The following is a 57,671-nucleotide window of genomic DNA, read 5'->3' as shown; positions in this document are numbered from 1 at the left end:
TAAATTAGACGAAAACGGCGCGATTATCGAGGAAATGCTAGAAGCTAGAAAAGACGGCGAAAACCTTATGGCTAGACGCGAGGATATCACTCTAATCGACCTTTGCTCTGGTATGATTGCTGGTGTGGCTGCTTCACTTATTCCATTTTTGGAGCACGATGACGCCAACCGCGCGCTAATGGGTTCAAACATGCAACGCCAAGCAGTTCCACTTCTATACGCAACTGCTCCGATTGTAGGCACAGGTATGGAAGCGACTATCGCTAGGGATTCTTGGGAAGCGATTAAGGCTAAAAGAGCCGGCGTGGTCGAAAAAGTAGATAACAAAAATATCTTTATCTTAGGCGAAGATGAAAAAGGTCCGTTTATCGATCACTACTCAATGGAGAAAAATTTACGCACTAACCAAAACACTACATTTTCTCAGCACCCAATTGTGCGCAAAGGCGATAGTGTCAAAGAGGGACAAATCATCGCAGATGGTCCTAGCATGGACGGCGGCGAGCTAGCTATCGGTAAAAATGCTCTAATCGCGTTTATGCCATGGCATGGTTATAACTACGAGGACGCCGTTGTAATGAGCGAGAAGATGATTCGCGCTGATGAATACACAAGCGTGCATATTTATGAGAAAGAGATTGAAGCCAGAGAGTTAAAAGACGGCGTAGAAGAGATCACCAGAGATATCCCAAATATCAAGGAAGAAGAGCTTTCTCACCTTGATGAGAGTGGAATTATCAAAATCGGAACCCATGTCAAACCTGGTATGATTTTGGTAGGAAAAGTAACTCCAAAAGGCGAGGTTAAACCAACCCCAGAGGAAAGACTTTTAAGAGCGATTTTTGGCGAAAAAGCAGGACATGTGGTAAATAAATCACTCTACGCGACAGCTTCTATGGAAGGCGTGGTAATCGATGTCAAAATTTTCACTAAAAAAGGCTATGAAAAAGATCCTAGAACAAACAAAGCTTATGAGGACGAAAAGACAGAGTTAGAGCGCGAGCACCACGACAGACTTTTGATGTTAGATCGCGAAGAAATGCTAAAAGTCGTAGCCTTGCTATCAAAAAGCAAGCTAGAAAGCGCACAAAGCCTAAACAAAAAAGAGTATAAAAAAGGCGATATTGTCAGCAAAGAAGAGCTTGAAAGCTCAAACCGCTTTACGCTAAATTCGTTTATCAAAGGTTACTCTAAGAAAATTCAAAAAGAGTATGAGGATTTGAAAAATCACTTCCAAAACGAAAAACGAAAGCTTAAAGAAGAGCATGATGAAAAAATCGAAATTTTAGAAAAAGATGATATCTTGCCAAGTGGCGTAGTAAAACTAGTCAAAGTCTATGTCGCAACTAAACGCAAATTAAAAGTCGGCGACAAAATGGCTGGACGCCACGGAAACAAAGGTATTGTCTCAAATATCGTCCCAGAGGTCGATATGCCATACCTTCCAAATGGACAAAGAGTAGATATCGTCCTAAATCCGCTAGGCGTTCCAAGCCGTATGAATATCGGTCAAATCATGGAGAGCCATTTAGGTCTAGTAGGCTGGCGTTTGGGCGAGCAAATCGCTGAAATTTTAGAGCAAAAAACTGGCGAGTGGCTAAAAGAACTTCGCGCTAAAATGATTGAGATTGCAAATGTTTCTAAGCTTATGGACGCGAAGAAAACGCTAGAAAAAATCAGCGATGAAGAGCTTTTGAAATACGCCAGAGATTGGAGCAAGGGCGTTAGATTTGCAGCTCCGATTTTTGAGGGAATCGTGCCTGAGGATTTTGCGAAATTATTTGAAATGGCAAAAATCGACGCTGATGGCAAAACCGAGCTTTATGATGGACGCACGGGCGAAAAGATTAAAGAGCGCGTAAATGTGGGTTGTATGTATTATCTCAAACTCCACCACCTTGTCGATGAAAAAGTCCATGCTAGAAGCACAGGCCCTTACAGCCTTGTTACACAGCAACCAGTCGGCGGTAAAGCGCTATTTGGTGGTCAAAGATTTGGAGAAATGGAAGTTTGGGCACTTGAAGCTTATGGTGCGGCATATACCTTGCGCGAAATGCTAACTGTCAAATCAGACGATGTCGATGGTCGTTTGGCGGCGTATAAAGCACTTACCAGAGGCGAAAATGTTCCAACAACAGGAATTCCTGAGACATTTTTTGTTTTAACAAACGAGCTTAAATCACTTGCTTTGGATGTTGAAATTTACGGAAACGGGGAAAAGAAATGAGCGAAAACAATAGCTTAGAAAAAATTGAAATTAAAGAAGACGGTAGAGTTCAAGATTTTGATGTATTTGCCATAAGACTTGCTAGCCCTGAGCAAATCAAAAATTGGAGCCACGGCGAGGTTAAAAAGCCAGAAACTATCAATTATCGCACGCTAAAACCTGAACGAGACGGCTTGTTTTGCGCTAAAATTTTTGGTCCAGTAAGGGATTATGAGTGCATTTGCGGAAAATACAAAAAAATGCGCTATAAAGGCTGGAAATGCGAAAAATGTGGCGTGGAAATCACTAGTTCGAAGGTTCGCCGCACACGCATGGGACATATCGAGCTAGTTACCCCAGTAGCGCACATTTGGTATGTAAATTCGCTCCCTAGCCGTATCGGCACGCTTTTAAATATCAAAATGAAAGATTTAGAGCGCGTGCTTTACTACGAGGCGTATATCGTAGAGAGCGCTGGTAGTGCGTATTATGATAACGAAAACACTAAAAAAGTCGAAAAATACGATGTATTAAACGAAGAGCAATACCAAAGCTTGCGCGAGAGATTCGAGCAGACTGGTTTTGTGGCTAAAATGGGTGGTGAAGTTATCAGAGATATGCTAGCAGATCTTGATTTGGTCGAAATTCTTTCAAATTTGAAAGAGGAAATGGCTAGCACAAATTCAGAATTAAAGAAAAAAAATATAATCAAACGCCTAAAAGTCGTAGAGAGCTTTTTAAATTCTGGCAACAAACCAGAGTGGATGATGATTACAAATTTACCAGTCCTACCAGCGGATTTAAGACCGCTAGTTAGCCTTGACGGCGGTAAATTTGCGGTTTCAGATGTCAATGATTTATACCGCAGAGTTATCAATCGTAACACTCGCCTTAAAAAACTTTTAGAGCTTGATGCGCCAGAGATTATTATTCGCAACGAAAAACGCATGCTCCAAGAAGCTGTCGATGCTCTATTTGATAACGGCAGAAAGGCAAACGCTGTAAAAGGCGCAAACAAACGCCCGCTAAAATCTCTAAGCGAGATTATCAAAGGAAAACAAGGCCGTTTCAGACAAAATTTGCTTGGAAAACGCGTCGATTTCTCTGGTCGTTCAGTTATCGTCGTAGGTCCAAATTTGCGTATGGATCAATGCGGTCTGCCAAAAACAATGGCATTAGAGCTATTTAAACCACATTTGATAGCTAGACTTCAAGAAAAAGGCTATGCAACAACCGTAAAACAAGCCAAAAAAATGATTGAGGGCAAGGTAAATGAGGTTTGGGAGTGTCTAGAAGAGGTCGTTAAAGGCCACCCTGTCATGCTAAACCGTGCGCCGACACTTCATAAAATGTCAATCCAAGCCTTCCACCCGGTCCTAATCGAGGGTAAGGCTATTCGTTTGCACCCGCTTGTTTGTGCGGCTTTCAACGCTGACTTCGACGGCGACCAAATGGCCGTGCATGTCCCACTAAGCCAAGAGGCAATCGCAGAGTGCAAAATTTTAATGCTAAGTTCTATGAATATCTTGCTTCCAGCTAGCGGTAAGCCTGTGGCTGTGCCTTCGCAAGATATGGTTTTGGGAATTTATTATCTTAGCCTTGAAAAAGCTGGTGCAAAAGGCACAAACAAAATTTTTGCCAATGTTGATGAGGTTATGGTCGCTGTGGAGGCGAATTCTCTCGATATCCATGCTAAAATCAAAACTATGGTCGATGGTCGCATTATCTTTACGACAGCTGGTAGATTGGTCATCAAATCGATCTTGCCTGATTTTATCCCAGATACATTGTGGAATAAAAAATTAAAGAAAAAAGATATCGCAGAACTAGTCGATTATGTCTATAAAAATGGCGGTTTGGAAGTAAGTGCTGAATTCCTAGATAATCTTAAAAATTTAGGTTTCGAATCCGCTACAAAAGCTGGAATTTCAATCGCTGTTTCAGATATCATCGTGCCAAATTCTAAGTCAAATTTGATCGAGGACGCGAAAAATCAAGTCCGCGAAGTCCAAAACCAATACTCTGGCGGTTTGCTAACTGAGGGCGAGAGATACAATAAAACGATTCAAATTTGGACAAGCACGACTAAAAAACTAGCCGATGAGATGATGGATTTGATGAAAAACGACAAAGACGGCTTTAACTCAATCTATATGATGGCTGATAGTGGTGCTCGTGGTAGTTCAGAGCAAATTCGCCAATTAGCTGGTATGCGTGGTTTGATGTCTAAGCCAGATGGCTCGATTATCGAGACCCCGATTACATCAAATTTCCGCGAGGGATTAGATGCGAACGAATACTTCATCTCAACCCACGGTGCGAGAAAGGGTCTAGCCGATACTGCGCTTAAAACGGCAAATGCTGGTTACCTTACTCGTAAGCTAATCGATGTCGCTCAAAATGTCCGCGTTACAATCCATGATTGTGGCACACACGAGGGTATCGAAGTAACTGAAATCGTCGAAAACGGAACTTTGGTCGAGAATTTAGCCGATAGAATTTTGGGTCGCGTGCTAAGTGCAGATGTGATTGATCCAGTTTCAAATGAAATTTTATTTACCGAGGGCACACTTCTTGGCGAAAAAGAGGTTCGCACTATCGTAGATGCTGGAATCAAATCAGTTAGCATTAGAACTCCGATTACTTGCAAGGCTCACAAGGGCGTTTGCGCTAAATGCTATGGCGTGAATTTGGGCGAAGGCAAACTGGTAAAACCAGGCGAGGCTGTCGGTATCATCTCAGCTCAATCAATCGGCGAGCCAGGAACGCAACTAACGCTAAGAACTTTCCACGCAGGTGGAACGGCTGCTACTGATCAACAAGCAGATAAGGTTATCGCTAGCGATGAGGGTTATATCAGATATTACAATGTCAAAACTTATGAAAACAATGGCAAAAATATCGTAATGAACCGCCGAAATGCGGCTGTGCTTTTGGTCGAACCAAAAATCAAAGCTCCATTTAGCGGTAAGGTAAGCATAGAAGTAACTCACGATGATGTCAATATCTCTGTAAAAAGCAAAAAAGATGAGGTCAAATACAATATCCGCCGCCACGATTTGGCTAAACCAAACGAGCTAGCTGGTGTTAGCGGTAAGGTCGAGGGCAAATACTATATCGTTTGCAAAGACGGCGATAATATCGAAGAAAACGAGAGTTTGGTCGAAATCATCAAAACAGACTGGAATATCCCGGCTCGCGTGCCGTTTGCTAGTGAAATTTGCGTCCAAGACGGCGAGCCTGTAACTCAAAAAATCAAATCAGGCGCAGTTGGTGAGATCAAATATTTCATCTTAAAAGGTGATTATTTAGAGCGTCTAAAAGATATCAAAAAGGGAAATATCGTAACCGAAAAAGGTATGTATGCTGTAATCTCTGATGAAAACGGCAGAGAGGCTATCAGACACTATATCCCACGCGAATCTGTGCTTGTATTTAACGATAATAGTAAGGTTAAATTTGATGATATCATCGCAAAACCTAAAAAAGAAGAAAACACCGTAATCGCTCAATGGGATCCATATACTACCCCTGTGGTAGCTGAGTGCGCTGGTGTGGTTAGCTACGAGGATATCGAGCCGGGTTACACTGCTACTGAGCAATACGATGAAGCGACAGGACATAGTAGCTTGGTGATTAATGAGTATTTACCACAAGGCGTAAAACCAGCTATCGTAATCACACCTAGCAAGGGCGAGCCGATGAAATACAATATCGGACCAAAAACTCAAATTCTTGCAACTAGTGGAGATGAGGTAGCGATTGCTGATATCTTAGCTAGGACGCCAAAAGCCGCTGCGAAATCGAAAGATATCACAGGTGGTTTGCCTCGCGTTTCTGAGCTTTTCGAAGCGCGTAAATCAAAAAATACCGCTATCATCGCTGATATCGACGGAACTGTGAGATTTGGCAAACCTATGAGCTCAAAAGAGCGCGTAATCATCGAGGGCGAGGACGGCACTGTGGCTGAGTATCTAATCGATAAATCTCGCCAAATTCAGGTTAGAAACGGCGAGTTTGTCCATGCTGGCGAAAGGCTAACTGACGGCTCTATTAGCTCACACGATGTGCTTAGAATTTTAGGCGAAAAGGCGCTTCATTACTACCTAGTTAGCGAAGTTCAACAAGTCTATCGCTCACAAGGCGTTGCGATTAACGATAAACATATCGAAATCATCGTATCTCAAATGCTTCGCCAAGTCCGCATTATAGATAGTGGCGATACTAAGCTAATCATCGGCGATTTAATCAGCCGCCGTAGGTTTAAAGAAGAAAATGAGCGCATTATGAAAATGGGTGGCGAGCCAGCAATCGCTGAGCCAGTGCTTCTTGGTATCACAAGAGCGGCTGTGGGAAGCGATAGCGTGATTTCAGCTGCTTCCTTCCAAGAGACTACCAAGGTTCTAACCGAGGCAAGTATCGCGGCGAAATTTGATAGATTAGAGGACTTGAAGGAAAATATCATTTTAGGTCACATAATCCCAGTCGGAACTGGTCTATACAAAGATAAAGAAGTCAAGCTTAAAAAATAATTTTGGGGGCGAAATTCGCCCCTTTTTTAAATTTTAAAATTTTAGAATTCTTGAATTTTGCCAAATTTTAAAATTTTAAAATTTTGCCACAAAAGGGACTATCTATGCCTAAATCATTTCCAAATTTCGGATTATTAATGCTTCGTTTGACGCTTGGAGTCTGCCTTTTTATGCATGGTGTGGCAAAGATAATGAACGGCGTGGGCGGTATAAAGGGCATGCTGGGCGCAAAGGGATTGCCTGAATTTATCGCGTATGGCGTGTATTTGGGCGAAGTCGTCGCACCAGTGATGATAATCATTGGATTTTTCACCCGCGTGGGCGCGCTCATCGTGCTTGGGCTGTGCGGCGTGATATTTTATCTAGCGCACCCTGATTTTTTGGCATTATCAAAACACGGCGGATTTGAGGCGGAGATTTTATACCTTTATATCGGAATTTCACTTTGCTTGCTGGCCTGCGGCGGCGGAAGATTTAGCGTGGTGAGGGATTGAAATTTAGCAAATTTCAAATACCAAGTGAAGTCATATTTGAAAATAAAATTAATAAAATAGCTAAACACAAAATCCAAAATATAAAAGTGGCGAAATCTGCCATAGTCCGAGTTTTGCATAAATTTACAAAAGATGCAATAAATCCAAAAAGTAGCGTTATTATTAGTAAAATTACAAAAATAAAAAACACTATTTTACCCCCACATATCCGCTTTGCTCGATGATTTCTTGACCTTGGTTGCTTAAAATCCGCTCTAAAATTTTGGCGATATTTTCGTTTTATTTTTTATTAATTTTTACTTCCGAGTTGCTAAAAATTTCTAGCATTTTCTTTGCGCTATCATCATTTGGAAATTTTGATATATAAATTTGTAATTCTTTTATAGCTTTATCTTTTTTATTTTGTGCCATATATGCGATTGCAAGACCATAATGTGCGCTTTCGCTTCCTTCGTTGATTGCTGTTTCAAATTCGCTCTCGGCTCTTTCTATTCTGTTGCTGTTTGCTAAAAAATCAGCAAATTCGGTTCGAATTTTACCATTTTTATCGAATTTCAATAATCTTTCATAACTCTCATCTGCTTGTTTGGCAAAATTTTCACCCATATCAAAGTTATGTGCCATTACAAAAAGCCTAGTATTTTGCCAATCAAGATAAAATTGTTCCTTTGCCGACATAGTCTCAAATTTTTTATTTTCTCTCAACCAATCAAAAATACTTAACAACACTCTCAAATCGGCTCTTGCGGTTTCCTTGTCTTTTTGATTATCAAAATGTAGCGGATAATACATAGAGTGTTTATAAATATTATCGACACTCTTATGGAGATTATCCAAATCAAGTCTGCCACCATCATCTGTTTTAATTATTGTTTTGTTAAAATCAAATGGCTCATATGGTTCGCAAAATCCAAAATTTACAATAAATATCAATAAAAATATAAATTTTTTCATTATTTTCCTAAAAAATTAAAATTCTACAAAACACCTTTTGTGCTTGGAGTTCCTGTGCGTGAATTTTTGGCGACGGCTCGTCTAAATGCGACTGCAAATGCTTTAAACGACGCTTCTGCTATGTGATGAGCGTTTTCGCCACGCAAATTTATGAGATGCAGCGTAATATTTGCATTAAATGCAAGAGCTCTGAAAAACTCAGCGATTAACTCAGCGTCAAATTCGCCGATTTTGCCAGTTTTAAGACCCTCATAAACCAAAAATGCTCGGTTTGAGAGATCCAAAGCACAGCTAGTCGCTGCTTCGTCCATCACAACCACGCTATCGCCGTATCGCTCGACATTTTGAATCGGATAAATCGCTTCTTTTATCGCTTCGCCCAGCACGATTCCGCAGTCTTCGACGCTGTGGTGAAAATCCACTTCCAAATCGCCCTTGCAAACAAGCTTTATATCCATTAATGAGTGTTTGCAAAGCGCTGTTAGCATGTGGTCGAAAAAGCCAATTCCTGTGCTAATCTCAGCCTTGCCTGAGCCGTAAATTTCAAGTTCTAAACTAATGTCAGTTTCTTTCGTTTTTCTAGTTTTGCTTATCATTTCATCTCCTTTAAAAGGCTAAATTCAGACCAATGCGATTTTTAGCACATCTTCTATGTGATCGACTGGCGTGATTTGCATGGCGTTTTTGACTTCATCTGGAATCTCGTCCAAATCGCGCTCGAAATTTTTGCGCGGGATTAGGGCGTGTGTGATTTTGGCCTTGTGTGCAGCGATTAGCTTTTCTTTTAAACCGCCGATTGCAAGCACGGCCCCACTTAGCGTAATCTCGCCCGTCATCGCCACATCGAAGCGCACCTTTTTCTCGCTTAAAATCGACGCAATCGCCGTTGCTAGCGTGATTCCAGCGCTTGGACCGTCTTTTGGCGTAGCGCCCTCTGGGACATGGATATGCAGGTCAAATTTGTTATAAATTTGCTCGTCTTTCGCCAAATTTGCGCTTTTTTCAAATTTTAATTTTCCATTATCGATTAGGACTTTTACCACGCTAAATGCGATTTGAGCAGATTCCTTCATCACATCGCCAAGCTGACCGGTAATCGTCATCGCACCCTTGCCCTTGATTTTAATCGCTTCGATTTTTAGAACATCACCGCCCACGCTTGTCCAAGCTAGGCCATTTACAATGCCGATTTGGTTCGTTTTTTTCACGGCGTCGATTTCAAAAACCTTTTTATCCAAAAATTCTTCTAAATTTTTGGTTGTTATGGCAAGTTTTTTAAATTCACTATCTTTTAGAATTCTAACGGCGATTTTACGGCAAATCGCAGCGATTTGGCGGCGCAGGTTACGCACGCCTGACTCTCTGGTGTATTCGGCGATGATTTTTTCAAGCGCAGTAGAGTGAAAGCTGATATCGGCTGGTTTTAGCCCGTGTCGCTCTAATTCCTGTGGGATTAGATAGTTTTTTGCGATTTGAAATTTCTCTTGCGGAGTGTATGAGCTAAGCCCGATAAACTCCATTCTGTCGCGAAGTGGGGCAGGTATTTGAGAAATATCGTTCGCTGTGGCGATAAAAATAATCTTGCTTAAATCGATATCGAAATTTAGATAATAATCCCTAAATGCTGAATTTTGCTCTGGATCTAAAATTTCGAGCAAAACAGCGGTCGGATCGCCTTTATACGAGGTGGATACCTTGTCGATTTCATCTAGCACGACGACAGGATTCATCTGTTTTGCGCTGATTAAACCCTGCACCAAACGCCCTGGCATGGCGCCTACATAGGTGCGGCGATGCCCTCTTAACTCATTTACATCTTCTAATCCGCCAAGCGCAATACGGATTAATTTGCGTTTTAGCGCAGTTGCGATTGAGTTTGCAAGGCTGGTTTTACCCACGCCAGGAGGTCCGTAAAAGCACAAAATCGCGCCGTTATTCACGCGTTTGCCCTCTTTATCCACGCTTCCGCGAAGCTCTAAAAGCTCTTTTAGCGCGAAATACTCTTCGATACGCTCTTTTGGCTTTTCTAGGGAATAATGGTCTTTGTTTAGCTGTTTGCTTACGCTTTGGATTGAGAGTTTTTCCTTTGCCATTTGCTCAAATGGGATTTCCAAAACCCAGTCTAGATAGCTTTGCGAAAGCCCTGCGTCTGCGCTGTCTGGGTGAAGGCGTGCAAATTTGTCGATTTGCTTTTTTATCTCTTTGTAGGCTTCATCGCTGATAAATGGCTTTTTTAGGTCTAGCTTTTTTCTGTATTCTTCGATTTCGACCTCTCTATCGCTATCTGAGCCAAGCTCTTTTTGGATCTGTTTTAATTGCTCTTTTAAAAAATACTCTTTGTTTGTTTGATCGATTTTGCTATGAACCTTGCTTTTGATCTCTTTTTCGAGGCGATAAGATTCGATTTCATCGGCAATGTAGGCGATGAGATCGAAAATTCTTTTTTCTAAATTTAACTGCGAAAAAAACGAATACGCTATCTCTTTTTTGACCCTGAGCGCGCTTAGTGTTAAATCGCAAATTCGCGATGCATCTGTGTTTTCCTCGATAGTTTTAAGCAGATCATTTGGGAAAAAGTGCGTTAGGCTACTTAGGGCTTTGACTCTCTCTTTTAAAACATTGATTGATGCGTCGATTTTCGCTCCGTCGCCTCGCTCATCATGGACGATACCGATAGTGGCAAATAGCGGGTTTTGTGAAATTTCGTGCAGAATTTTGCCTTTTGCGGAGCCTTGGAATAAAATTTTAACCCTGCCATCAGGAAGTGGCACTGTGCGCATGATAGTGCCGATTACGCCGATATGATAAATCCCGCCGAAGCTTCTGTCGCCGTTAAATTCGGGCGTCGAGCTTACTACCATTATCATAGATTCGTTTTTTATCGCAAGATCGATGGCTCTTTTGTTTTTTTCATCGCTTATGAAAAGTGGAGTTATCATAAACGGGTATAAAAACAGCTCGTCCTCGACCAAAATCGGCAAATCTGTGGGAAATTTTTTATTTTGTGATAACTGCATTAGAAATTTCCTACTCAAATATCGCGCGATACCATGGGGATTGCGGTTTGATAATCTCGGTGCTGTTCATCGGCGAATTTTCGATTCTGCTTTCGTAAATTTTAGCTGATTCGTCCTTGCCAGTGCGCTCGTAAAGGTCTTTTATGTCTTTATTGAGCTGGTGTTCGGCTAAGCGAAGTTTGGTCATCATGGTTTCTAATAGCGGTCTATACTGGCTTTGAGGGTATTCGATGATAAATTTGCGAATTTCGTCTATGCTATTTAGCATTAATCGCTGATTGCGGCCTGGGCGTGAAAATGAGTCGAAATTTGCTCTGATTTTTAGGTATCTTGCATATTCGATTTTTCTCGCGGTGCCGTATCTGCGTATGTATTCGTCTAGATATTTGTTTGCTTTTTCGTAATTTTCGTCATCGACGAAGGCTTGTGCCATAATCAGCGTCATTTCTTCCAAAAGCGGTGAAGCGATGTGCTCGCTAGCAAAGCTCGTGTAGTGCGTCTCAGCGTCATCGTATGAAAGCGAGTTTAAATCGTCTAGGATTTGCGCATACCATGCTTCTTGGCTGAGGTTAAAAAGTGTGCCATCGCCCTTCGAGCTACAACCGCCGATAAATGCGACAAATAAGGCACAAAGTAGAAATTTGATTAAATTTTGCATATTTTTTCCTTGTGAAATTTTAACCCGCAATTCTATAATATTTAGGTAAATATACACCAAAATTTCACTCAAATTTTAAAAATTTCATTTTGTATGCGTAAAAATAGCAAATTTAAGGTTTTGCGTTGTATAATTATGCGTCTAGCAGTGGATATTGAGTATCCATGAGTAAAATTTAAGGAAGGCGAGATGAAAAAGGGTTTCACTCTGATTGAGTTGGTCTTTACCATCGTAATCTTGGCTATTACTACAATGGCCATACCGCGTATAGTCGCTCAGACGGTAAATTTAAATATGTTTGCTGTGCAACAGGAGCTTGTTTATCATGCTAAATCTATGATGAGCCGTATTCAGCCGGCGAAGTGGGATAGCAATTATTGCATAGATGACGAAAACTGCATTGCCCCAGTAATCCAAAGCGTTACCATAGCAGCTGGTAATACACAAGAAATACGACTCGGCACCAATCGAGATATAAGTGCAAGGACACCAACGCCATATGGTAGTTTTGGCATAGGAGAAAACAATGTCTCATTTGGCGGAACCGGATTATATAAGGATATGGATGATTTTAATTTGTTTAGCAGAACTATGACTACTAGTGATTTGGTTACGGGAGATTTTGTTCTTCAAACAACTACAAATGTAGCTGTTCATTATGTAGCAGATCCGATAGCTGCCGGATCTGATTATGCTAATAGCCAAGATTTAGTGGCAAATTTTAGTGATGTTTTTGCAGATGGAGCTCCTACGGATGTTAAATGGATAAGAGTAACATCAACAAATTCGGCAGAAGATGGTGCTAGTGTGGCTTTGAACTATTATGCTTTTAATATAGGTTCTAGCAGACCAGACAAAAGATCTGTATATAGATAATAATGGTTAGGAATATGATATGAAAAAGGGTTTTACTTTAATAGAATTAGTAATGGTCATAGTGATTTTAGGCATAATCTCTATGTTTGGTGCTGATTTGTATTCGCAGATTTATAGGTCTTATGTCCATACTCGTGCATTAAATCAGCTAGAATCAAGAACACAAAATGCGATTACTTTGATATCAAATAGATTAGAATATCGAATTTATGGTAGCACGATTGGTAGAATAGCGGCTGATAATAATTTTATTAATCTAGCGGGTATTACGCCAGCTTATGACATTATAGAGTGGATTGGACAAAGCGTAGAAACTAAGGATATAAACAATAGAAATCCTGGTTGGAGTGGCTTTGCTGATTATAATTCTTTACCTGATCCGTTGCCTCGACCTGGTACGGATTATAATATCACAACGCAAGGAAGTGCTTTAAGAAATATATCAGGCATTTTGAAAAACATAGACAGAAATCATGCTGATGGTGCTTTTGTCGTGGTGTTTTCAACACTTGCTAATGACTATGATGGAACAAATATCAATACAGCGTATGGGTATAGTGGCACTGGCAATGATGCAGATAGGGCCTATGTGGCTAGCGTAAGAGAACCTGGAAATGATGAGGAATTGGTTATTAGCAATTATCCAGAGCATTTAGATGATACTGGTGGTTGGGTAAGGGAATTTTCAGATCAATACTATGTAGCACACTCTGCGTATGCAATTTATCCTGTTGGGACACAGGTTGTTGGTTATGGTGGCCAACCTAGTAGAAATTTTGACTTGATGTTATCATATAATTACAGACCTTGGGATGGCGAAACATACAATGGCGAAAATACCACTAGTTCTTTAATTGCAGAAGATGTTTCTATGTTTTTGTTTAGAGATGATGGTGGTGCTGTCGCTATGAAATTATGTATGAGAGATAATGGTAGAAATTTTGACCCTAATCAATTAGATATGATTATGTGTAAATCTCAGGTGGTGTACTAATGAAAAAGATGAGAAGAGCTTTTGGCTTGATAGCCGCAATATTTTTTATCGTTTTAGTTGCCACTACGGCTATTACTGCGCTTTCTATCGCTACGATGACAGCCCGTGATACAAATAATGCTCACAACCGCGAACAAGCTGTGCTTTTAGCGCAAAGTGCGACAGAGTATGCTGTTTTGGCTATGCAAAAGCACGACTATGGAATAAACTGCTTAAATAGTATAGCAATCACATATCCAAATGCAGCCGATCCATTATTTATAGCAAATGTTAGAATATATTATTTGGATTCAAAATTAGGTTGTGGCGCAGGTAATACCATAGGTGTAATTCCGCTACCTGGTCGTCCAAGTAATGCGGCACTAGTAGATGTTACTGTTACATCAACCGCTGCTCTTGATTCACCGCAAATCAGATACCATAGAAGAACAATACAAAAACCTTAATTTCAATGGAGGAAAGAATGAATTTAAGTATAGTAGGAAAACAGTTTGAACTAACAGACGCTATTAAGGATTATATCGCACAAGCGTTTGATAGTCTAAAAAAATACAACCTTGACATTATATCAGGTCGCGCTGTCGTATCAGCAGATGAAAAACAAGGTCGCAAGGGCTTCGTCATGGATTTTTCGCTAAATTTGGCTCACCAAGACACAATTGTCGTGCGCGAAAAAGACAAAGACCTATACGCAGCGGTAGATAACGCAACAAATCGCCTTGCAAAAGTGCTTCGTCGCTATCATGACAAGGTAAATTCGCACAAAAACCGCGATGATATGAAACAAAGCGCAGTAGATGAAATCATCAAGGCTAGCGAGCCGAATTTAGACGATAATGTCGATGAAATCGTCCCAACAGAGCTAGATCTTTACAAACCGCTAGAAATCGACGAGGCGCTAAATAAATTAAAAGAAAGCACCGATCAATTTCTAGTTTTCAACGATATGGACGCTAAAATGCGCGTTTTATACAAACGCAAAGACGGCAAATTTGGATTATTCTAGGATTTGATTTTCTAAATTTTGCCAAATTCCACGGACAGGTTCGCCTGTCCGTTTTTTATGCCAAATTTTTGCAGAATTTAGAATTGCAAACTACAAATTTAAAAATCAAAATTTATAAATTCCACAAATTTAAAGAATTTCAAATTTTGCCAAATTTAACCTTTCTAAATTTCATTTTTACCCAAATTTTTAAAATTTTAGCTAAAATTGCGAAATGAAAAATTTAAAGATATTTTTGGACGAATTTAAAATTTTTATCAAATCCTGGCGCAAGATTTACGATCCGCACCTCATGCACTACGCCTCGTCGCTAAGTTTTCACACTATTTTGGCGCTTTTGCCCGTGCTTATGGTATCTTTGAGCGTATTTATGCAGCTGCCTAGTTTCCACGATTATTACGCCAAAATCAAGGCATTTATCTTCTCAAACCTGCTTCCAGCCAACCAAGAAAGCCTGATTCCGTATTTGGAAGAGTTTATGGCAAATGGCCTAAGCCTTGGCGCACTGGGATTTTTGGCGGTGCTTGTAACTTCGATTTTGTTTTTTGATGATTTTGAAGAGATTATCGCGCAGATTTCGCACTCGCCAAAGCGCGGATTTTTCAAAGGCCTTAGCACATACTGGACGCTTATGACGCTGGCTCCCGTGGGGCTTGGTGCGTCGTTTTTCATCAGCTCAGAACTTCAAAATTTACTCGATAAAACCGAATTTTCTAGGTGGATAAATTTGCTCTCGGTTTTGCCATTTGTTATCATTTGGGCTATTTTTGCTATCACTTACGCTACGGCGATAAACCGCGAAATTCGTCCCAAAGCCGTGCTTATATCCTCTCTCGTAGCCTCCACATTATGGTGGATTTCTAAGATTATTTTCGCGCAGTATGTGTTTTATAACAAAACCTATCTTAGCATTTATGGCTCATTTTCGGTGGCGCTGTTTTTCTTTTTGTGGATTTACATAAGTTGGATTTTTTATCTAAATGGCGTGAAATTTTGCGTTTATTTGGATAATTGTTTTAAAAATTTAAAGCGCAATTAAATTTCATTAAAAAACACATTTTAATCTTTTTTGAGTTATAATCTTAAAATTTTTAATCCAAAAAAAAGGAAATAAAATGGAGCAACAAAGCAAATTTTTAAATAGAGAGTTGAGTTGGCTTCGCTTTAATTCGCGCGTTTTAACTCAGTGTCAAAAGCAAATTCCGCCGATTGAAAAATTGAAATTTGTAGCGATTTATAGCACAAATTTAGATGAGTTTTATATGATTCGTGTGGCTGGGCTTAAACAGCTTTTCACAGCTGGCGTAACAGCTAGTGGCGATGATGAGATGACGCCATTGGAGCAGTTGCGCGAGATCCGCTCATATCTCAAACAAGAGCAAAACGAGCTAGAAGCGCACTATATCGCTATCAAAGAGGAGCTTAGCAAAAACGGCCTTTTTATCAAAAACTACGACGAGCTAACCCCTGATTTAAAGCTAAGTGCCGATGAGTTTTTCTTCAACCAAATCATGCCGGTAATTATCCCGATCGCCGTAGATGCGACGCACCCGTTTCCGCACCTAAACAACCTTAGCTTTTCGATTGCAGTCAAACTCTGCGACGCAAATGCGCCAGAGGCGATTCATTTTGGTATGATTAGGATCCCGCGTGTGCTTCCTAGATTTGTGCAGGTCGCAAAAAATACCTATGTAACGATTGATTCAATCGTAAATCGCCACGCCGAGGAGATTTTCCCGGGCTATAAGCTAATCAGCTCGGCTGCGTTTAGGGTTACAAGAAATGCCGATATCGTAATCGAAGAAGAGGAAGCAGATGATTTTATGATGATACTCGAAGCTGGTCTTAAACTGCGCCGCAAAGGGGCTTTCGTGCGACTTCAAATCGCCAAAAACGCAGACCCTGATTTGCTAAATTTCTTAAACGAACATCTTAAAATTTTCTACAAAGACATTTTCGAATGCTCGATCCCGCTCACACTTGACGGGCTTTGGGAGATAGCTGGCAACAAGGATTTTTCCTATCTAGCTCACCCGCAATACCTACCAAAAACACTGCCTCCCTTTAACGAAAACACCTCAGTAATGAGCGCAATGGAAAAAGATGATATTTTGATTTTTCACCCTTATGAGAGCTTCGATCCAGTCCAAAAACTCATAAAAGAAGCTAGCAAAGACCCCAAAGTTATCTCAATCCGTATGACGCTATACCGCGTGGAGAAAAACTCGCCAATCGTCCAAAGCCTAATCGAGGCTGCAAGCGATGGCAAACAAGTAACCGTAATGGTCGAGCTAAAAGCTAGGTTTGATGAGGAAAACAACCTGCACTGGGCAAAGGCGCTAGAAGACGCTGGTGCGCATGTGATTTATGGAATCGCAGGATTCAAAGTCCATGCCAAAGTCACTCAAATCATCAAAAAAGAAGACGGCAAGCTTAAATTTTATATCCACTTAGGCACGGGCAATTACAACGGAAGCAGTGCGAAAATCTACACCGATGTGAGCTTTTTTACTTGCGGAGATACTTTCGATAAGGATACGACGAATTTTTTCCACATACTCTCAGGTTATAACAAAAACCGCAAACTAGGCAATCTCTCAATGTCGCCAATGCAGATAAAAGAGAGAATTTTAAAGATGATTAAGGTCGAAGAGAGCAAGGGAAGTGACGGCAGAATCATCGCTAAAATGAACGCCCTCGTCGATAGCGATATGATAAAGGCGCTTTATAAAGCGAGCCAAGCTGGGGTTAAGATCGATCTCATAATCCGTGGAATTTGCTGTTTGCGCCCGGGTGTGGCGGGACTAAGTGAAAATATCAAAGTCCGCTCAATCATCGGCAAATACCTAGAACACGCTAGAATTTTTTATTTCAAACACGCAGAACCATGCCTATATATCGCAAGCGCGGATTGGATGCCACGAAATTTAGAGCGCAGATTGGAGCTTATGACGCCGATTTATAGCGAGGCTTTGCAAAATAAATTAAAAGAAATTTTAAAATTACAGCTTAGCGATACCGAGCTTGCTTACGAGCTTGGAAGCGACGGCGAATATAGCGCAATTAGCGTGGCAAACGAAGCAGAGCGCATTAATAACCACGAATATTTGGAAATTTTCTTTAACAAAATTTACAAATCTGCACGCAAACACGATGACGGCGCGATTTTAGCGACGAAACTTCTAAAAGAGAGTTAAATTTATCTGGGCTAAATTTACACGCTAAATTTAGCCCAAATTTAGCCAAATTTTCAAATTTACAGCCTAATACTTATCGTTTTGTAATTGTCTTTGTTTCTAAAAGTTAGCAAATTTTGCAAAATTCCAAACAAAATCATAAATGTGATAAAACTACTTCCCCCGTAGCTAAAAAACGGCAGCGGCACCCCCACGACAGGGGCAAATCCGATGACCATGGAGATATTAACCCCAGCGTAGATAAAAATCAGCGCCGCCAGAGCCGAGGTAAAAACCCGTATGAGATAATCGCTACCAAAGTCGTAATTTAGGCTAAGCAGGTGCATGATTAAAAGCGCGTAAAAGCCGATGAGCGCGAGTGCGCCGACAAATCCGAAGCGCTCTACCATATAGGCAAAGATAAAATCACTCGTGGCAATTGGCAAAAATTTAAAGTGAGTTTGGGTGGCTTCTTCGAAATCCTTACCACGAATTCCGCCATTTCCGATAGCGATGACAGCTTGTTTGACCTGATAGTTGTGCTCTTCGCTCAAAAAATCCGTAATGCGCTTTTTTTGGTAATCGTGCAGGTTATTATAAAGCACGGGCGAGCTAACGCTAAAAGCTAGCACCAGCGCAATCCAAATTTTTTTATTCACGCCGATGATAAAAAGCGTCGCAAATCCCATTAAAAAAAGAATTAGCGCGGTTCCGAGGTCTGGTTCTTTGGCGATTAGCGCAAATGGCAAAAGTATATAAAAGCTAAATTTAGCGAAGTCCTTCACGCCATAACCATCGGGCGGTGGCGGATTTTTGTGGATTAGATACATTAGCATTAGCATGCATGCTGGCTTCATAATCTCGCTTGGTTGCAGGGTAAAATGCACGAACGGCAACTCCAACCAACGCTTCGCGCCAAGCTTGCTAATGCCGAAAAATTCCACGCTTAAAAGCAAGGCGATATTCACCCAGTAAAACAGCGGAATCAAATACAAAAATTTGCGAATCGGAAACAAAAAAAAGACCATAAAAACAACAAAACCAACCCCAAAATAAACAAGCTGTTTGTTGCCAAGTGCGGTATTTGCCTCGCTGATTAAAAGGTATGAAAAAATAATAATCGGCAAAATCAGCAAAGGTTGAATATAATCAAAATATGATAAAATCTTTTTGTCAAATTTCAAAGTAAGTCCTAATAAATTTTGGGCGATAATAACAAAAAAAGGTATAAATTTGGATAATTTTACAGCAGATTGCGTGGCGAGAATCGATGTTTTTTTAAGCGAAAAATTGGGCATTTCGCGCAATCAAATTTCGAATTTAATCAAATCAGGCAGTGTTTTTATAAACCAAAAAATCATAACCAAATCATCGCAAAAGCTAAATTTAGGCGATGAGGTGAGTGTCGCTTACCCTGCGCCTACTCATAGCGATGAGGCGAAATTTAGCTTTGAGGGCGAGATTGAAATTTTATACGAAGACGATGATTTACTAGTGCTAAATAAGCCCGCTGGCGTGGTCGTTCACCCAGCCCCAAGTGTCAAAGAAGCCACGATTGTAGAGTGGCTTAGGCAAAAAGGCTTTATGCTCTCTACGATAAATGGTCAAATCCGTGCAGGTATCGTTCATCGCCTAGATAAGGGCACTAGCGGGGCTTTGGTCGTGGCTAAAAACAACGCCACTCACCAAGCCCTAAGCGCGCAATTAAGCGACAAAAGCATGGGGCGAATTTACCTAGCCTTAACGGATTTGCCCCTAAAAGAGCCCTGCGTGATAGATCGCCCGATTGATCGCAACCCAAACAACCGCCTAAAAAAGGCGATAATTCCGGGCGGTCGCGAGGCAAAAAGTGCGTTTTATACGATTTTTAGCGATGATTGGGGGCAGGCGAAATTTAGCCAGAATAGCAGCGATAAATTTGGCAAAATCAACCTAATCGCAGCCAAGCTTTTTACTGGGCGCACACACCAAATCCGCGTGCATTTGGGCTCGATTAATCGCCATATTATCGGCGATTATTTATACGGATTTAAGAGCGAAAAAGATAAAATAGCAAGAATTTTACTTCACGCTTATGTGCTGTATTTCACGCACCCACGAAGTGGCGAGCGTATGCAGATTACGGCACCTTTGCCGGTGGAGTTTGAGAATTTGATACAAAATCACGATAAAAAGGATGAAATTTATGAAAAAATTTTACCAAGTAGCATTTTGCGCGAGTTTAGCGATACTAGCGGCTGGTTGCTCTTCTCATAGCGTGCCGGGCGGAAATGACGCAAGCTTGCCACGCGTCGAGGGGATTAAAAGTATCTCTGGTACGAACGAAATCGGCTTAGAGTGGCCAAATTACGGCTCATATCCTAACCTTTTAGGATTTGTGGTTTATCGCGCTGATATGGGTGGTGGCGAAGCGAAAAAAATCGCCACCCTAGCCGATCCATACACTACGCACTTTGCCGATACTCGCTTAGAGCCAAACACATCGTATAAATACACCGTGCGCGCTTATGGCATAAATGGCGTGGGCGAAAGCTCGCCTGCTGCGATTGTAAGCACGACAAAGACGATTGATTCTGTGCCGTTTGCGCAGGCTTACGCACTGCCAGATCGCGTGAAAATCATCTGGCGTCCGCACCCTGATTTGCGCGTGGCAAGCTACACTATCGAGCGCAGGGTAAAAGGCGCTGATTCGTGGAGTGGCGTCAAAGATATCGCAGGCAGACTTAGCGCAGAGTATATTGATTATGTAAATTACACCGCAGGATACGAATACCGCATAATCGCAAAATCGCAAACAGGCATGCTCTCGCTTCCAAGCGCGCCAATCCAAGTAAGTCAAATGGCGGAATAAATTGCCAAATTTTATTGCAAAAAGCGTAGAACTACCGCGCCTTCCATTTAGCAAGGAGGGCGTGGAGCTTTTGGAGTCTGCTAGCGATGAGAGTTGCACGCTCGTGCGCACAAAGTGCTTTGATAACGAATTTTTCGTCACTCTCAAATACGCCAAAGACAAAGTCGTAGTCAAAGGCGAAAAAACCACCAAACCAGCCAAAATCGGTATTTTGCAACGCGCACTTGAAATTTACGAGAAAGAATTCGCAAGTGGTGTGATTTTTAGCGCATTTGCCTTTAAAAGCAAATCCCTAACCCAAAAAACTCCGCTAGTGTTAGACGAAGATGAAATGCTAAATTTACTCAAAACCACGAAATTTAGCCAAATTTTCGTCGAAATCGGCTTTGGTTCGGGCAGACATTTGCTCTATCAGGCTCGCACAAATCCGCAAACGCTGGTGATTGGAATCGAAATTTACAAGCCTAGTATCGAGCAGGTCGCAAAACTAGCGATTAAAGATGGTTTGGAAAATGTCGCTTTGATAAACACTGACGCGCGAATTTTGCTTTCGCTAATGCCAGCAAATTTGCTCTCTCGCATATTTTTGCATTTTCCAGTTCCGTGGGACGATGCGCCACATCGCAGAGTCATTAGCGATGAGTTTGTTCATCAATGCGTGCGAACTCTCAAAAAAGGGGCGAAATTTGAGCTTCGCACAGATAGCGATATGTATTTTGAGTATGCTTTGGCTAAATTTGGCGTAGCGCAAAATGCAGGGCGTGGCGCGATAGAGCATTTTAAAAACAGAGATTTGAGCGTTAGCTCGAAATACGAGGATCGCTGGCGCAAAATGGATAAAAATATCTTTGATTTGATTTTTACTAATAGCGATGAAAACGGCGAAGAACCGGCGAAATTTGATATGAATTTTTCAAATTTTAACCCGCAAAAAATGGAGCAAAATTTCAAAAATTTAACTATCAAAGGCGATGGATATTTTGTCCATTTTGAGAGAATTTACAAATTTGATGATAGCGATGAGGTTTTGATTTTGACCTCGTTTGGGGCGTTTGACTTCCCGCAACAATGCTTTATTCGCATCGGGGCAAAGACGGAGTATTTTTTAAAAACTCCGCTAGCCACAAGCGAAAATTACAAAGCACACAAAAAAATAATGGAGATTTTTGAGTTATGGCAGGCATAGGAGCTGATAATAACATAATCACCGCCGAGGGGCTTACACTGGGATATGATAGCGGTGAGGTCATAAAAAATGCTAGCTTTGGCATAGGCGCAAGGGATTTTGTCGTAATCACAGGCAAAAGCGGAAGTGGCAAAAGCACGCTATTAAAGTCATTTTACGGCGATATGGATATCAAAAGTGGCGAACTTAATGTTTGCCTGTGCGATTTAAACGGCATTAGTCGCAGTGATTTGCGCGCACTGCGCCAAAGAATCGGCATAATTTTTCAAGATTACAGGCTGATTAATGAATGGACGATTGAGCGAAATATCATGCTGCCGCTGATGATTATGGGCTATAATGAGCAAGTCTGCCAAGATCAGGCCAAAAAACTGCTCCGCCATATCGAGCTTGGACACAAAATGGGCAAATATCCACTAGAACTAAGCGGTGGCGAACAGCAGCGCGTCGCCCTAGCGCGCGCTATGGCGCACAATCCACGCTTGCTACTTTGCGATGAACCAACGGGAAATTTGGACGATTATTCAAGCGATATTATTTGGAATTTATTGCGCTCAGCCTGCGAGGCGTGGAACGCTTGCGTGGTCATCGTAACGCACAAAATGCCTAGCACTTTGCGTTTTGCGCATAGACATTTTGAGATAAAGGACTCCCATGTCACTGAGATCGATTAAAACGCATTTTGGGGTTATTTTTTCGCTTGTGGCGCTTTTGTTTTCAGTGCAGTTTGGAATTTTTGTAAATAATTTAGCCAAAAGTTACGAAAAATCTATCCAAAACGAATACAACATCGTCCTTGTCTCAAAAAAGGCGCTAAGCTTAGAGGAAGTGCAAGATAAGGTCAGCGATATCAGCCAAATCATCGAAATTCCAGCTGATAATATCACAGATAGATTAAAGGGTAAAATTTCAGAAGCAGCCTTTGGCGAGCTTAGCAAAAATTTGCCTAAATTTTATAGCATTAAGCTCGAAAACTTCCCAGACAGCGCGCGTTTAGAGGACATAGAGAGCGCGCTAAAAAGCATGGGTTCGCTTAGCAGGGTTGAAATTTTCAAAAAAACCCACGATGATATTTTTAAAATTTTGCTTTTGATTAAAAGTTTGGTTTATGGATTTGCGCTTTTAATCGTGGTTTTGGGTCTCATGCTAATTCACCGCCAAATGCGAATTTGGGTCTATGAGCACAAAGAGCGAATCGAGATTATGGAGCTATTCGGCGCTAGTTTTATGATAAAAAGTGGCAGGCTATACCGCATGGCACTAGCCGATAGCGTGCTAGCTACGCTAATTGTGGTGGCGTTTTATCTAGCGCTTCCAAACTGGCCGATTTTCATGCAAACCGTGAGCCAAATCACAAATTTAAGTGAGACGATTGTTTTGCCGTATGAACCGCTGATTTTGTTTGGTATCGCTGTGGGGCTGACATTTATCGCAGTTACATTTGTAATGCTAGAAGTAAGTGGTAAAAAATCACAATGAAGCGTTTGATGATACTGTGCGCGCTTGCGTTTTTCGCATACGGCGCACCGACTACGAAGGAAAAAATCGCCCAAAGCAACAAAGAGCTGAAAACTTCCAAGCAAGAGGAGATGAGGCTGTCTAAAAAAATCGATGAAATCGCTGATTTAATCGTGCAAGAACAAAACGATTTTAAAAAGCGTGAAAATGAGATAAAAGAGCTTAGCCAAAATATCGAGGAGCTAAAAGAAAAATACGCAAACGAAGAGCAAGAGCTAGAAAATCTCAAAAAGCAAAACGCAACCTTGCTTAGCGTGCAAAGCGAGCTAGAAAACAAAATTGTTCAAATCATCTCCCAAGAGCTCTCATTTGATCTCATCAGCGATACAAATTCCAGCGTTACGCCTGATTCTATCGTGGCTAGCGAGGTTTTGGGTGGATTAGAGAGTGTGATGAATAGCGAGCTAAATAAGCTAATGAAGGATTATGAAAATAATAAAAATTTCATCGACGAACAAAACAAAAAAATCGCTCAAATCAACGAAAATATGGAAAGTTATAGCCAAAAAAAGATAAATTTGAGTGAAAAGCAAAACGCACAAAAAGAAAAAGTAGCTAGCCTGCAAAAAAACAAAGATAGCTATATCGCCCAGCTCGAAAAGCTAAACGCCGAGCAAGACGCGATTGCCAAGACCTTAGCCGAGCTTAAAATCATTAATGACAAAGAGGAGCGCGAAAAAGCTGAAAAAGCGGAAAAGGAACGCATAGCCAAACTAGAAGCGCAAAAGAAAAAAGAAAAAGAAGCCAAACAAAAAGAGCTTGAAGCCAAGAAAAAAGAGTATGAAAAGCAAAAAGCCGCCGCCAAAAAAGCTGGCAAAGAAGCTCCGCCCGCGCCTAAATTTGAGCCAGAGCCTGAATCTGAGCCTAGCGAGCCAGCTGATGAGAGAGTTAGCAAAATCAACACCAAGGTCAAACAATATGGATCTAGCTACCAATCCTCTCGTGTGAAAAAATACACCGGCGCGAAAACCTCTGCACCGCTTGACGGGGCGTATGTGAAGCGTAAATTTGGCAATTACAGCGATCCTGTGTATAATATCAAGCTTTTTAACGAAAATATCGTGCTAGGCTCGAAAAGTGGCGACACGCAGGTAAAAGCGGTGCTAGCTGGCAAGGTCGTATTCGCAAAAGAAACAGCCGTGCTAGATAAGGTCGTCATCATCGAGCATGCGGGCGGAATCCACACGATTTATGCGCATTTAAATCAGATCCCAAACACTGTGCGCGTGGGTTCTTCGGTCAAAAAGGGCTACACGATCGGCAGAATTAGCTCGGATTTAACCTTTGAAGTAACGCAACAAAACTACCACATTAACCCGCTAGATTTGATTTCGCTTAAATAGATTTTCTTGCAATGTCTAAATTTGGCATTGCAAGAATTTTATAAAAAATCGAAGCTGTAACAAAAAATTAATTTTTATTAAAATTTAATAAATAACAGAATTTTGTTTTTTGTTTTTTGCAATACCGCAACTATTCACTTTTATGTAATCGTGGTGAAAGTTTTTGTAAGAATTATTTGATTTTGCTCCATTTTTTAGATAGTCTTCTAAATAGTATTGTAAATCTAAATTTATTCTTTTTTTTAAATCATCTATTTCAAAACTTTCATATTTCTTTTTTATATTGCCATTTACTATCATATATTCAATATAATTTGGATAATCTGGGTAATAAAATTTATACATTTTTATTTCTACGGACGAATTTTCTTTATGAAAAATAAAAGCGTCTGAGCCATAAATAGAAATTACACCTTTTCCTTCTTCTATATCGGTATAATAATCGCCGACAGTCATTGCTGTATCTAGCGGAACATCACTTACAACCCAACGCCACTTTTCTCTTGAAAATGAAACAATATTTTCGCTAATGTTTTTTAAAGTATAATGCTTATTTAAAGCCTGTAAAATATTTAAATTCTCACTAATAATAACTTTTTTTGTTGCGTCTTTATATTTGCGTTCGATTATTTCTTGGGTTTTATTGGTATCATTTTCCACAATATATTTTAGTTTTTGCAAAACTTCTTGTGTTGTTGGATTTTCGCCAATTAAATAAAATTTAGGTTCAATATCGTCGTTTTTTGTTTTTTGCAAAAACGAATCTTTAAGAAAATTTTGCACTATTTCTTCATCGCTTAAATTATAGCAGTATGTATCGGCTATATTTACTTTTAAATTTAATAAATACAATAGCGATAAATGTATCAACAAAATCACAAATAAAACACTCGATAAAATTTTAACTTTCTTTTTCATTTTTAATCCTTTTATTTCCTTTGCAAATTTAAATTCAGGTCGTATCGTTTATACACGATACGAAATTCTGTTTTTAAATTTATGATTTTGTAAATTTCGTTGTCATTGCGAGAGTTTGAAAAACTCGAAGCAATCCAGCAATGCCGTGAAGCGTTTTAAATTTGTAAATTTGCTTTTTAATAAATAGCTTCGCCGTTTGACTGGATTGCTTCGAAAACTTCGTTTTCTTGCAATGACAGCAAATTTGCAAAATTTAAATTTTAAAGTCGTAGATTGCCACGAATTTTGCTATGCAAAATTCTCGCAATGACAAACTCGGCGTAAATTTTGCCTAATAATTTGTCATTGCGAGGAGCGAAGCGACGAAGTAATCTACGAGTAAGAAATTTAAAATTTCTAAATTTGCAAAAATTTCGGCGCAGTGTTTAAAGGGCTAAATTTGCCACATATTCTTTGAATAAATTTCCCCGTTGGGCGTAGCTTTTGAACTGATCTAGGCTAGCACAAGCTGGGCTTAGAAGTGCGACTTCGCCCACACCAGAGAAATTTTCATCTATTTTGGCGACTGCGTTTTTCAAAAATTCGCACCTAATGCACGGAATTTTAAATTTTTCGCATAAATTTACGAGTTTATCGGTGTTTGAGCCAATCGCATAAATTTGCAAATCATACGGCGCAAAGCTCGCAAAAAGTGGCTCCAAATCCACGCCCTTATCATCGCCACCCAAAATCAGGTGGATTTTTTTGTCATTGTAGCGTTTAAGGGCTTGCGCGCAAGCATCGATATTTGTGGCTTTTGTGTCATTTACCCACATGCGTTTTTTTGTATCAAAAAATTCTTCTAGTTTGTTTGCCTCGATTACAAATTCGTTCAAAAGCTCCACACTAGCGTGATCTGTGAGGATTTTTTCGATACAAAGGGCTAAGATAGCGTCTAGCAAAAACGGCGTTTTAAATGAAATTTTTTCAATTTCGATTTCAAATTTGGCCGCCAAATCATTTTCATCTTCGTAGCAAATCACCCTTGCGCGCGAGTTTTTCACAGCCTCGCTACTGGCATACACGGCTGGGATTAATGCGACTGAACCCTCGCTCATAGCTAGAAGTGGCGAGAGTTTGACGCGCTCGTATTCAGCAAAACTGCCATGCCAGCTAAGATGATCTGGGGTGATTGGCAAAAGCGCGTAAATTCCAGGGTGCGCGGTGCGTGTGTAGTGAATCGTAAATGAGCTAGTCTCTAATATCCAAATTTTGGCATTTTTATCCAAAAGCGCAAGTGGCGTGCCCACATTTCCACCCATAAGCGAGCCGTGGCGGGCTAGGAGGTGCTGTGTCATCTGCGTGGTTGTGGTTTTGCCGTTTGTCCCGCTAATCCAAATTTTAAAAGGCGCAGTATTTGCGAAATAATCATACTCGCTGATTAAATTCCTAGCGGTTTTTATTAGATTATGCTCTTTGGGAAATCCTGGGCTTGGGATTTCTAGCTCGCTTTTTGCGGGATCAAAAAGGCAAGGGGCCAAAAGCGCGTTGCCAAATTCGTCAAATTTGGTCTCGCCTGCTTTGAAATTATCATCATAAATGTCCCAACCGCCGCTTTTTGCTAACGCTTTTGTAGTGGTGCCGTGTCCAAAGAGTGATTTTTTCATTTTGTTTCCTTATCGTAATTTTATCGAAGTTAGCGCGATTAAATTTGCCATTAGCGCGATTATCCAAAAGCGAATTATGATTTTGTTTTCGCTCCAACCTTTCAGCTCGAAATGGTGATGAATAGGCGCCATAAGGAAAATTCGCCTTTTAAACATTTTAAAGCTTCCAACCTGCAAAATCACGCTCAATGTCTCCATTACAAAGACAAATCCGATTATAATTAGCAAAAATTCATTTTTTGTAACAATCGCGCAGTATCCTAAAAACGCCCCCACGCTCAGGCTTCCGCTATCGCCCATGAAAACTTCGGCTGGGTAGCAGTTAAACCACAAAAACCCAAAAAGCGCGCCGATAAGGGCTGCGATGATGATACTTAGCTCGCCCACACCTGCGATTTTTGGCAAAAACAGGTATTGCGCATAAATCGCGTGTCCGCACAAATAGGCAAAAATACCAAGGCTAGCTAGCGAAAAAACAGAGGGAATTGTGGCTAGCCCGTCAAGGCCGTCGGTTAAATTTACAGCGTTTGAGCTCGCGCTGAAAACTATCATCCAAAATACAATGGCGAAAAATTCTAAATTTATTATGTGGTTTTTCACGAAAGGCAAATACAGCTCGCCACCAAGCGGACTGAAAATATACAGCGTAAATGAAATCCCCAAAGCTAGGGCGTTTTGGAGTAAAAGTTTGGTTTGTGGGCTAAGCCCTGCGTGGTTAGAGGCACCCAAAATTTTAGACAAATCGTCCTTAAATCCTATCGCGCAAAACCCAGCTAGCGTGATTAAACCGCAGATTGTGAAAATGCTAAATTTCACGCACAAAACACTCGCCACAATCGCTGAAAAAACAAAGACAAGTCCGCCCATTGTGGGGGTTTTGGACTTTTTTTGGTGCGTTTGCGGGGCTAGGTCGTAGATAGGCTGGGAGGCGTTTTTGGCTCTGGCCCAAGATATGAAGCGTGGCATTAGATACACGCTTAAAATAAAAGCTATGAAAAACGCGATTCCAGCGCGCGCTGTGGTGTATTGAAAGAAATTTATATTTGTGATTTGGTAGATATAATATAACAAAATTTGCCTTTTAAATTTTATTTTAAAACCGATTATTTTAATACTTTCTTTGTAAAATTTAGCTTTTAAATTTTAAATTTTGTGATTTTTGCTAAAAAAAAGTATAATGCGACATTTCAATGTCCGCATTGAATTTAGGAGAAAATTATGAAACAAAAAACAATTCTTGTGATAACTGACGGCATAGGTTGCAACCAAAGTGCCGAATTCAACGCCTTTGCCGCAGCCAAAAAGCCGACTTACGATATGCTTTTTTCATGCGTGCCAAATACGCTACTTCGCACATCTGGGCTTGCAGTGGGCTTGCCTGAGGGGCAAATGGGAAACTCTGAGGTCGGGCACATGACGATTGGAAGCGGTCGCGTGCTGTATCAAAATCTAGTCAAAATTGATAAAATGATAGAAAATGACACCCTAAAAACTGCGCCAGAAATCGTAAATTTGCTAAAAATTTGCCCTAGGGTGCATGTCATAGGGCTTTATAGCGACGGTGGCGTGCATTCGCACATGCGCCATTTCGACGCGCTTTGCCAGATAGCAAAAGACGCTGGCGCGCAGGTTTTTGCCCATGCTATCACTGACGGACGCGATGTAAGTCCCACAAGCGGGGCAGGGTTTTTGGAAGCTTTGGAAGCGAAATTTAGCGTAGGAAGTGTTTGCGGGCGGTTTTATGCTATGGATAGGGACAATCGCTGGGAAAGGGTGCAAAAGACCTATGCTGCGCTAATGGGCGAGGGTGAGAAGCAAAAAATCTCCCCAAGCGAGTATGCTCGCAAAAGCTATGAGAAGGGCATTACGGACGAATTTATCGAGCCAGCGATTTTTGGGGAATTTGACGGGATTAGAGAAAATGACGGAATTATTTTTGTAAATTTCCGAAATGATAGGGCGCGTGAGATTTGCCAAGCTTTGAGTATGGAGGATTTCACGGGCTTTGAGCGTAAATTTTGCGTGCGAAATTTAATCACCATGACAGAATACGACGCGAAATTTTCATTTCCGATCATTGTCAAAAAGGACATTTTACAAAATACTCTTGCCGAGGTCATCGCGGACGCGGGACTTAGACAGCTCCACACCGCCGAGACCGAAAAATACGCCCATGTTACATTTTTTTTCAACGGCGGCAGCGAAGAGTGCGTGCAGAACGAAACCCGCATTTTAATCGACAGCCCAAAAGTCGCGACCTATGATTTATGCCCTGCTATGAGCGCGCACGCTGTGTGCGAGGCTGTGATAAAGGGTATCGAGGGGGGCGAGGATTTTATCGTGGTAAATTTCGCTAACGGCGATATGGTCGGCCACACAGGCAACTTCGACGCTGCGGTTAAGGCAGTCGAGGCGGTAGATGAGTGTCTGGGTAAAATTTACGCTAAGGCAAAGGAATTTGATTACGCTTATGTGCAAATTTCAGATCACGGCAACTGCGAGCAAATGCGAGGGGCACAGGGCGAGCTTCTCACAAACCACACGACTTTTGATGTGTTTTGCTTCGTAAGCGCGCAGGGCGTGAGCGAGTTAAAGAGGGATTTTGGGCTTAGCAATGTCGCACCAACTATCTTAAAGCTAATGGGGCTTGAAATTCCAGCGCAAATGGACGAGCCGCTGTTTTAAAATTTGAAATTCAAAGAAAGGATAAAAAATGAAATTTAGTGGAAAAAATGTCTTAATCACAGGCGCAAGTAGAGGAATCGGCGCAGATATCGCCAGAGTGCTAGCCAGCATGGGGCTTAAAGTGTGGATCAACTACCGCTCAAAGCCTGAGCTAGCTGACGCGCTTTTAGAAGAAATTCGAGCAAATGGTGGCGAGGGCGCTGTGGTGAAATTTGACGCGACAAACGAGGCTGAGTTTATCGAAGCGATAAATGTGATAATTCAGAGCGACGGCGAGCTAAGCTACCTCGTCAATAACGCAGGTATCACAAACGACAAACTAGCCCTTCGTATGAAGCTAGAAGACTTCACCGGCGTAATCGACGCAAATCTCACTTCGGCTTTCATCGGCTCACGCGAGGCGCTAAAAGTAATGAGCAAAAAACGCTTCGGCGCAGTCGTAAATATCGCCTCAATCGTCGGCGAAATGGGCAACGCAGGGCAGGTGAATTACAGCGCGAGCAAGGGCGGTATGATAGCGATGAGCAAGAGTTTCGCCAAAGAGGGCGCGAGTCGCGGAGTGCGCTTTAACTGCGTGACACCGGGCTTTATCGCTACTGATATGACAGACGCTCTAAGCGATGAGGTCAGAGCGAACTACGAGGCAAATATCCCGCTCAAACGCTTCGGAAGCGCGCAAGATGTGGCGCACGGCGTGGCGTTTTTGCTTAGCGATTATGCTAGCTATATCACTGGCGATGTGCTTAAAATCAACGGCGGATTGTATATGTAACCAAATTTTGCCGAATTTTCGGCAAAATTTTAAATTTTCTTCTTAAAATTCTACATTTTTATTTTTTGACACAATATGACAAAAAATCCATGTAAAATTGCTCCAAATCAAAAACAAGGAGCAAAAAATGGAAATTTCACTCACAAGAGCGTTGGCCCAGATTAAGTTGATTGATAAAAAGTTGCAAGGCGGGGATTACAAATTAGCCAAAGTCGCAATAAACGGCGTTTTGGTAAATGCTAGCAACCAAACTCCGCAAGATTTCTTAAAATACGCTAATGGCGTGCTAGATAGCAGGGCGGATTTGCGCAAGAAAAAACGCGCGCTAAAAAGCGCAGTTGCTAAGGCAAATGTGCAAAACACCATTAAAATCGGCAAAGAAGAGCTATCTATCATCGAGGCTATCGAATACAAGGGCATTGTGAGCGCCTGGATCGATGAATTATCTATGATGATTGCTTACCTTGATGAGGCGGCGAAAATCAAGGAAAAAGAGGAAGCCAAAACCGAGGAAAAGGCGCAAAAAACGCTAGAATCTATCTATGGCACAGCCAAAAATACCTTGCCAAAAGATACGATCGAACAAACTCTAAAAAGTTTCCGCGATGCCTATAAAATCGAAATTATCTCGCCACTTACTTTGGAAAAAGCGATCGCGCAAAAAGACGAGCTAGTCACGCTTTTAAGCGAGATTGATTTGAGCCTTTCGGAAATCAACGCCAAAACAATGATTGAAATCTAACCTCGCGCAGGTTTGCGAAATAGGGCGAAATTTGAGATTTGATACCGCCCTAGCGAGCATATCGAAAACGAGCGAAAAAGGAGACCAAGAAAGCGCCACTTGGCAAAAACGGCGCGCTAACAAACTATAAAGATCTGCTAAATCTTTTAGAGACTGTGTATCTCATCTGGCTCATAACCAGAATCAGGCTTGAAACCTGAGTGGGTTAAAGTGCAAAATTTATAGTTTAAAATGTAAAGATTAAATTTCAAATTTAGTTTTCGCAAAGTTGAAATTTTATGGCGTTGGCGAGTTTTGCGCGCCTTAAAGTTATTTAAAATCCTAGGTAAGGTTTTATAAGTTTTTTCCTTGATCTTGCTTGTTTGGACTAGGCTGATATGCTCGCTAGGGCGGTAGTTTGGGGGCAGAAATGAAACAGAATTTCGCCTATTTGCGTAGGGAATTTTGGCTGAATTTAGCCTTTTAAATTCGGCTAAAATTTCGCCTTTTGTGGCGGTAAATTTCCGTGCGTATTCTCATAAAAATCCCTAGCTATGCCCTTTACCATACCTTCTAGTTTGCGCGGGGCTAGGACTTTTATGCGCGGAAGCCACTGCTTGATGATGTTTAAAATTTCGGCGAAATTTGTCACGCTAAATTCGACATTTATGCTCCCGTCGTCGTTTTCGCAAATGATTTCTTGGGTGGGGTAGAATTTTTTGAGCCTGAAATACTTGGCGTGTTCTTGCGGGATTTGCAAAATTACTTTGATTAAATTCGCCCTGAAATTCGGCGAATAGCTTGCCCATGGCGAGTTTATGAAATGCAAAAAATCTAGGTAATTTTGGTCGCGCTTAAACTCGCGCCCGCTAAATTTGACCTCACTCATCATCGCGATTCGAAAAATCACATGCGCGTGCTTGTGCGGGCGTTTTTGCAGTCCTGCGAGGTAGAAATTTTGCTCCATAAACATTATTTTATACGGCTGGATTGTAAAGTGCGAAATTTTGCCCGCGTTTGTGTATTTAAACGAAATTTCTTTTTTATAAGTTATCGCGCGCTCTAAAATTTTAAACACTTCCCGTCTAGCAAAAATTTCCTCATAAGGCTTGTGTTTAAAGATATATGGGCTTTCATCTAGGTTTTTTAAAATTTTATCTTGCATGGATTTGCTTAAATTTTTCGAAATTTCTAGGCTGGATTTGTGAGAGAGTTTTATGATTTCTTTAAGCATAAAAAATTCGCTCGAATTTAGCATATTTTCAAAAATCGCTTTTTGCGAGCTTTGGTAATTTCCACTCCCTAAATGCACGAAAATATCGCCAAAAATTTCTTTAATGACCTCCAAATCTCGCCTTAGCGTGCGCTCGCTGACGCTGTATTTATCCGCTAAATTCGCCAGATTTAGCACACTACCTTTTTGCAAATCATATATGATTTCGATCACGCGTTTGACCGAGCTATCTTTACTCAAAATTTAACTCCAAATTTTATAATGTCAGGGCGCGTATTATAGTAAAAATGTTTAAATTTCGATACTTTAAGCAAACTTATTATAATATAACGAGTTATTTTTTTAAAGGAGTTCCAAATGGCAGCATTTGAAGATGTAAGAGATGTAGTTGTGGAGCAACTTAGCGTTGCACCTGATCAAGTAAAACCAGAAGCAAAAATTATCGAAGATTTGGGCGCTGATTCATTAGATGTAGTTGAGCTAGTAATGGCTTTGGAAGAGAAATTTGGCATCGAAATTCCAGATAGCGAATCAGAGAAATTAGTAACAATCGGCGATGTCGTAAGCTATGTAGAAAGCTTAAATAAATAATTTAAATTTTAAATTTTAAGGAATTGATCTTGAAAAGAGTCGTAGTAACCGGAATTGGCATGATTACAGCCCTTGGCCTTGATAAAAAAAGTAGTTTCGAAAACATTTGCAGCGGAAAAACCGGAGTAGGCAAGATTACACTTTTTGATGCGAGCGAATTTCCAGTTAGCATAGCAGCCGAAGTTAAGGATTTCGATCCTAGCGTGGTTGTCGAAGACGGCAAAGAGATCAAGAAAATGGATAGATTTATTCAACTAGGACTAAAAGCTGCCACAGAGGCTATGCAGGACGCCAAATTTAGCGAATTTGACGCTGATGAGTTTGGTATCAGCTCAGCCGCTGGAATCGGCGGTTTGCCGAATATTGAGATCAACTCAAATGTCTGTTTGCAGCGTGGTCCTAGGAGAATTTCTCCATTTTTTATCCCGTCTGCACTAGTAAATATGCTAGGCGGATTTATTTCTATTTATCACAATCTCAAAGGTCCAAATTTGGCCAGTGTTACAGCTTGTGCGGCATCTACTCACGCTATCATCGAGGCGGCGAAAACTATCCAAGTCGGTGAAGCGAAAAAAATGTTAGTCGTTGGCGCTGAGGCTGCGATTTGCCCTGTCGGTATCGGTGGATTTGCCGCTATGAAGGCACTTTCTACCAGAAATGACGATCCTGAGCATGCAAGCAGACCGTTTGATGGGGAGAGAAATGGCTTTGTTATGGGAGAGGGCGCGGCTGCGCTTGTTTTGGAGACTTACGAGGACGCAGTTGCAAGAGGGGCTAAAATTTATGGCGAGCTTATCGGATATGGTTCTAGTGGTGATGCGTATCATATCACTTCGCCTACGCTTGATGGTCCGCTTCGCGCTATGAAAAAGGCCTACAAAATGGCTGGCGAACCAAAGGTTGATTATATCAACGCTCACGGCACATCTACTGCGGTAAATGACAGAAACGAAACAGCAGCTTTAAAAGAGCTATTTGGTGCAAATGTTCCAGCTGTAAGCTCTACAAAGGGTCAAATCGGGCATTGTCTTGGAGCAGCTGGTGCGATCGAGGCAGCGGTTGCCCTACTAGCTATGGAAAGTGGAATTATCCCTCCTACAATCAATCAAATTTCAAAAGATCCAGAGTGTGATTTGGACTATGTCCCAAATACTGCGCGCAAAGCACAGATTGATTGCGTTATGAGCAACAATTTCGGCTTTGGTGGCACAAACGGATCTGTAATCTTCAAAAGAGTGAAATAATGGCAAGTTATCTTGATTTTGAAAAATCTATTAAACAAATAGATGATGATATCGCCAACGCAAAAATTCGTGGCGATGAGGACGCGGTTGAGATTTTAAACAAAAATTTAGAAAAAGAGGTCGCTAAAATTTACAAAAATCTTAGCGAATACCAACGCTTGCAACTAGCCCGCCACCCAGATCGTCCTTATGCGATTGATTATATCAGAGCACTTTTAAAAGACGCTCACGAAATCCACGGCGATCGCGCGTATCGCGATGACGCGTCGATTGTGTGCTACCTAGGTATCATCGGCACACGCAAAATCGTCGTAATCGCAGAACAAAAGGGTCGTGGCACAAAAAATAAATTAAAGCGAAATTTCGGTATGCCTCACCCAGAAGGTTACCGAAAGGCTCTAAGAGTGGCGAAATTAGCCGAAAAATTTAATCTGCCTATTTTATTTTTAATCGACACTCCGGGTGCATATCCTGGAATCGGCGCCGAAGAGCGCGGACAAAGCGAGGCAATCGCGAGAAATTTATACGAGCTTAGCAATCTACGCACTCCAACAATCGCCGTAGTTATCGGCGAGGGCGGAAGCGGTGGCGCACTAGCTATCGGCGTAGCCGATAAATTAGCAATGCTACAAAACTCAATCTTTTCAGTTATTTCGCCAGAGGGCTGTGCGGCGATTTTGTGGAACGATCCAGAAAAAAGCGAAGCAGCGACAAAAGCGTTAAAGATTACCGCTGAGGAGTTAAAAGAGCTTAATCTAATCGACGATGTCATAGAAGAGCCTAAAATGGGCGCTCACAGAGACAGAGACGCCACAGCGAAACTGCTAGGAAACTATGTTTTAGCCGAGCTTGACAAGCTAGCAAATCTCTCAATCGATGAGATTATCACTCGCAGACAACAAAAAATTCTAAAATTTGGTGCGTTTAAGGAATAAAATTTTATAATTACAGCTACCTTTTACCGCCAAATTTTAAATCTTCAAATTTCAAAGAGGAACAATGGAAAACACTAAGGAAAATTCAACCCAACAAACCCAAACCGCCCCACAAGCACCAAATCACACGAAAAAAGTTCATGCTAAAACTCATGTCCCAGTAGAGGGATATCAAATCGAAGAGCTTCGCGCTATGGATTTAGAAAACCTTGTCGCAATCGCTGATGAGCTAGGTGTGGAAAATTCTCGCGAATTTCGCCGCCAAGAGCTCGTCTTTGAGATACTTCGCATGCAGACAAAACAGGGCGGATTTATTTTATTTACTGGAATTTTAGAGGTTACGCCTGAGGGATACGGCTTTTTGCGAGGAATCGACTCAAACCTTAGCGACAGCGCAAATGACGCTTATGTCAGCCTAAGCCAAATTCGCAAATTTGCCCTTCGTGTGGGCGATATCGTCACAGGACAGGTCAGAGAACCAAAAGATCAAGAGAAATATTACGCGCTTTTAAAAATCGAAGCGATTAATTACAAATCAATCCAAGAAGCCAGAGAAAGACCGCTTTTTGACAACCTTACTCCACTTTTTCCGACTGAAAAATTACAGCTCGAATACGATCCGATGAAGCTAACTGGTCGTGTGCTAGACCTTTTTACGCCGATTGGCAAGGGTCAAAGAGCGCTTATCACAGCTCCGCCTCGCACAGGTAAAACTGAGCTTATGAAGGAGCTAGCAAACGGAATTACGAGAAATCACCCAGAGGTCGAGCTTTTAGTGCTTTTGGTAGATGAAAGACCAGAAGAGGTTACCGATATGGAGCGCAGTGTGCGTGGTGAGGTGTTTAGCTCGACTTTCGATCAGCCTGCGTTTAACCATGTGCGCGTGGCTGAACTCGTGATCGAAAAGGCAAAACGCGCCGTCGAAATCGGCAAAGATGTGGTGATTTTGCTCGATAGCATTACTCGCCTTGCGCGCGCTTACAACACCGTAACCCCAGCTAGCGGTAAGGTGCTAAGCGGTGGTGTCGATGCCAACGCGCTTCACAAACCAAAACGCTTTTTTGGAGCGGCGCGAAATATCGAAAACGGCGGATCGCTTACTATCGTGGCGACTGCGCTAATCGAGACGGGATCTCGTATGGACGATGTGATTTTCGAGGAATTTAAAGGCACTGGAAATAGCGAGATTATCCTAGATAGAAATATCAGCGATCGCCGAATTTACCCAGCGATTAATATCACAAAATCAGGCACGAGAAAAGAAGAGTTGCTCCAAGGTGCGCAAAATTTGCAGAAAATTTGGGCTATTCGCTCTGTGGTTTCTACTATGGACGATGTCGAGGCACTGAAATTTTTATACCCAAAAATCCTAAAAACCAAAAACAACGCAGAACTTTTATCAATTATGAACGAGCAGTAGCTCGTTCATAAATCAAATTTTATTTATAATGTTGTTGAAAATATGTCATAGCCTATATGTATTTTATCTATGTAGATATTTTTGAATTCTTCGTGTATGTATTTATTGTATTGTGGATTAAAATAAAATTTGTTTCCAATAAAATAATCTGTTCCTTCTTTTGCATTACTATAATCTAATATATTATTTATATCGCCGTCAAATTCTTCGCTACCATATCCTGTAAATTTCATTTGTAAGTTATTATCTGAACGCGGTGATTCATAATATATATAATTTAAAGGTTCAGCTAAATTTCCGCAAGTTCCAAAACAATCAGTAGCGAATATTACGCTATCTTCGCCAATTTTGTTAAATATTTTACCAAATGTCAATTCGTGCGCAAACATATTTCCAAACACACTAGATATGTTGTTGATATTAAAAGTGCATTGATCACTTAAATTAAGTTCTAGCGATCTAACAACATTATTGCTTACATAAGCTGAAAGGATGCAATTATTAACTTGGTATTCTCTAATCTTTTTTCCGTCGTAATCGTAAATTTTTTTAGCAATACCAGTAAATTGTTCCAAATACTTAATATTTACGCCGAGCATATCGTAGGTAAAAATATTTTGAATTACATTGTTTTTATTTGCTTTTGGTTTTAATATTGATGGATTTATAGTATCCGCAGCATTTCCAAATAAACCGATAAATAGCGGAATTAATAATGGTTTTGTTAAATTTTTCATTTTTTTCCTTAAAATTGAAATAAAGAAACCATTATATCCCCCCCCCTTATAGTATGATTAAATTTAAAAAAAATAATAAAATTTGGTGATAAAATTTGTGAATTTAGAATTTCAAATCACATTATGTGATTGTAAATTTATGGACGAGTAAAACTCGCCCATAAATTTTATTTCGCATTTTTTGCTTTATAAATTTGCAAATTTAAGGTGAAATTTCTTATTCAAAAAGTCCATCGACTAGGGTATCGACAAACTCATCTGGGTTAAATTTGATCAAATCGTCCATACTCTCGCCCACGCCGACATACAAAATCGGGATTTCTAGCTCGCGCGCAATCCCAAAAAGCGCGCCACCTTTTGGCGTGCCGTCGAGTTTGGTGATGATTATGCCATCAAGTTTTGTGATTTCATTAAACGCTTTTGCCTGAATTACGCTGTTGTTTCCCTGCGTCGCGTCAAGCACGATGATTTTGCGATGTGGCGCACCTTCGCAGGCTCTGGCTGAGATACGCACGATTTTTTCTAGCTCGTTTGCTAGGTTTTTTTGGTTTTGAAGTCTGCCGGCTGTATCGATTAGCACGCGATCTAGCCCCTTAGCGACGGCCGAGCTAATGGTGTCAAATGCCACAGCCGCAGGGTCGTGGCCTTGCGCGGTAGCGATGATAGGGACATTTATGATTTGCGACCAGCGTTTTATCTGCTCGACTGCGCCCGCCCTAAATGTATCACACGCGCCCAAAATCACGCTATTTCCAGATTTTTTGTATAAATTTGCCAGTTTTGCGACAGAGGTTGTCTTGCCTGCGCCATTTACGCCAAGGATTAGCTCGACATAAGGCTTAGCAGGGGTGAAATTTTCGTGTTCATACATAAAATATGTCTTCATTACACGCTTTAAATCGGCCTTTTCGACGAATTCGTTAGGCGGGAGATAAAATATAATTTCCTCGATGATTTCATAATCCACATCGGCTTCTAAAAGCATTTCTTCAAGCACATCTTTTGAAATTTTGCTTTTGCCGCGGGCCTCCTTCATAGCCTCGATCGTCTTGCTAAGACCTTTTTTAAAAAAATTAAACATTATAAAATTTTCTCCATTTCGAGTGTTAAAATTTCTTCGGGAATCAAGCCGAAATATTGAGCGCTAAACTCGCCTTTTTTGTCATAAACCACCAAATACGGGATTTCTGAAATGCCTCCAAGCGTGCCTGTGAAAAAATCATTTGCCTCGCCATAGGCTATTTTAAATTTGGCTTTTACCTTTTTTTCATACTCTTTTAGCTCGTCTAATGAAATCTCATCAGCTATCAAAACAGCCACTACATCGAGCTTATCGCCGTATTTTTCCACGAGCGTATTAAGCGCGCTTGCTTGGATTGTGCAAGCATCACACCACGAAGCAAAAAAGGCAAAAAGCGTGGTTTTGCCGCCATTTTCTATGCTAAAACCATTTTTGTTTTTTTGCATATTTAAAATTTGATTATTTGTAAATGTGAGCGAAAACGGCGCAGTGTAATTGGTGCCAATGGTGCTTTCTGCGGGGATATTTTCATTTTCGGCGCTTTGGGTTATCTCTGGCTCGCTATTTGCGCTTTGCTCGTCCTTTTTCTCGCACCCAGCAAGGACGAAAAAACCCATAAACAGAGCTAGTAAAATTTTAAATTTCATTTGTTGCCTTGTAAATTTTGATGTGGAATTATACTTAAACTTGCTAAAATAGCCGTTAAAATTTAATACAAAGTTAAAATCGTGGAAAAAAATGAATTTAGGAAAATTTGCAAATCTAGGCTTAAATTTCGTGCCAAAATTTCAGCAAAATGCACTTCGTATATCATTTCTAGGCGCATTGCGAATTTAATCCGCGCTCTTGGTGCGCGCAAAATTTTAATTTTTTTGCCACTAAAATACGAGCCCGAAATTTTGTTTTTGAAAAATTTAATGGGTAAAAAATGCGAATTTTATCTTCCGCGTATAACGGATATTAATCTAAAAATGGTAAAATTGCGACTTCCTTTTGTCAAATCGCATTTTGGGTTGCGTGAAACACTGCCCCAAAACGGCTATTTTGGCAAGGTGGATCTAGCGGTTATTCCAGTGGTTGGAGTAGATGGAAGGCTCGCTAGAATAGGACATGGTAAAGGATATTATGATATGTTTTTTTCAGGTCTAAAACACAAACCTGCCGTGGTTTTTGTGAGCTTAGAGGATTGTTTCACAGATGAAATTTTATCTTTGAGTCATGATGTGGTAGGTGATTTTTACATTACTCCGAACAAAAATTACTTTAAAAGAGGAAAATATGATAGAGATCTTAATCGCCTTGTGCGCTCTTGCGGTGGGCGCTGGCATAGGGTATGGGGTAGCTAGAAAAATCAATAACGCAAATTACGATGTATTGATTGAACAAGCAAAAGCAAAGGCAAAAGCCATAGAATTCGAAGCCGAGGGCGTGCTTAGGGATTCTAAAATTTCAGTCCAAGAGGCTGAATTAGAGGCTAAAAAGAAATACGAGGAAAAGTCAAATCATCTCCAAAAAGATTACAACCAAAAATTCAACGAACTGAACAAAAAAGAACAGGCTCTTTTAACCGAACAAGAGGTGCTTAAAAACAGCAAAGCAGATGTAGAAAATGCTAGAAATGAAGCTAAATTTCTCTACGATGAGGGCGTAAATTTAAAGAAAAATTACGAGGAAAAACTAGCCGAATCGCTGAAAGTTTTAGAGCGTGTGGCTGGATTTACGCAAAGTGAGGCAAGAGATGAAATTTTGCGCAAGGTCGAGGAACAATCACGCATAGATATCGCTCATATCGTGCGCAAACACGAGGAAGAGGCGAAAAAAGAGGCTAGAAAAAAGGCAAATTATATCATCGCTCAGGCGACTTCGCGTTTTGCTGGTGAGTTTGCGGCTGAACGCCTAATAAATGTCGTAAATATCAAAAACGATGAGCTAAAAGGCCGAATTATCGGTAAAGAGGGTCGCAATATCAAAAGTTTGGAAATGACGCTGGGCGTAGATGTCATCATCGATGATACGCCAAATGCAATTATCGTTAGCTCACACAATCTTTACCGCAGGGCTATCGCTGTGCGCGTAATCGAGCTTTTGATTGAAGATGGCAGAATTCAGCCAGCTAGAATCGAGGATATTTATAAAAGAGTTTGCGATGAGTTCGAATCGAGCATTTTAGAAGAGGGCGAAAATATCGTTATGGATCTAGGCATTGGCAAACTGCACCCAGAAATTTTAAAACTCATTGGAAAGTTAAAATTCCGTGCAAGCTATGGTCAAAACGCCCTTGCGCACTCGCTTGAAGTAGCGCATTTAGCAGGAATTATCGCAGCTGAGACAGGTGGCGATCCAAAACTAGCCAAAAGAGCCGGACTTTTGCACGATATCGGCAAGGCTCTTACACACGAATACGAGGGCTCGCATGTGGATTTGGGCGCAGAGGTTTGTCGCAGATATAAAGAGCACCCAGTCGTGATTAATGCGATTTTCGCTCACCACGGACACGAGGAGGCTACAAGCGTAGAAAGTGCCGCTGTGTGCGCAGCTGATGCGCTAAGTGCGGCTAGACCTGGGGCAAGGCGCGAAGTATTGGAAAGTTTCCTAAAAAGGGTTAATGATATAGAGACAATCGCACTTGGTAAAAACGGCGTAAAACAAGCTTATGCAATCAACGCTGGACGCGAAATTCGCGTCATTGCCAATGCAAAATTAATCAACGATGATGAGGCTGTGCTAATCGCAAAAGAGATCGCCGAAGAAATCCAAGACAAGGTGCAATTCCCGGGCGAAATCAAGGTAAATGTCATACGCGAACTGCGCGCAGTCGAAATCGCTAAATAAATTTAACTAAGGATAAAAAATGAAAAAAATCATACTTTCACTTTTGCTTTTTGTGGGCGCACTTTTTGGAGAGGACGAGCTTTTGATAAATAGCGCGGGTGCGTATTCATCTGTGATGAAAAGCAACTCTGCGTATAAATACCTAGCTAATGAGGCCGAGGCTGTGCTGATTTTCCCAAGTGTGAAAAAGCTAGGCTTTATCATAGGCGGAATGTATGGCGAGGGCGTCATCGTCTATAAGGGCGGTCAGGTAAGTGCTGTGGATATTTCAAACGCTAGTATCGGGCTACAAATAGGCTATGAGGATAATTATTTGGTAATTTTCGTGATGAGTGAGGCTATGATAAATAAAATGCGAAAATCCCAAATCACCCTCTCAGGCGACGCGACAGCCGTGGTTGGCAATTACAGCGCGGATTCTGGCAGACTTGATATGATAAATAAAGATATGTATGTTTTCACAAGCAAGGGTGGATTTTTCGCAGGTGTTAGCCTAGGTGGCTCTGTCATAGAGACCAAAAATAGCGTGGCTTTCGATACTTCCACACAAGAATACAGGCTTTTAATGCAGGTTTTAGGGCGAAATTTTTAGGCTAGATTAAGCGGGTAAATTTCATGGATTCTATGTTTGAAAACCTCCATACTTGGGGATATTTACTACTTTTTTTATACACTTTGGGCGGTGGATTTATCGCCTTGGTGGCTGCTGGAATTTTAAGCTTTACAGGCGAACTTAATATTTGGGTTTGTATAGCCGTAGCCTGCGTGTCAAATTTCTTGGGCGATACGGGGCTGTTTTGGGTCAGTCGCTACAACAAAAAAGATATCATGCCATACCTAAAAAAACAGCGCCGAAATTTGGCTTTGTCGCAAATTTTATTCAAACGATACGGCGATAGGATAATTTTAATCCAAAAATTCATCTATGGGCTAAAAACCTTGGTTCCAATCGCCATTGGTATCACAAAATACTCGTTTTTGAAATTTAGCATTTTAAACGCGGTTAGTTCGCTTGTATGGGCGCTTATCATCGGACTTTTGAGCTTTTATGCTGGGGATTTCGTCCAAGAAATTTACTCTCATATCAAAGAAAAACCTTATATCGCGCCACTAATCCTTGCTTTGGTTGTAGCAGCGATAATTTGCTATTTTAAATTTGCAACCAAAAAAAGAATCAAAAGTGAGTAAAAAATTTCTAAATTTTGCCCTGATTTTCGGGGTTTTAGCATTAGCTTTATTTTTATTTTATGGCAAAAATTCTATTTCGCAAAGCGCGCAAGATAATGGCGCACAAACGCCAGTAAGCGAGCTTTGCATTAGCAAAGAGTGCGTGAGCGAGCATATCAAAGCGCACGGAGAACTGCCTTCAAATTTCATCACCAAAAAGCAGGCAAACGCTCTTGGTTGGAGCGGTGGCGATCTGCACGCATACGCGAAGGATAAATCGATCGGTGGCGATAGATTTGGAAATTACGAGCGCGCGCTTCCTGCTAAAAAGGGCAGAATTTACACAGAGGCTGATATTGATTACAGGGGTGGTGCTAGGGGTAAAAAACGGCTAGTGTTTTCAAACGACGGCTTGATTTTTTACACAAAAGACCATTACAAGAGCTTTGAGAGGGTGCAATAATGAAGCAAATCACAATCGACGCAGCCAAAGTAAAAAGCAAAGCAGGGCTTTATAAATTCATCGCCAAACGCCTAAAATTCGAGCCTGATTATATTACAAATCTAGACGCACTTTATGACGCGCTAACCGAGAGAAACGACGCTGAATTTATCATAGAAAATGGCCAAATTTTAAAAGACAAATTTGGCGAATTTTATGAAATTTTGCTAAGCGTTTTTGCTGATAGTGGCGTGAAATTTAGCGTCAAAAACAGCTAAATTTTAATCCATTTTACCGTTAATTAACCCAAATTTTTGTAATATTATAAGATTTTTAAAATTTCATTTTAAGGAAAAATTATGGCAACAAAAATTGCAATTAACGGCTTTGGACGCATCGGCAGATGTGCAGCCAGAATCGCGCTAAATCGCGATGATGTGGAGCTAGTGGCTATCAACGATACCGCTAAACGCGACCTTACTAGATACTTGCTTCAATACGACACAGTTCATGGGGAATTTAATAAAAAAGTTGAAATCATAAACGACGATTACATCGCAGTAGATGGCAAAAAAATCAGAGTTTATAGCACCAGAGACGCTAGCGAGCTCGATTTCGCTGGGCTTGGCGCAGAAGTTGTGCTAGAATGCACGGGAGCATTTTTAACCACAGAAAAATGCAAACCATTTTTGGATAACGGCATTAAACTTGTCGTTATGAGCGCCCCTGCTAAGGACGATACTCCGACTTATGTAATCGGCGTAAATCACGAAAGCTACGCAGGCGAGAGCGTGATTTCAAACGCTAGCTGCACCACAAACGGACTTGGCCCTGTGGCTAAAATTTTAGATGATGAGCTAGGTATCGAAAAGGGCTTGATGACTACAATCCACGCTTATACAAATGGCCAAAGCCTAGTCGATGTCAAATCACGCGATTTCCGCAGAAGTCGTGCGGCAGCGTGCAATATCATACCGACTACGACAGGCGCAGCCAAGGCAATCAGCCTGATTTTGCCACAGCTTAAAGGCAAAATGCACGGACAAGCTGTGCGCGTGCCAGTAGCAAATGTCTCAATGGTAGATTTGACTGTATCGACCAAAAAAGAGACCACAGCTGACGAGCTAAATGAAATTTTTAGAAAATATGCCGGTGGCGCAATGAAGGGAATTTTGGTCGTCGATGATGACAAACGCGTATCAAGCGATTTTTGCACTTCGACATTTTCGACAGCAGTGGCGAGCGATTGCACGCAGGTGATTGGCGGAAATTTAATCAAAGTGCTAAGCTGGTATGATAACGAGTGGGGTTATAGTAACAGATTGGTTGATTTAGCGGTTTTCGCAGCGTCAAAAAGGGGTTAAAATGAGCCAAATTTTAGATATTAAGGATTTGAATTTCACAGACGGTGCGAAAGTTTTTATCAGATGCGATTTTAATGTGCCTATGGACGAGTTTGGCAATATCACAGACGATCGCAGAATCCGCTCATCAATCCCTACGATTCGCTACTGCTTAGATAATGGTGGTTGCGTGATTTTAGCAAGCCACCTTGGTCGCCCAAAAAACGGCTACGAGGAGAAATTTAGCCTTCGCCCTGTGGCAAAAAGACTTGGCAGATTACTTGATCGCGAGGTCAAATTTGTCGATGATATCGTAGGAGAGCGCGCTAGTAAGGCAGTTAGCGAGCTAAAAAAGGGCGAGCTTTTATTACTGGATAATTTGCGTTTCGAAAAGGGCGAAACCAAAAACGATACTGAATTAGCCAAAAAACTAGCTAGCTACGCTGAATTTTATGTCAATGACGCATTTGGCGTATGCCACAGAGCGCACGCAAGCGTCGAGGCTGTTACTAAGTTTTTCGACAACGAGCATAAAGCGGCTGGATTTTTGCTACAAAAAGAGATTAAATTCGCCGCTGATTTGATCAAACGCCCAGCGCGTCCTTTCGTCGCTGTAACTGGCGGTAGCAAGGTCAGCGGCAAGCTCCAAGCCTTGCATAATCTGCTCCCAAAAGTCGATAAACTCATTATCGGTGGCGGTATGGCTTTTACATTTTTAAAGGCTGTCGGATATGATATCGGAAATTCGCTTTTGGAAGAGGATTTGATCGAAGAAGCAAAAAATATCTTGCGCAAAGGTAAGGAATTAGGGGTTAAAATTTATATCCCAGTCGATACTATCGCAGCCCCTGCTTGCTCGCAAGATTCTGTTATGAAGCGTGTAACGGTCCAAGAAATCCCAGCTGGCTGGATGGGGCTAGATATCGGACCTGCGACCGTGGCGCTTTTTAAAGAGGCACTTGATGATGCGCAGACTATCTGGTGGAACGGCCCTATGGGCGTGTTTGAGATCGATAAATTTGCGCGCGGAAGTATGCGTATATCGCATTTCATCGCTGATAGCGACGCTACGACCGTCGTGGGCGGTGGCGATACAGCCGATGTGGTCGAAAGAGCCGGAAACGCCGATGATATGACATTTATCTCCACAGGTGGCGGGGCTAGCTTGGAGCTAATCGAGGGTAAAGAGCTTCCTGGCGTAAAAGTCCTAACTATCGAGGATAGCGAGCAATGATACTAGCCGCAAATTTAAAATGCAATCACACTAGGGCTAGTTTCGAGCGTTATTGCGAAATTTTAAATGCAAATTTAGGCGATGAAATTTTATCAAAGCACGAAGTTTTGGTATTTCCGCCAAGTGTGGCTCTGAATTTGGGAAATCACAAATTTATCCAAGGCGCACAAAATTTCTATCCATGCCAAAACGGCAGTTTCACAGGCGAAATCGGCAAAGAAATGCTAGATGAATTTAGCATTTCTTGCGTTTTAATCGGACATAGCGAAAGACGCGAAATTTTGGGTGAAACAGACGAACTAATCGCGCGAAAATTTGAATTCGCAAAGGCAGAGGGCTATAAAATCATCTTTTGTATCGGCGAAAACGAGACTGTGTATAAAAGTGGCAAAACAAAGGAATTCCTAAATTCGCAACTAGAAAAAATCGATTTAGATTACCAAAATTTGGTTATCGCTTACGAGCCGATTTGGGCGATTGGCACGGGAAATACTGCAACTAGCGCGATAATTGATGAAATTTTAAGCTTTTTGCGCACCAAAACAAAGGCGCCTTTGCTTTACGGCGGGAGCGTAAATCTCAAAAATATCGCCGAAATTTCGCAGATTTCAAGTTGCGACGGCGTTTTAGTGGGAACTGCTAGCTGGGAAGCAGAAAATTTCATAAATCTAATCAAGGAAGCAAAATGAAAATTATTAAATTTTCTTTTTTCTTTGCAATAATTATTTCTTTATTTTATGGCTGTCGAACACCTGGTCAAATGATGTTAGATAATGCCTATAACAAACAAAATGAAGAATTAAAAGCTGCATGGGACAAAGCCAGTCCTTCTTTAAAAAAAGAATTGGAAATTTGGCAAAAATATAACGATTTATCAAAAGAGAATTTGACAAGCAAAATAAAAGATGGTTTAAGCGATTTATATATATTAGGAACAGGTTTTCGTGGCAAATGTTCAACAAAACCAATTCCAGACGGAGAAAATTTATATTTTGGAATATTTGATGGTTTGATTAAAATTAATAAAAATGAATATACAAAGATTTATTTAAATTCAAAATATATCGGACAAATCGAATATGGATATATGAGATTGCACTTAAAGCCGGAAAGATACGAAATAACATTTGAGAAATATGATACTAACACAACTATTGGCGTTGAGTTAAAATCAAATGATTTTCATGTTGTCGCATCAAAAATAGTAAAAGCAGGTCTCTTTAAGCCTGAAATTAAAGCTAATTCTGGTTGGTTCGAAAAATTGGAACAAAAATGGTATGTTTTACACAGAGATTTTGAGTGTTTGCCTATAATTTTTACAAATGATGACAAATTAAATTCTCAAACAAAAAAATATTTAGATAATTTAGAAAAGGAAGCAAAATGATACTAAAAGGTAAAAAAGGGCTAATCGTCGGCGTTGCAAACAACAAATCTATCGCTTATGGCATTGCGAAAATTTGCCACGAGCAGGGAGCGGAGCTAGCTTTTACATTTTTAAATGACGCTCTTAAAAAGCGCGTCGAGCCGATTGCGGCAGAGCTTGGAAGCGATAAAATTTATGAGCTAGATATCAACAACGACGAGCATTTGGCGAATTTACGCACGAGTTTAGAAAAAGATTTTGGCAAATTTGATTTTGTGCTTCACGCTGTGGCGTTTGCCCCACGCGAGGCGCTTGATGGCAAATTTATCGACACTACAAAAGAGGCTTTTAATATCGCTATGCAAACTTCGGTTTATTCGCTGATTGCGCTTACAAATGCAGTCGAACCGCTATTAAATGACGGCGGAGCGATTTTGACATTAAGCTACCTTGGTGGCGTGAAATTTGTGCCACATTACAATGTCATGGGCGTAGCAAAAGCAGCGTTAGAGAGCTCGGTTCGCTACCTAGCGCACGATTTGGGTGAGCGTGGAATTCGCGTAAATGCGATTTCAGCAGGTCCGATTAAAACTCTCGCAGCTAGTGGAATCGGCGATTTTCGCCTAATCCTAAAATACAACGAAAAAAATGCCCCACTCAAACGAAATGTGGATATTTTCGAAGTCGGCAAATCTGGCGCGTATTTGCTTAGCGACTTTGCCAGCGCAGTTACGGGCGAGATCCACTATGTCGATTGCGGTTATAACATAATGGGCATGGGCGACATCGCCACCGATGACGAGGGCAACACAATCCTAGCGATTGATAAAGACTAATCCTTTTATCCGCCGTTTTGGCGGATAAACTAGCTTGATTTTATGGAAAATTTATGAATAAAAAACAATCTTACATTTGCGTTTTTGACTGCGAAACTGTGCCTGATACTGCGGCTTTGCTTCGAATTTTAGACAAAGAAATCATTAATGAGTGCTATGATGAATTTGACAAAAAAAAATATGCCAAAATTTTGCTTGCTGGAATTGATGCGAAAATTCAGAGCAAAAACGATAGCGTCTCAAACACTTTGCCTAAAATTTACGGCGATGAGCCGATTTTTAACGATGATAAAAGCAAAATTTTAAACCACAAAAAGCTCTCAATCGCGGCAATGGCGCATTTCAAGGAAAAAACAGGAAGCGAGTTTTTGCCCATAAATTTCCACAAAGTTGTAAGTATCAGCGCGGTTTTGGCTGATGAATTTGGCAAATTTGTGCGTGTAAGCACCCTGCAAGCAGACGATGAAAAGGGCAAAATCAAAAAATTTATTGATTTTATCAACTCGCACAATCCGCGCCTTGTAAGCTTCAACGGGCGCGGCTTTGATTTGCCGATGATTATGGTGCGCGCAATGGTGCATAATATCAGCGCCAGCGAGTATTTTTGCACCGATGATAAGCTTGCGAACAAGGATAAATGGACGAATTATCGCTCGCGATATGACGGGGTTTTTCACCTAGATTTGCTCGATCATATTTGCGATTTTGGCTCTGTTAGGGGGCTCAAACTCGATTTTTTGTGCGCGTCTTTGGGACTGCCTGGCAAATACGATGTGCATGGCGATCAGGTTTTGGAGCTGTTTTATGACGAAAAGGGCGATAAAATCGACGAATATTGCCAGAGCGACACGCTAAATACATACTGGCTTTTCCTAAAATACGAGCTTTTGCGTGGTAAAATTTTGCTAAATGATTATTTGGATAATCTAAATTTGATGAGCGAGTATCTGCAAAAACAGTGCGCCGATATGGGGTATAGCGAGATTTTTTGCGAATTTATTGCGCGCGAGATTGAGAAATTTAAAAATGAATAAATTTGCAAAAACGCTTTTTTGTATTTTTTTATTTTTCGCAAATTTGGCTTTTGGCGATGAATTTCGCCCAATGCTACTGAAAGAATACAAAAAAGGTATGGATATCTCAGGCTGGGTCGTAAGCGAAAAACTCGACGGAATCCGCGCCGTATGGGACGGCAAGACGCTTCGCTCGCGCAAGGGCAAAATCATAAATGCTCCCGAATCTTGGACAAAAGGATTTCCAAATTTTATGATCGAAGGCGAGCTTTGGAGCAGGCGAGGCGAGTTTGAAAAAATCGCTTCGATTGTGAGTAAAGGCAGCTCAGATGAGCGTTGGAGCGAGATTAAATTTTATATTTTTGATATGCCAAATGAGAGAAAAAATTTGTTTGAAAAGATGAAAATTTTATCAAATTTCATCAAAAAAAATGGCGTACAAAATTTAGTCGTAATCCCGCAAACTCCGGTTAGTTCGCACGAACAAATCGAAGAAATGCTAAATTTGGTCGTAGAAAATGGCGGTGAGGGGCTGGTTATTCGAAATCCGTATGCTTTGTATGAAAGTGGGCGTAGCGCAAATATCTTAAAATACAAAAAAATGTGTGATAGCGAGTGTAAAATTACACGAATTAATCCGGGATACGGCAAAAACAAGGGCAAAATGGGCTCGGTAACTTGCGTGGATATAAAAAGTGGAGTGAAGTTTAAAATAGGGTCTGGTTGGAGCGATGAGTGGCGCGCAAAACCCCCTAAAATCGGCACTATTATCACTTATCAATACCAAAATTTAACAAGTGAAAAAAAGCCTAGATTTCCTACATTTTTGCGCCTGAAACCCGCAATTTAACAAATTAGGGTATAATCAAAAAATTTTTTTAAAAGGAAAATGATATGAAAATTTTAGTTACAGGTGGCGCTGGATACATCGGCTCACATGTTTTAAAGCAACTTTTAGAATCAAATCGCCATGAAATCGTGGTTGTCGATAATCTTTGCAAAGGCTCAATGAAGGCAATCGACGCGCTTAGAAGCGTGGGCGAGTTCGAATTTATCAAAGAAAATTTGGAAAATTTGCCAGTAATCGAGGAAATTTTTAAAAAAGGAAAATTTGACGCGATTATCCATTTCGCGGCGTTTATCGAGGTTGCCGAGAGTGTGAAAAACCCGATAAAATACTATCTAAACAACACCGCAAACGCGATAAATTTAATCGCGCTTTGCCAAAAATACGGCGTGAAAAACTTCATTTTCAGCTCCACAGCGGCGACTTACGGCGAGCCAGAAAACGGCAAAGTAACCGAGGAAAGCCCGCAAGCTCCGATAAATCCGTATGGCAAAAGCAAGCTTATGGTCGAGTGGATACTAAAAGATACAGCTGCTGCGAATAAGGATTTTAAATTTGGAATTTTGCGCTATTTCAATGTCGCGGGCGCGTCAAGCGACGGACTAATCGGTCAAAACTATCCAAACGCCACTCACCTAATCAAAATCGCAACCCAAACAATCACTGGCAAACGCGATAAAATGTATATTTTCGGCGATGATTACGACACCAAAGACGGCACTTGTATCAGGGACTATATCCATGTCGAGGATCTCGCGAGCGCGCATTTAGCGGTGCTAGAATACTTGCAAACCAACGATAGCAATGTCTTTAATGTGGGCTATGGCACTGGATTTAGCGTCAAAGAGGTCATCAGCGAGGCCAAAAAGGTAAGTGGAGTGGATTTTGCGGTCGAAATCGCGCCGCGTCGCGAGGGTGATCCAGCTTGTCTAATCTCAAATGCTTCAAAAATTCGCTTCCAAACAACATGGGTTCCATGCCATGAGGATTTAGACGAGATAATCCAAAGTGCGTTGAATTGGGAAAAGAAGATTTAAAACTTCAATAAAATTCAGGCAAATTTAAAATGCCTGAATTTCTAAATTTAAAATTTATGGTATTTTATGAATTTTATTAGTATTTTAAATTCTGAGCCGACAGCTCAAAGAAAATTTGGCGTAGTATTATCGTATGTAAATATCCTTATTTCTACGATTTTGATGCTTGTTTATACGCCGTTTTTCCTTAGAATGCTTGGTCAAAGCGAGTATGGCTTATACTCTTTGGCTAGTAGCGTTATAGGATATTTAGCTATACTAGATCTTGGTTTTGGGAATGCTATTATCGTCTATACTGCAAAATATATAGCTAGTGGCGAAATTGAAAAAGAAAAAAAACTTCACGGCACTATTTTTAGTGTATATTTATGTATGAGTGCAATCAGCCTTATAATCGGGCTTTTGCTTATATTTTTTACTCCGCAAATTTTTGGCGAAAAATTAAGCTTAGATGAAATTTCAAAACTTCAAATAATGTTATCCTTACTTACATTTAATTTCGTTTTAAGTTTCCCTTTTAGTATTTACTCATCAATTTTGACAGCTTATGAAGATTTTGTATTTTTAAAATTAATTGGGATTTTACGAACAATTTTATTCCCAATTATTACTATTCCTATTTTGCTCTTGGGATATAGGGCGATTAGTATGGTAATTGTAGCAACTATCATAAATTTGGTAGCAATTTTTGTAATTTACTTTTTTTGCAAGAAAAAAATAAATCCAAAAATAAGCTTTAAAAACTTTGATTTTAGCACATTTAAAGAGATTTTTGCATATTCGTTTTTTATATTTTTGGGTATGATTGTAGATCAGGTTAATTGGAGTGTGGATAATTTTATTTTAGGCGTAGTTGCAGGGACGACGGCAGTATCGCTGTATGCTGTTGCAAGCGGTGTAAATTCTATGTTTATCACACTTTCTGTAACCATAAGCGGTGTAATGCTTCCAAAAATTTCAAAAATGGTTTCGGCGAATTCGACCAATGACGAACTTACAAATGAAATGATAAAAATCGGCAGATTGCAATTTTATATTATTTTCTTTATATGTTCGGCTTTTATTCTGTTTGGTAGAGATTTTATGATACTTTGGGCTGGGAAAAATTACGAAACAAGCTACTATGTAGCGATGATTTTAACAATTCCAATTAGCATACCTTTAATCCAAAATTTAGGCATTGCGATTTTACAAGCGAAAAATAAATTTAAATTTAAAGCCATTGCAACCTTTATAATGGCGTTTGTAAATATCGCTATTTCTATTCCGCTTGCCAAAATTTACGGCAGTATCGGTGCTGCGTGTGGAACTGCGATGGCTTTGGTGGTTTTAAATATAATTGTTATGAATTTATATTATCACTATAAAATTGGCTTAAATATGTTAAAATTCTGGGCTAATATAGTTAAGATGTTTATTATTTCGCTTGGTTGTGTGATGATAATTTTGCCGATAATTTATGCGTTAAATTTACACGGAGTTATCTATATTTTGGTTTGTGGCGGAATTTATGCGATAATTTTTGCTATTATTAGTTTTAAATTTATTATGAACGATTATGAAAGAGCGATTTTTAGCAATGCTTTTGCAAAAATAAGGAGCAAATTTTGAATATCATAGGTGAAGTTGTCGCAAAAGATAGATGTATCGGCTGTGGTGCGTGTGCCGGGCTGTGTCCATCAAAAGTGCTAAGTATGGATTTTAATAGCTCTGGTCATTACGAACCAAAAGAAATTCCAGGTTGCAACCCAAAATGCGATATTTGCTTAAAAGTTTGCCCTTTTTATGAAAAAGATTTAGCTGAAAATGAAATCTCAAATGAAATTTTTGATAGTAAAAATTCATATAAAGAAATAGGCAAATATGTTGGGAATTATGAATTTTTTATAAAAGATGAAAATGAACGCATAAATAGTGCCAGTGGCGGGGCTGGATACTACCTGCTAAGCGAACTTTTGAAACGAAAAATGGTCGGTAAAATCATCGCCGTTGCGCCGTGCGAAAATTCAGAAAAATTATTCCAATTTGATATTTTTGATAACACAGAAAGCCTAAAAAACGCTAGAAAATCGGCATACTATCCAACTAATATGGAAGAAATTTTAAAATTTATATTAGCAAATGACGATACTTACGCAATAACTGCTTTGCCGTGCTTTGCAAAGGCTTTGCGACTTGCAATGAAAACCAACCCAAAACTTCGCAAACGCATAAAATATATAATCGGACTTGTTTGTGGTCAGGTCAAAAGCAAGAAATTTGCTCAATCGTTGGCAGATTTGAATTTTAAAGAGCATAAAGAGCTTAAAAAGGTTGATTTTAGATACAAAATCAAAAATAGACCTAGTTCAAATTTTGCTTTTAAATTCTTGTCTGATGATGATTGCTCATCGATTAGAGATTGGTCGTCTGCTAACGAACACGCAACTTCACCAGTGATATTTTGGACAAGTAGAGCCTTTACGCCACTTGCTTGTAATAACTGCAACGATACTTTTGCGTTATGCGCAGACGCCGTACTTATGGATGCGTGGCTTCCTAAATTTACACCCGATTGGCGCGGACATTCGCTTGTGATAACAAGAAATAACGAGCTTGATGAAATTTTTAAAAATGCAGATAAAAATGCCGTGCATTGCGAGAGTTTCGATATAGAGCAAATTTATACTTCACAGCGAGCTGTCGTGGCACAAAAAGCTGCGTATTTTTATAATAAATTAAATATTTTACAAAAGCAAAAACTAAAATTGCAAAGAAAAATTTATCGTGACGATATGAAGGCAATTAAATATATAAATGATTATGTAAAATTTGAAAAAGTGTTAGAAAAAATCAAATTCCCATTTTTAGTTTGTAAATATATCATTAGAAAAATAAAGGAAAAAATGTGAAAATAGCGATTTTGACTCTGCCTTTGATAAATAATTACGGTGGAATTTTACAAGCCTATGCTTTGCAAAAAACTTTGGAAAGTTATGGTTATGAAGCAAAAATTTTAAGAATAAAATACGATAATAACTATTTTTCTCTTGCTTATTGTAAATTTTTAGCGGCAAAAATTATTAAATTTAGAAAATATAAAGATGCAACATACGGATTAAAATATTTGCGAGATACTGCAAAATTTATTAAAAAAAACATAAATATTACAAAAGATATTTTTGAGATAAGAGATTTTGAAAAAGTTTTAAAAAATGAGAAATTTGACGGCATAGTGCTAGGTAGCGATCAGGTTTTGCGTCCTAAATTCTGGGGTTTTAAAGATTATGAAAAGTGCATTTTAGGGCTTAATGATGATTTGAAAAAAATCATCTATGCTGGAAGTTTTGGCTCAAAAGAAGCTGAAAATTTAGAAAAATTAAAAAGTGTTTTTGATAAATTTAAGGTCGTATCTGTGCGTGAAAAAAGTGGCGTGGAGCTTTGTAAAAAGCATTTTGGCGTAGAAGCAAAATGGGTGCTTGATCCTACACTTTTAGCCGATAAGCAAATTTATAAAAAATTTCTTTGCGAAACGAAAGCCGAAAATAAAATTTTTGCCTATATTTTAGATAGCAACGAAAAAACTAGCCAAATTTTACGAGAAGTTTCGAAGCGTGAAAATTTGGGCGTTTGTGAGGTAAATGATAAGGCTAATCGCATAAGTATAGAAAAATGGATAAGCTCTATCGCAAAAGCGAAATTTGTCATCACAGATAGCTTTCATGGGTGCGTTTTTTCGATAATTTTCAATAAACCATTTTTTGCTTTTGTTAATGAAGCGCGTGGAAATGCTAGACTTGAATCGCTTTTTGAAATGTTTGAGCTAAGTGGTAGAATTATAAATTCAAGTGATGATGTAAATTTGAAAAATGAGATAGACTATAAAAAAGTAAATGAAATTTTGACACAAAAAAGAGAATTTTCTAAAAATTTTATAATTAAAAATTTGGAGAAGTAATGAATAAAAATCCATTAGTTTCAATAATAATTCCAGTCTATAATGTCGAAATGTATTTAGACGAGTGTCTAAATTCTGTTATAAATCAAGATTATAAAAATTTAGAAATTATCTTAGTCGATGACGGAAGCACGGACAAAAGCGGGGAAATCTGTGATGAATTCGCAAAAAAAGATAATCGCATAAAAGTAATACATCAAAAAAACGCAGGTGTAAGTAGTGCTAGAAACAAAGGTCTTGATAGTATAAGTGGAGATTTTGTAACATTTGTAGATAGCGATGATACTATCGAAAAAGAGCATATTTTAAATATGGTAAATTTACTAAAAGACAACACTGATATAGTTTGCATACCAGCTAGAAAAGATTTGCCTGAATTTGAAGTGCGAGAGTTAAGCGGAATCGATGGTTTAAAATATATTTTAAATGAGCGATATTTTATAGATTTTTTTAAAGATGTGAAGTTTGATTGGAGTAATTGGAATAAGCTTTTTAAAGCAGATATTGTAAAAAGTATTAGATTTTTGCCCGACGAAAAGGTCGGAGAAGATTTTAGTTTTTTATGGAAAGCGTTTTTAAATTCAAATAAATTTATTTTTGGGAATAAAAATACTTATAATTATAGGCGTTCCGAGACTTCGGTTATGGCATCAAAATTTAACGAACGACACCAGACTCTTTTACTTGTCTGCGATAGATTTATAGAGCATATCAAAAACAACGACATAGATTTATTAAAAGAAGCATATTGGATAAAAGCAAGAAGCCTTTTTGATTTGATTGATTATGCACAAAATGATAAAAATGAAAAATTTGTTAAAAAATATTCAAAAGAGTTACAAAAAATACAGATGAAAATTTACAAGAATAAAAATGTAAAATTTTATTTGAAATTTTTATGCTTTTTACACTCAAATTTTTATATTTTGTTATTTATAAAAAGAAGCATAAAAGAAAGATTTAGGCGATGAAAATTTTATTTGTAATCTCCACTTTGAGAAACGGCGGAGCCGAAAAGGTCATGGCGTTGTTATCGTCATATTTCGCGAATTTTCACGATGTAAGTTTAGCTAAATTCGAAAGCTTAGAGCCATTTTACGAGATAAGCGAAAAGGTAAAAATCATAAATTTAGATTACGGCGTCGATAATAAAGGTTTTTTTGCAAATTTAAAAAAACGATTTGGCAAAATTTTTGCCCTACGAAATTTGATAAAAAATGGCGAATTTGACTGCGTTATTTCATTTATGGATAGCACGAATTTGCTTAGCATCGTCGCTAAATTCGGGCTTAAAACGCCATTAATAATTTCTGAGCACTCAAACCACACCCTGCTTAGTAAAAAATGGCAAATTTTAAAAAGGCTTTTTTATCCACTTGCAAACGGCTTAACTGTGCTAACAAATGATGATTTAAAGCATTATTCGTATGTCAAAAATAGAACCAAAATTTATAATCCCGTGTTTGCAGATGCGCAAAATTTTAGCCAAACACAAAAGGAAAATTTAATTATTTTCGTTGGTAGGCTTATCAAAATCAAAGGTTGTGATATATTTCTAAACGCTTTAAATTTGGTTGATTTAAACGGCTGGAAAGTGGAAATTTTAGGCGATGGCGAAGAAATGCAAAATTTGCAAAATTTAGCCAAAAATTTAAATTTAAACGCCGAATTTAAAGGGAGCGTGAAAAATATCGACGAATATTATTCGCGTGCAAAAATCATCGTATCAAGCTCGCTAAATGAGTGTTTGCCAAATGTGTTGGTTGAAAGTATCAGATTTGACTGCGTTCGTGTCGCAACGCCTACGGTTGGGGCAAAAGAGCTTATAAAAGACGGCTTTGATGGATTTATTAGCGATGATTTTAGGGCTGAAAATTTAGCAAAAAAAATAAAATTTGCTATGCAAAGCAACAACGAAATTGCGCAAAATGCAAATTTGCGAAAAGATGAATTTGAAATAGAAAAAATTTATGGAAAATGGCTAGAATTTATGAATTTGATTTTGGAGAATAAATGAATACAAATCCACTAATTTCAGTAATAATCCCCGTTTATAATGTCGAAAATTTTTTGCATGATTGCCTAAATTCGGTAATTTCGCAAACTTATACAAATTTAGAAATTATTTTAGTCGATGACGGAAGCACAGATAAAAGCGGGAAAATCTGCGATGAATTTGCCGCGCATGATAGCCGTATAAAAGTGCTTCATCAAAAAAATTCAGGTCAAGCAGTAGCAAGAAATAATGCACTTGATATAATGCAAGGCGAATATTTAAGCTTCGTCGATAGCGATGACATAATCGATGAAAACTATATACAAATTCTTTTTGATTTGATTAAGAAATACAATACGAAAATTTCTATGGCAGGTTATAAAGAATTTAGCAAAAACGAGCAAATTCAAAGCTACAAAGAAGAGAATTTACAAAATAATGATGAAAAATTATTAGAGCCAAAAGATATATTTATCGGTAGTTGTGTCGGTAATAGTTATTTTATGACAGGGGTTTGTAGGGTTCTATATTTTAAAGAAATATTTGTAAATTTGCGTTTTCCGGCTGGTGAAATTCACGAAGATACAGCTATTTGGTTTGAAATTTTTAATAGCACACAAAAAATTGCAACAAATCAAAAAAATATCTATTTTTATAGAAAAAATTCAAATTCTACAACGCAAATTTTAAATGATAGATTTTTTTCTGTCATTAAAAATACACAAAAATTTACAAATCAATTTGAATTGGCATACCCGCAATATGCTAAATTTGCAAGATATAAAATTTGTTTAACAATGCTTGTTGTCGTAGAAAAAATACTTCAACCACAAAATGAAAAATATAAATTTAAAATTGCAGAATTTCATAAATTTATTAGAAAAAA

General features: G+C 39.8%; 54 protein-coding genes (2 of these 54 only partly in view). 42 read left to right on the top strand and 12 right to left on the bottom strand.

Annotated elements, in window-relative coordinates:
* The 3 genes from rpoB to OFO00_RS01600 all read left to right on the top strand — a co-directional run.
* A protein-coding gene (gene rpoB, locus OFO00_RS01610) for a DNA-directed RNA polymerase subunit beta (protein WP_270864629.1) crosses the window boundary here: on the top strand, positions 1 to 2,227 show its 3' portion. Its footprint begins 1,910 nt before the window's first position; only the last 2,227 of its 4,137 coding nucleotides appear in the window; its start codon lies off the left edge, out of view; it ends in the stop codon at positions 2,225 to 2,227.
* A complete protein-coding gene (rpoC, locus tag OFO00_RS01605) occupies positions 2,224 to 6,738 on the top strand; it encodes a DNA-directed RNA polymerase subunit beta' (RefSeq protein ID WP_270862322.1) in 4,515 nt (1,504 codons plus the stop codon). The genes rpoB and rpoC overlap by 4 nt, the downstream gene beginning before the upstream one ends.
* Positions 6,739 to 6,842: 104 nt before the next feature.
* A complete protein-coding gene (locus OFO00_RS01600; RefSeq protein WP_270859329.1) occupies positions 6,843 to 7,232 on the top strand; it encodes a DoxX family protein in 390 nt (129 codons plus the stop codon).
* A gap of 279 nt (positions 7,233 to 7,511) precedes the next feature.
* Here the strand turns inward: OFO00_RS01600 and OFO00_RS01595 are convergent, their stop codons facing one another.
* From OFO00_RS01595 to OFO00_RS01580, 4 genes are read right to left on the bottom strand one after another with little or no spacing between them, the layout of a single operon-like run.
* The gene (locus OFO00_RS01595; RefSeq protein WP_270864628.1) at positions 7,512 to 8,186 is read right to left on the bottom strand and encodes a tetratricopeptide repeat protein; all 675 of its coding nucleotides are present in this window, start codon (positions 8,184 to 8,186) and stop codon (positions 7,512 to 7,514) included.
* Between the two features lie 23 nt (positions 8,187 to 8,209).
* Entirely contained in the window at positions 8,210 to 8,782 is a 573-nt protein-coding gene (hisB, locus tag OFO00_RS01590) for an imidazoleglycerol-phosphate dehydratase HisB (RefSeq protein WP_270864627.1), read from the bottom strand.
* Between the two features lie 24 nt (positions 8,783 to 8,806).
* Entirely contained in the window at positions 8,807 to 11,203 is a 2,397-nt protein-coding gene (gene lon / locus OFO00_RS01585; protein ID WP_270864626.1) for an endopeptidase La, read from the bottom strand.
* A 10-nt stretch (positions 11,204 to 11,213) separates the two neighbouring features.
* On the bottom strand, positions 11,214 to 11,861 hold the full coding sequence (locus tag OFO00_RS01580) for an outer membrane protein assembly factor BamD (RefSeq protein WP_270859336.1): 648 nt from the start codon (positions 11,859 to 11,861) through the stop codon (positions 11,214 to 11,216).
* A gap of 189 nt (positions 11,862 to 12,050) precedes the next feature.
* Here OFO00_RS01580 and OFO00_RS01575 point away from each other — a divergent pair, with 189 nt between their 5' ends.
* The 6 genes from OFO00_RS01575 to OFO00_RS01550 all read left to right on the top strand — a co-directional run bounded on the left by OFO00_RS01575 (position 12,051) and on the right by OFO00_RS01550 (position 17,934).
* Positions 12,051 to 12,737, top strand: a complete 687-nt coding sequence (locus tag OFO00_RS01575; RefSeq protein WP_270864625.1) for a type IV pilus modification PilV family protein — start codon at positions 12,051 to 12,053, stop codon at positions 12,735 to 12,737.
* Between the two features lie 19 nt (positions 12,738 to 12,756).
* A complete protein-coding gene (locus OFO00_RS01570; protein ID WP_270864624.1) occupies positions 12,757 to 13,731 on the top strand; it encodes a type II secretion system protein in 975 nt (324 codons plus the stop codon).
* 8 nt (positions 13,732 to 13,739) lie between these two features.
* Entirely contained in the window at positions 13,740 to 14,177 is a 438-nt protein-coding gene (locus tag OFO00_RS01565) for a type II secretion system protein (RefSeq protein WP_270864623.1), read from the top strand.
* 17 nt (positions 14,178 to 14,194) lie between these two features.
* Positions 14,195 to 14,737: a ribosome hibernation-promoting factor, HPF/YfiA family gene (gene hpf / locus OFO00_RS01560; RefSeq protein WP_270864622.1), complete on the top strand. Its 543-nt coding sequence runs from the start codon at positions 14,195 to 14,197 to the stop codon at positions 14,735 to 14,737.
* A 214-nt stretch (positions 14,738 to 14,951) separates the two neighbouring features.
* A complete protein-coding gene (locus tag OFO00_RS01555) occupies positions 14,952 to 15,776 on the top strand; it encodes a YihY family inner membrane protein (RefSeq protein ID WP_270861963.1) in 825 nt (274 codons plus the stop codon).
* Between the two features lie 76 nt (positions 15,777 to 15,852).
* Positions 15,853 to 17,934, top strand: a complete 2,082-nt coding sequence (locus tag OFO00_RS01550) for an RNA degradosome polyphosphate kinase (RefSeq protein ID WP_270864621.1) — start codon at positions 15,853 to 15,855, stop codon at positions 17,932 to 17,934.
* 59 nt (positions 17,935 to 17,993) lie between these two features.
* On the opposite strand, the gene OFO00_RS01545 is transcribed toward OFO00_RS01550, so the two are convergent.
* Entirely contained in the window at positions 17,994 to 19,097 is a 1,104-nt protein-coding gene (locus OFO00_RS01545; protein WP_270864620.1) for an FtsW/RodA/SpoVE family cell cycle protein, read from the bottom strand.
* 49 nt (positions 19,098 to 19,146) lie between these two features.
* Between OFO00_RS01545 and OFO00_RS01540 the strand changes: the two genes are divergently transcribed.
* Genes OFO00_RS01540 through OFO00_RS01515 form a run of 6 tightly spaced genes read left to right on the top strand, consistent with a single transcriptional unit; the run spans position 19,147 to position 24,811 of the window.
* Positions 19,147 to 20,169, top strand: coding sequence for an RluA family pseudouridine synthase (locus tag OFO00_RS01540; protein ID WP_270864619.1), 1,023 nt, complete (start codon positions 19,147 to 19,149; stop codon positions 20,167 to 20,169).
* Positions 20,099 to 20,764: a hypothetical protein gene (locus OFO00_RS01535; RefSeq protein WP_270859344.1), complete on the top strand. Its 666-nt coding sequence runs from the start codon at positions 20,099 to 20,101 to the stop codon at positions 20,762 to 20,764. The genes OFO00_RS01540 and OFO00_RS01535 overlap by 71 nt, the downstream gene beginning before the upstream one ends.
* 1 nt (position 20,765) lies before the next feature.
* On the top strand, positions 20,766 to 21,950 hold the full coding sequence (gene trmB / locus OFO00_RS01530) for a tRNA (guanosine(46)-N7)-methyltransferase TrmB (RefSeq protein ID WP_270864618.1): 1,185 nt from the start codon (positions 20,766 to 20,768) through the stop codon (positions 21,948 to 21,950).
* Positions 21,938 to 22,624 (top strand): cell division ATP-binding protein FtsE, encoded by a 687-nt coding sequence (locus OFO00_RS01525; RefSeq protein WP_270864617.1) that lies wholly within the window; start codon positions 21,938 to 21,940, stop codon positions 22,622 to 22,624. The genes trmB and OFO00_RS01525 overlap by 13 nt, the downstream gene beginning before the upstream one ends.
* The gene (locus OFO00_RS01520; protein WP_270864616.1) at positions 22,605 to 23,429 is read left to right on the top strand and encodes a cell division protein FtsX; all 825 of its coding nucleotides are present in this window, start codon (positions 22,605 to 22,607) and stop codon (positions 23,427 to 23,429) included. The genes OFO00_RS01525 and OFO00_RS01520 overlap by 20 nt, the downstream gene beginning before the upstream one ends.
* A gap of 5 nt (positions 23,430 to 23,434) precedes the next feature.
* Complete coding sequence (locus OFO00_RS01515) at positions 23,435 to 24,811, top strand: murein hydrolase activator EnvC family protein (RefSeq protein WP_442867900.1); 1,377 nt, start codon at positions 23,435 to 23,437, stop codon at positions 24,809 to 24,811.
* A gap of 84 nt (positions 24,812 to 24,895) precedes the next feature.
* On the opposite strand, the gene OFO00_RS01510 is transcribed toward OFO00_RS01515, so the two are convergent.
* The 3 genes from OFO00_RS01510 to mraY all read right to left on the bottom strand — a co-directional run bounded on the left by OFO00_RS01510 (position 24,896) and on the right by mraY (position 28,446).
* Positions 24,896 to 25,729 (bottom strand): hypothetical protein, encoded by an 834-nt coding sequence (locus OFO00_RS01510; RefSeq protein WP_270864615.1) that lies wholly within the window; start codon positions 25,727 to 25,729, stop codon positions 24,896 to 24,898.
* Positions 25,730 to 26,154: 425 nt separating this feature from the next.
* Positions 26,155 to 27,375 carry a UDP-N-acetylmuramoyl-L-alanine--D-glutamate ligase gene (gene murD / locus OFO00_RS01505; RefSeq protein WP_270864614.1) on the bottom strand — a complete coding sequence of 407 codons (1,221 nt, stop codon included), beginning with the start codon at positions 27,373 to 27,375 and terminating at the stop codon, positions 26,155 to 26,157.
* A gap of 9 nt (positions 27,376 to 27,384) precedes the next feature.
* Positions 27,385 to 28,446: a phospho-N-acetylmuramoyl-pentapeptide-transferase gene (mraY, locus tag OFO00_RS01500; RefSeq protein WP_270861953.1), complete on the bottom strand. Its 1,062-nt coding sequence runs from the start codon at positions 28,444 to 28,446 to the stop codon at positions 27,385 to 27,387.
* A gap of 147 nt (positions 28,447 to 28,593) precedes the next feature.
* Here mraY and gpmI point away from each other — a divergent pair, with 147 nt between their 5' ends.
* From gpmI to OFO00_RS01485, 3 genes are all read left to right on the top strand, one after another.
* Entirely contained in the window at positions 28,594 to 30,060 is a 1,467-nt protein-coding gene (gene gpmI, locus OFO00_RS01495; protein ID WP_270864613.1) for a 2,3-bisphosphoglycerate-independent phosphoglycerate mutase, read from the top strand.
* Positions 30,061 to 30,088: 28 nt separating this feature from the next.
* Positions 30,089 to 30,832 carry a 3-oxoacyl-ACP reductase FabG gene (fabG, locus tag OFO00_RS01490; protein WP_270864612.1) on the top strand — a complete coding sequence of 248 codons (744 nt, stop codon included), beginning with the start codon at positions 30,089 to 30,091 and terminating at the stop codon, positions 30,830 to 30,832.
* Between the two features lie 127 nt (positions 30,833 to 30,959).
* Positions 30,960 to 31,574: a hypothetical protein gene (locus OFO00_RS01485; protein WP_270864611.1), complete on the top strand. Its 615-nt coding sequence runs from the start codon at positions 30,960 to 30,962 to the stop codon at positions 31,572 to 31,574.
* A gap of 472 nt (positions 31,575 to 32,046) precedes the next feature.
* Here the strand turns inward: OFO00_RS01485 and OFO00_RS01480 are convergent, their stop codons facing one another.
* Positions 32,047 to 33,027, bottom strand: a complete 981-nt coding sequence (locus OFO00_RS01480; RefSeq protein WP_270864610.1) for a helix-turn-helix transcriptional regulator — start codon at positions 33,025 to 33,027, stop codon at positions 32,047 to 32,049.
* Positions 33,028 to 33,144: 117 nt separating this feature from the next.
* Between OFO00_RS01480 and acpP the strand changes: the two genes are divergently transcribed.
* The 4 genes from acpP (at position 33,145) to rho (ending at position 36,977) form a co-directional block, all read left to right on the top strand.
* On the top strand, positions 33,145 to 33,378 hold the full coding sequence (gene acpP, locus OFO00_RS01475; protein ID WP_270859356.1) for an acyl carrier protein: 234 nt from the start codon (positions 33,145 to 33,147) through the stop codon (positions 33,376 to 33,378).
* A gap of 29 nt (positions 33,379 to 33,407) precedes the next feature.
* Entirely contained in the window at positions 33,408 to 34,622 is a 1,215-nt protein-coding gene (locus OFO00_RS01470) for a beta-ketoacyl-ACP synthase II (RefSeq protein ID WP_270864609.1), read from the top strand.
* Positions 34,622 to 35,557 carry an acetyl-CoA carboxylase carboxyl transferase subunit alpha gene (gene accA / locus OFO00_RS01465; RefSeq protein WP_270859358.1) on the top strand — a complete coding sequence of 312 codons (936 nt, stop codon included), beginning with the start codon at positions 34,622 to 34,624 and terminating at the stop codon, positions 35,555 to 35,557. Before OFO00_RS01470 ends, accA begins: the two co-directional genes overlap by 1 nt.
* 64 nt (positions 35,558 to 35,621) lie before the next feature.
* Entirely contained in the window at positions 35,622 to 36,977 is a 1,356-nt protein-coding gene (gene rho / locus OFO00_RS01460) for a transcription termination factor Rho (protein WP_270859359.1), read from the top strand.
* A 23-nt stretch (positions 36,978 to 37,000) separates the two neighbouring features.
* Here the strand turns inward: rho and OFO00_RS01455 are convergent, their stop codons facing one another.
* From OFO00_RS01455 to OFO00_RS01445, 3 genes are all read right to left on the bottom strand, one after another.
* Positions 37,001 to 37,714, bottom strand: a complete 714-nt coding sequence (locus OFO00_RS01455) for a hypothetical protein (RefSeq protein ID WP_270864608.1) — start codon at positions 37,712 to 37,714, stop codon at positions 37,001 to 37,003.
* A 217-nt stretch (positions 37,715 to 37,931) separates the two neighbouring features.
* Positions 37,932 to 38,795, bottom strand: coding sequence for a signal recognition particle-docking protein FtsY (gene ftsY / locus OFO00_RS01450; RefSeq protein WP_270864607.1), 864 nt, complete (start codon positions 38,793 to 38,795; stop codon positions 37,932 to 37,934).
* The gene (locus OFO00_RS01445) at positions 38,795 to 39,382 is read right to left on the bottom strand and encodes a TlpA family protein disulfide reductase (protein ID WP_270864606.1); all 588 of its coding nucleotides are present in this window, start codon (positions 39,380 to 39,382) and stop codon (positions 38,795 to 38,797) included. Before OFO00_RS01445 ends, ftsY begins: the two co-directional genes overlap by 1 nt.
* Before the next feature lie 81 nt (positions 39,383 to 39,463).
* Between OFO00_RS01445 and OFO00_RS01440 the strand changes: the two genes are divergently transcribed.
* From OFO00_RS01440 to OFO00_RS01345, 20 genes are all read left to right on the top strand, one after another.
* On the top strand, positions 39,464 to 40,081 hold the full coding sequence (locus OFO00_RS01440) for a 5-formyltetrahydrofolate cyclo-ligase (RefSeq protein WP_270864605.1): 618 nt from the start codon (positions 39,464 to 39,466) through the stop codon (positions 40,079 to 40,081).
* Positions 40,014 to 41,567 (top strand): ribonuclease Y, encoded by a 1,554-nt coding sequence (gene rny, locus OFO00_RS01435; RefSeq protein WP_270859364.1) that lies wholly within the window; start codon positions 40,014 to 40,016, stop codon positions 41,565 to 41,567. Before OFO00_RS01440 ends, rny begins: the two co-directional genes overlap by 68 nt.
* Before the next feature lie 19 nt (positions 41,568 to 41,586).
* Positions 41,587 to 42,159 carry a lipid-binding SYLF domain-containing protein gene (locus OFO00_RS01430; protein WP_270861941.1) on the top strand — a complete coding sequence of 191 codons (573 nt, stop codon included), beginning with the start codon at positions 41,587 to 41,589 and terminating at the stop codon, positions 42,157 to 42,159.
* A gap of 32 nt (positions 42,160 to 42,191) precedes the next feature.
* A complete protein-coding gene (locus OFO00_RS01425) occupies positions 42,192 to 42,755 on the top strand; it encodes a DedA family protein (protein ID WP_333720325.1) in 564 nt (187 codons plus the stop codon).
* Positions 42,748 to 43,197 carry a ribonuclease domain-containing protein gene (locus OFO00_RS01420; protein WP_270864604.1) on the top strand — a complete coding sequence of 150 codons (450 nt, stop codon included), beginning with the start codon at positions 42,748 to 42,750 and terminating at the stop codon, positions 43,195 to 43,197. Before OFO00_RS01425 ends, OFO00_RS01420 begins: the two co-directional genes overlap by 8 nt.
* Positions 43,197 to 43,454, top strand: coding sequence for a barstar family protein (locus OFO00_RS01415; RefSeq protein WP_270864603.1), 258 nt, complete (start codon positions 43,197 to 43,199; stop codon positions 43,452 to 43,454). The genes OFO00_RS01420 and OFO00_RS01415 overlap by 1 nt, the downstream gene beginning before the upstream one ends.
* A gap of 81 nt (positions 43,455 to 43,535) precedes the next feature.
* A complete protein-coding gene (gene gap, locus OFO00_RS01410; protein WP_270864602.1) occupies positions 43,536 to 44,540 on the top strand; it encodes a type I glyceraldehyde-3-phosphate dehydrogenase in 1,005 nt (334 codons plus the stop codon).
* 1 nt (position 44,541) lies between these two features.
* Positions 44,542 to 45,753: a phosphoglycerate kinase gene (locus OFO00_RS01405; protein ID WP_270864601.1), complete on the top strand. Its 1,212-nt coding sequence runs from the start codon at positions 44,542 to 44,544 to the stop codon at positions 45,751 to 45,753.
* Positions 45,750 to 46,442, top strand: a complete 693-nt coding sequence (locus tag OFO00_RS01400) for a triose-phosphate isomerase (RefSeq protein WP_270864600.1) — start codon at positions 45,750 to 45,752, stop codon at positions 46,440 to 46,442. Before OFO00_RS01405 ends, OFO00_RS01400 begins: the two co-directional genes overlap by 4 nt.
* Positions 46,439 to 47,140, top strand: coding sequence for a hypothetical protein (locus tag OFO00_RS01395; RefSeq protein ID WP_270864599.1), 702 nt, complete (start codon positions 46,439 to 46,441; stop codon positions 47,138 to 47,140). The genes OFO00_RS01400 and OFO00_RS01395 overlap by 4 nt, the downstream gene beginning before the upstream one ends.
* A complete protein-coding gene (fabI, locus tag OFO00_RS01390; protein ID WP_270864598.1) occupies positions 47,137 to 47,955 on the top strand; it encodes an enoyl-ACP reductase FabI in 819 nt (272 codons plus the stop codon). The genes OFO00_RS01395 and fabI overlap by 4 nt, the downstream gene beginning before the upstream one ends.
* Before the next feature lie 53 nt (positions 47,956 to 48,008).
* Positions 48,009 to 48,989 (top strand): 3'-5' exonuclease, encoded by a 981-nt coding sequence (locus OFO00_RS01385; RefSeq protein ID WP_270864597.1) that lies wholly within the window; start codon positions 48,009 to 48,011, stop codon positions 48,987 to 48,989.
* Positions 48,982 to 49,818 carry a DNA ligase gene (locus OFO00_RS01380; RefSeq protein WP_270864596.1) on the top strand — a complete coding sequence of 279 codons (837 nt, stop codon included), beginning with the start codon at positions 48,982 to 48,984 and terminating at the stop codon, positions 49,816 to 49,818. Before OFO00_RS01385 ends, OFO00_RS01380 begins: the two co-directional genes overlap by 8 nt.
* Before the next feature lie 44 nt (positions 49,819 to 49,862).
* On the top strand, positions 49,863 to 50,852 hold the full coding sequence (galE, locus tag OFO00_RS01375; protein WP_270864595.1) for a UDP-glucose 4-epimerase GalE: 990 nt from the start codon (positions 49,863 to 49,865) through the stop codon (positions 50,850 to 50,852).
* A gap of 66 nt (positions 50,853 to 50,918) precedes the next feature.
* Positions 50,919 to 52,463 (top strand): oligosaccharide flippase family protein, encoded by a 1,545-nt coding sequence (locus OFO00_RS01370; RefSeq protein ID WP_270864594.1) that lies wholly within the window; start codon positions 50,919 to 50,921, stop codon positions 52,461 to 52,463.
* Positions 52,460 to 53,743 carry a Coenzyme F420 hydrogenase/dehydrogenase, beta subunit C-terminal domain gene (locus OFO00_RS01365; protein WP_270864593.1) on the top strand — a complete coding sequence of 428 codons (1,284 nt, stop codon included), beginning with the start codon at positions 52,460 to 52,462 and terminating at the stop codon, positions 53,741 to 53,743. The genes OFO00_RS01370 and OFO00_RS01365 overlap by 4 nt, the downstream gene beginning before the upstream one ends.
* Complete coding sequence (locus tag OFO00_RS01360; protein WP_270864592.1) at positions 53,740 to 54,789, top strand: polysaccharide pyruvyl transferase family protein; 1,050 nt, start codon at positions 53,740 to 53,742, stop codon at positions 54,787 to 54,789. The genes OFO00_RS01365 and OFO00_RS01360 overlap by 4 nt, the downstream gene beginning before the upstream one ends.
* Positions 54,789 to 55,760, top strand: coding sequence for a glycosyltransferase family 2 protein (locus OFO00_RS01355; RefSeq protein ID WP_270864591.1), 972 nt, complete (start codon positions 54,789 to 54,791; stop codon positions 55,758 to 55,760). The genes OFO00_RS01360 and OFO00_RS01355 overlap by 1 nt, the downstream gene beginning before the upstream one ends.
* On the top strand, positions 55,757 to 56,806 hold the full coding sequence (locus OFO00_RS01350) for a glycosyltransferase (protein WP_270864590.1): 1,050 nt from the start codon (positions 55,757 to 55,759) through the stop codon (positions 56,804 to 56,806). Before OFO00_RS01355 ends, OFO00_RS01350 begins: the two co-directional genes overlap by 4 nt.
* Positions 56,803 to 57,671, top strand: partial view of a glycosyltransferase family 2 protein gene (locus tag OFO00_RS01345; protein WP_270864589.1) — the 5' portion only. 118 nt of this gene lie beyond the right edge of the window; only the first 869 of its 987 coding nucleotides appear in the window; its start codon is at positions 56,803 to 56,805; its stop codon lies beyond the right edge, outside the window. Before OFO00_RS01350 ends, OFO00_RS01345 begins: the two co-directional genes overlap by 4 nt.

The organism is Campylobacter sp. VBCF_04 NA7, from assembly GCF_027737405.1.
Classification (GTDB): Bacteria; Campylobacterota; Campylobacteria; order Campylobacterales; family Campylobacteraceae; genus Campylobacter_B.
This window is presented reverse-complemented; position numbering and strand designations above follow the sequence as displayed.

Excerpts from the sequence above, each read along its gene's own strand:
- rpoC (WP_270862322.1), top strand. The coding sequence starts at position 2,224 with ATGAGCGAAAACAATAGCTTAGAAAAAATTGAAATTAAAGAAGACGGT.
- OFO00_RS01600 (WP_270859329.1), top strand. The coding sequence starts at position 6,843 with ATGCCTAAATCATTTCCAAATTTCGGATTATTAATGCTTCGTTTGACG.
- OFO00_RS01595 (WP_270864628.1), bottom strand. The coding sequence starts at position 8,186 with ATGAAAAAATTTATATTTTTATTGATATTTATTGTAAATTTTGGATTT.
- hisB (WP_270864627.1), bottom strand. The coding sequence starts at position 8,782 with ATGATAAGCAAAACTAGAAAAACGAAAGAAACTGACATTAGTTTAGAA.
- lon (WP_270864626.1), bottom strand. The coding sequence starts at position 11,203 with ATGCAGTTATCACAAAATAAAAAATTTCCCACAGATTTGCCGATTTTG.
- OFO00_RS01580 (WP_270859336.1), bottom strand. The coding sequence starts at position 11,861 with ATGCAAAATTTAATCAAATTTCTACTTTGTGCCTTATTTGTCGCATTT.
- OFO00_RS01575 (WP_270864625.1), top strand. The coding sequence starts at position 12,051 with ATGAAAAAGGGTTTCACTCTGATTGAGTTGGTCTTTACCATCGTAATC.
- OFO00_RS01570 (WP_270864624.1), top strand. The coding sequence starts at position 12,757 with ATGAAAAAGGGTTTTACTTTAATAGAATTAGTAATGGTCATAGTGATT.
- OFO00_RS01565 (WP_270864623.1), top strand. The coding sequence starts at position 13,740 with ATGAGAAGAGCTTTTGGCTTGATAGCCGCAATATTTTTTATCGTTTTA.
- hpf (WP_270864622.1), top strand. The coding sequence starts at position 14,195 with ATGAATTTAAGTATAGTAGGAAAACAGTTTGAACTAACAGACGCTATT.
- OFO00_RS01555 (WP_270861963.1), top strand. The coding sequence starts at position 14,952 with ATGAAAAATTTAAAGATATTTTTGGACGAATTTAAAATTTTTATCAAA.
- OFO00_RS01550 (WP_270864621.1), top strand. The coding sequence starts at position 15,853 with ATGGAGCAACAAAGCAAATTTTTAAATAGAGAGTTGAGTTGGCTTCGC.
- OFO00_RS01535 (WP_270859344.1), top strand. The coding sequence starts at position 20,099 with ATGAAAAAATTTTACCAAGTAGCATTTTGCGCGAGTTTAGCGATACTA.
- OFO00_RS01525 (WP_270864617.1), top strand. The coding sequence starts at position 21,938 with ATGGCAGGCATAGGAGCTGATAATAACATAATCACCGCCGAGGGGCTT.
- OFO00_RS01520 (WP_270864616.1), top strand. The coding sequence starts at position 22,605 with ATGTCACTGAGATCGATTAAAACGCATTTTGGGGTTATTTTTTCGCTT.
- OFO00_RS01510 (WP_270864615.1), bottom strand. The coding sequence starts at position 25,729 with ATGAAAAAGAAAGTTAAAATTTTATCGAGTGTTTTATTTGTGATTTTG.
- murD (WP_270864614.1), bottom strand. The coding sequence starts at position 27,375 with ATGAAAAAATCACTCTTTGGACACGGCACCACTACAAAAGCGTTAGCA.
- gpmI (WP_270864613.1), top strand. The coding sequence starts at position 28,594 with ATGAAACAAAAAACAATTCTTGTGATAACTGACGGCATAGGTTGCAAC.
- fabG (WP_270864612.1), top strand. The coding sequence starts at position 30,089 with ATGAAATTTAGTGGAAAAAATGTCTTAATCACAGGCGCAAGTAGAGGA.
- OFO00_RS01485 (WP_270864611.1), top strand. The coding sequence starts at position 30,960 with ATGGAAATTTCACTCACAAGAGCGTTGGCCCAGATTAAGTTGATTGAT.
- acpP (WP_270859356.1), top strand. The coding sequence starts at position 33,145 with ATGGCAGCATTTGAAGATGTAAGAGATGTAGTTGTGGAGCAACTTAGC.
- accA (WP_270859358.1), top strand. The coding sequence starts at position 34,622 with ATGGCAAGTTATCTTGATTTTGAAAAATCTATTAAACAAATAGATGAT.
- rho (WP_270859359.1), top strand. The coding sequence starts at position 35,622 with ATGGAAAACACTAAGGAAAATTCAACCCAACAAACCCAAACCGCCCCA.
- OFO00_RS01455 (WP_270864608.1), bottom strand. The coding sequence starts at position 37,714 with ATGAAAAATTTAACAAAACCATTATTAATTCCGCTATTTATCGGTTTA.
- ftsY (WP_270864607.1), bottom strand. The coding sequence starts at position 38,795 with ATGTTTAATTTTTTTAAAAAAGGTCTTAGCAAGACGATCGAGGCTATG.
- OFO00_RS01445 (WP_270864606.1), bottom strand. The coding sequence starts at position 39,382 with ATGAAATTTAAAATTTTACTAGCTCTGTTTATGGGTTTTTTCGTCCTT.
- rny (WP_270859364.1), top strand. The coding sequence starts at position 40,014 with ATGATAGAGATCTTAATCGCCTTGTGCGCTCTTGCGGTGGGCGCTGGC.
- OFO00_RS01430 (WP_270861941.1), top strand. The coding sequence starts at position 41,587 with ATGAAAAAAATCATACTTTCACTTTTGCTTTTTGTGGGCGCACTTTTT.
- OFO00_RS01425 (WP_333720325.1), top strand. The coding sequence starts at position 42,192 with ATGTTTGAAAACCTCCATACTTGGGGATATTTACTACTTTTTTTATAC.
- OFO00_RS01415 (WP_270864603.1), top strand. The coding sequence starts at position 43,197 with ATGAAGCAAATCACAATCGACGCAGCCAAAGTAAAAAGCAAAGCAGGG.
- gap (WP_270864602.1), top strand. The coding sequence starts at position 43,536 with ATGGCAACAAAAATTGCAATTAACGGCTTTGGACGCATCGGCAGATGT.
- OFO00_RS01405 (WP_270864601.1), top strand. The coding sequence starts at position 44,542 with ATGAGCCAAATTTTAGATATTAAGGATTTGAATTTCACAGACGGTGCG.
- OFO00_RS01400 (WP_270864600.1), top strand. The coding sequence starts at position 45,750 with ATGATACTAGCCGCAAATTTAAAATGCAATCACACTAGGGCTAGTTTC.
- OFO00_RS01395 (WP_270864599.1), top strand. The coding sequence starts at position 46,439 with ATGAAAATTATTAAATTTTCTTTTTTCTTTGCAATAATTATTTCTTTA.
- fabI (WP_270864598.1), top strand. The coding sequence starts at position 47,137 with ATGATACTAAAAGGTAAAAAAGGGCTAATCGTCGGCGTTGCAAACAAC.
- OFO00_RS01385 (WP_270864597.1), top strand. The coding sequence starts at position 48,009 with ATGAATAAAAAACAATCTTACATTTGCGTTTTTGACTGCGAAACTGTG.
- OFO00_RS01380 (WP_270864596.1), top strand. The coding sequence starts at position 48,982 with ATGAATAAATTTGCAAAAACGCTTTTTTGTATTTTTTTATTTTTCGCA.
- galE (WP_270864595.1), top strand. The coding sequence starts at position 49,863 with ATGAAAATTTTAGTTACAGGTGGCGCTGGATACATCGGCTCACATGTT.
- OFO00_RS01370 (WP_270864594.1), top strand. The coding sequence starts at position 50,919 with ATGAATTTTATTAGTATTTTAAATTCTGAGCCGACAGCTCAAAGAAAA.
- OFO00_RS01355 (WP_270864591.1), top strand. The coding sequence starts at position 54,789 with ATGAATAAAAATCCATTAGTTTCAATAATAATTCCAGTCTATAATGTC.
- OFO00_RS01350 (WP_270864590.1), top strand. The coding sequence starts at position 55,757 with ATGAAAATTTTATTTGTAATCTCCACTTTGAGAAACGGCGGAGCCGAA.